This is a genomic window from Streptomyces sp. NPDC031111 (assembly GCF_055570675.1).
On the sequence record NZ_JBVIGS010000002.1, the window covers coordinates 332,281 to 389,951 of the forward strand.

Annotated in this window: 42 protein-coding genes (1 of these 42 running past the window's edge); 30 read left to right on the plus strand and 12 right to left on the minus strand. The window is 71.7% G+C overall.

Annotated elements, in window-relative coordinates; translation table 11 throughout:
* The 3 genes in view from ACZ470_RS05300 to ACZ470_RS05310 are tightly spaced (at most 58 nt apart) and all read left to right on the plus strand, a layout consistent with a single transcriptional unit that may run on beyond the window.
* On the plus strand, positions 1 to 1,951 hold the final stretch of the coding sequence (locus ACZ470_RS05300) for a LamG-like jellyroll fold domain-containing protein (RefSeq protein WP_468424569.1). Its footprint begins 2,321 nt before the window's first position; only the last 1,951 of its 4,272 coding nucleotides appear in the window; the start codon falls outside the window, past its left edge; it ends in the stop codon at positions 1,949 to 1,951.
* A gap of 58 nt (positions 1,952 to 2,009) precedes the next feature.
* Positions 2,010 to 8,924, plus strand: coding sequence for a polymorphic toxin-type HINT domain-containing protein (locus tag ACZ470_RS05305; protein ID WP_468424571.1), 6,915 nt, complete (start codon positions 2,010 to 2,012; stop codon positions 8,922 to 8,924).
* Entirely contained in the window at positions 8,921 to 9,130 is a 210-nt protein-coding gene (locus ACZ470_RS05310; protein ID WP_468424573.1) for a hypothetical protein, read from the plus strand. The genes ACZ470_RS05305 and ACZ470_RS05310 overlap by 4 nt, the downstream gene beginning before the upstream one ends.
* Positions 9,131 to 9,147: 17 nt before the next feature.
* Here the strand turns inward: ACZ470_RS05310 and ACZ470_RS05315 are convergent, their stop codons facing one another.
* A complete protein-coding gene (locus tag ACZ470_RS05315) occupies positions 9,148 to 11,457 on the minus strand; it encodes a beta-xylosidase/alpha-l-arabinosidase (RefSeq protein ID WP_468424575.1) in 2,310 nt (769 codons plus the stop codon).
* 138 nt (positions 11,458 to 11,595) lie between these two features.
* Between ACZ470_RS05315 and ACZ470_RS05320 the strand changes: the two genes are divergently transcribed.
* Together ACZ470_RS05320 and ACZ470_RS05325 are read left to right on the plus strand one after the other, a co-directional pair.
* Positions 11,596 to 12,645: a LacI family DNA-binding transcriptional regulator gene (locus tag ACZ470_RS05320; protein ID WP_468424577.1), complete on the plus strand. Its 1,050-nt coding sequence runs from the start codon at positions 11,596 to 11,598 to the stop codon at positions 12,643 to 12,645.
* Between the two features lie 86 nt (positions 12,646 to 12,731).
* A complete protein-coding gene (locus ACZ470_RS05325) occupies positions 12,732 to 13,823 on the plus strand; it encodes an LCP family protein (RefSeq protein WP_468424579.1) in 1,092 nt (363 codons plus the stop codon).
* Between the two features lie 15 nt (positions 13,824 to 13,838).
* Here the strand turns inward: ACZ470_RS05325 and ACZ470_RS05330 are convergent, their stop codons facing one another.
* Positions 13,839 to 15,023, minus strand: a complete 1,185-nt coding sequence (locus tag ACZ470_RS05330) for a THUMP-like domain-containing protein (protein ID WP_468424581.1) — start codon at positions 15,021 to 15,023, stop codon at positions 13,839 to 13,841.
* A 90-nt stretch (positions 15,024 to 15,113) separates the two neighbouring features.
* On the opposite strand from ACZ470_RS05330, the gene ACZ470_RS05335 reads away from it, so the two are divergent.
* The 5 genes from ACZ470_RS05335 to ACZ470_RS05355 all read left to right on the plus strand — a co-directional run bounded on the left by ACZ470_RS05335 (position 15,114) and on the right by ACZ470_RS05355 (position 20,372).
* Entirely contained in the window at positions 15,114 to 16,034 is a 921-nt protein-coding gene (locus ACZ470_RS05335; protein ID WP_468424582.1) for a polysaccharide deacetylase family protein, read from the plus strand.
* Complete coding sequence (locus tag ACZ470_RS05340; protein WP_468424584.1) at positions 16,031 to 16,780, plus strand: polysaccharide deacetylase family protein; 750 nt, start codon at positions 16,031 to 16,033, stop codon at positions 16,778 to 16,780. The genes ACZ470_RS05335 and ACZ470_RS05340 overlap by 4 nt, the downstream gene beginning before the upstream one ends.
* Before the next feature lie 302 nt (positions 16,781 to 17,082).
* Positions 17,083 to 17,391 carry a co-chaperone GroES gene (gene groES / locus ACZ470_RS05345; protein ID WP_073932713.1) on the plus strand — a complete coding sequence of 103 codons (309 nt, stop codon included), beginning with the start codon at positions 17,083 to 17,085 and terminating at the stop codon, positions 17,389 to 17,391.
* Between the two features lie 151 nt (positions 17,392 to 17,542).
* Positions 17,543 to 19,168, plus strand: a complete 1,626-nt coding sequence (gene groL / locus ACZ470_RS05350) for a chaperonin GroEL (protein WP_468424586.1) — start codon at positions 17,543 to 17,545, stop codon at positions 19,166 to 19,168.
* A gap of 139 nt (positions 19,169 to 19,307) precedes the next feature.
* Positions 19,308 to 20,372, plus strand: coding sequence for a hypothetical protein (locus tag ACZ470_RS05355; protein ID WP_468424588.1), 1,065 nt, complete (start codon positions 19,308 to 19,310; stop codon positions 20,370 to 20,372).
* On the opposite strand, the gene ACZ470_RS05360 is transcribed toward ACZ470_RS05355, so the two are convergent.
* Complete coding sequence (locus tag ACZ470_RS05360; protein WP_468424590.1) at positions 20,369 to 20,515, minus strand: hypothetical protein; 147 nt, start codon at positions 20,513 to 20,515, stop codon at positions 20,369 to 20,371. The genes ACZ470_RS05355 and ACZ470_RS05360 overlap by 4 nt on opposite strands.
* A 174-nt stretch (positions 20,516 to 20,689) precedes the next feature.
* Between ACZ470_RS05360 and ACZ470_RS05365 the strand changes: the two genes are divergently transcribed.
* The 4 genes from ACZ470_RS05365 to ACZ470_RS05380 all read left to right on the plus strand — a co-directional run bounded on the left by ACZ470_RS05365 (position 20,690) and on the right by ACZ470_RS05380 (position 23,652).
* Positions 20,690 to 20,983 carry a hypothetical protein gene (locus ACZ470_RS05365; RefSeq protein ID WP_468424592.1) on the plus strand — a complete coding sequence of 98 codons (294 nt, stop codon included), beginning with the start codon at positions 20,690 to 20,692 and terminating at the stop codon, positions 20,981 to 20,983.
* Entirely contained in the window at positions 20,980 to 21,177 is a 198-nt protein-coding gene (locus tag ACZ470_RS05370; RefSeq protein ID WP_468424594.1) for a hypothetical protein, read from the plus strand. Before ACZ470_RS05365 ends, ACZ470_RS05370 begins: the two co-directional genes overlap by 4 nt.
* A gap of 55 nt (positions 21,178 to 21,232) precedes the next feature.
* Positions 21,233 to 22,291, plus strand: a complete 1,059-nt coding sequence (locus ACZ470_RS05375) for a hypothetical protein (protein WP_468424596.1) — start codon at positions 21,233 to 21,235, stop codon at positions 22,289 to 22,291.
* A 131-nt stretch (positions 22,292 to 22,422) separates the two neighbouring features.
* Positions 22,423 to 23,652 carry a hypothetical protein gene (locus tag ACZ470_RS05380; protein ID WP_468424598.1) on the plus strand — a complete coding sequence of 410 codons (1,230 nt, stop codon included), beginning with the start codon at positions 22,423 to 22,425 and terminating at the stop codon, positions 23,650 to 23,652.
* Positions 23,653 to 23,671: 19 nt separating this feature from the next.
* Here the strand turns inward: ACZ470_RS05380 and ACZ470_RS05385 are convergent, their stop codons facing one another.
* From ACZ470_RS05385 to ACZ470_RS05395, 3 genes are all read right to left on the minus strand, one after another.
* The gene (locus ACZ470_RS05385) at positions 23,672 to 24,379 is read right to left on the minus strand and encodes an ester cyclase (protein ID WP_468424600.1); all 708 of its coding nucleotides are present in this window, start codon (positions 24,377 to 24,379) and stop codon (positions 23,672 to 23,674) included.
* A 104-nt stretch (positions 24,380 to 24,483) separates the two neighbouring features.
* The gene (locus ACZ470_RS05390; RefSeq protein ID WP_468424602.1) at positions 24,484 to 25,257 is read right to left on the minus strand and encodes an SDR family NAD(P)-dependent oxidoreductase; all 774 of its coding nucleotides are present in this window, start codon (positions 25,255 to 25,257) and stop codon (positions 24,484 to 24,486) included.
* A gap of 61 nt (positions 25,258 to 25,318) precedes the next feature.
* Positions 25,319 to 25,999 carry an MOSC domain-containing protein gene (locus ACZ470_RS05395; RefSeq protein ID WP_468424603.1) on the minus strand — a complete coding sequence of 227 codons (681 nt, stop codon included), beginning with the start codon at positions 25,997 to 25,999 and terminating at the stop codon, positions 25,319 to 25,321.
* An 80-nt stretch (positions 26,000 to 26,079) separates the two neighbouring features.
* Between ACZ470_RS05395 and ACZ470_RS05400 the strand changes: the two genes are divergently transcribed.
* On the plus strand, positions 26,080 to 26,976 hold the full coding sequence (locus ACZ470_RS05400; RefSeq protein WP_468424605.1) for a LysR family transcriptional regulator: 897 nt from the start codon (positions 26,080 to 26,082) through the stop codon (positions 26,974 to 26,976).
* An 89-nt stretch (positions 26,977 to 27,065) separates the two neighbouring features.
* Here the strand turns inward: ACZ470_RS05400 and ACZ470_RS05405 are convergent, their stop codons facing one another.
* A complete protein-coding gene (locus tag ACZ470_RS05405) occupies positions 27,066 to 27,395 on the minus strand; it encodes a WhiB family transcriptional regulator (protein WP_468424607.1) in 330 nt (109 codons plus the stop codon).
* Between the two features lie 380 nt (positions 27,396 to 27,775).
* Between ACZ470_RS05405 and ACZ470_RS05410 the strand changes: the two genes are divergently transcribed.
* The 4 genes from ACZ470_RS05410 to ACZ470_RS05425 all read left to right on the plus strand — a co-directional run bounded on the left by ACZ470_RS05410 (position 27,776) and on the right by ACZ470_RS05425 (position 32,667).
* The gene (locus tag ACZ470_RS05410; RefSeq protein WP_003948568.1) at positions 27,776 to 28,387 is read left to right on the plus strand and encodes a response regulator transcription factor; all 612 of its coding nucleotides are present in this window, start codon (positions 27,776 to 27,778) and stop codon (positions 28,385 to 28,387) included.
* Between the two features lie 796 nt (positions 28,388 to 29,183).
* Positions 29,184 to 29,771, plus strand: a complete 588-nt coding sequence (locus ACZ470_RS05415) for a sigma-70 family RNA polymerase sigma factor (RefSeq protein ID WP_030829597.1) — start codon at positions 29,184 to 29,186, stop codon at positions 29,769 to 29,771.
* A gap of 160 nt (positions 29,772 to 29,931) precedes the next feature.
* A complete protein-coding gene (guaB, locus tag ACZ470_RS05420) occupies positions 29,932 to 31,437 on the plus strand; it encodes an IMP dehydrogenase (protein ID WP_468424608.1) in 1,506 nt (501 codons plus the stop codon).
* A gap of 105 nt (positions 31,438 to 31,542) precedes the next feature.
* On the plus strand, positions 31,543 to 32,667 hold the full coding sequence (locus ACZ470_RS05425) for a GuaB3 family IMP dehydrogenase-related protein (RefSeq protein WP_468424609.1): 1,125 nt from the start codon (positions 31,543 to 31,545) through the stop codon (positions 32,665 to 32,667).
* A gap of 637 nt (positions 32,668 to 33,304) precedes the next feature.
* On the opposite strand, the gene ACZ470_RS05430 is transcribed toward ACZ470_RS05425, so the two are convergent.
* Entirely contained in the window at positions 33,305 to 34,513 is a 1,209-nt protein-coding gene (locus tag ACZ470_RS05430) for a nucleotide sugar dehydrogenase (protein ID WP_468424610.1), read from the minus strand.
* A gap of 274 nt (positions 34,514 to 34,787) precedes the next feature.
* Between ACZ470_RS05430 and ACZ470_RS05435 the strand changes: the two genes are divergently transcribed.
* Positions 34,788 to 36,494, plus strand: coding sequence for a glycerol-3-phosphate dehydrogenase/oxidase (locus tag ACZ470_RS05435; protein WP_468424612.1), 1,707 nt, complete (start codon positions 34,788 to 34,790; stop codon positions 36,492 to 36,494).
* A 113-nt stretch (positions 36,495 to 36,607) separates the two neighbouring features.
* Here the strand turns inward: ACZ470_RS05435 and ACZ470_RS05440 are convergent, their stop codons facing one another.
* Positions 36,608 to 37,651 carry a serine hydrolase domain-containing protein gene (locus ACZ470_RS05440; RefSeq protein ID WP_468424614.1) on the minus strand — a complete coding sequence of 348 codons (1,044 nt, stop codon included), beginning with the start codon at positions 37,649 to 37,651 and terminating at the stop codon, positions 36,608 to 36,610.
* Between the two features lie 171 nt (positions 37,652 to 37,822).
* Here ACZ470_RS05440 and ACZ470_RS05445 point away from each other — a divergent pair, with 171 nt between their 5' ends.
* The 7 genes from ACZ470_RS05445 to ACZ470_RS05475 all read left to right on the plus strand — a co-directional run bounded on the left by ACZ470_RS05445 (position 37,823) and on the right by ACZ470_RS05475 (position 50,900).
* Positions 37,823 to 39,796, plus strand: a complete 1,974-nt coding sequence (locus ACZ470_RS05445) for a serine/threonine-protein kinase (protein WP_468425185.1) — start codon at positions 37,823 to 37,825, stop codon at positions 39,794 to 39,796.
* Between the two features lie 153 nt (positions 39,797 to 39,949).
* A complete protein-coding gene (locus ACZ470_RS05450; RefSeq protein WP_468424616.1) occupies positions 39,950 to 42,472 on the plus strand; it encodes a protein kinase domain-containing protein in 2,523 nt (840 codons plus the stop codon).
* A gap of 168 nt (positions 42,473 to 42,640) precedes the next feature.
* The gene (locus ACZ470_RS05455; protein WP_468424618.1) at positions 42,641 to 44,266 is read left to right on the plus strand and encodes a serine/threonine-protein kinase; all 1,626 of its coding nucleotides are present in this window, start codon (positions 42,641 to 42,643) and stop codon (positions 44,264 to 44,266) included.
* An 82-nt stretch (positions 44,267 to 44,348) separates the two neighbouring features.
* A complete protein-coding gene (locus ACZ470_RS05460) occupies positions 44,349 to 45,572 on the plus strand; it encodes a serine/threonine-protein kinase (RefSeq protein ID WP_468424620.1) in 1,224 nt (407 codons plus the stop codon).
* A gap of 80 nt (positions 45,573 to 45,652) precedes the next feature.
* On the plus strand, positions 45,653 to 47,311 hold the full coding sequence (locus ACZ470_RS05465; RefSeq protein WP_468424622.1) for a serine/threonine-protein kinase: 1,659 nt from the start codon (positions 45,653 to 45,655) through the stop codon (positions 47,309 to 47,311).
* A gap of 128 nt (positions 47,312 to 47,439) precedes the next feature.
* Entirely contained in the window at positions 47,440 to 49,053 is a 1,614-nt protein-coding gene (locus tag ACZ470_RS05470; RefSeq protein ID WP_468424624.1) for a succinic semialdehyde dehydrogenase, read from the plus strand.
* 74 nt (positions 49,054 to 49,127) lie between these two features.
* Positions 49,128 to 50,900 carry a GMC oxidoreductase gene (locus tag ACZ470_RS05475; protein WP_468424626.1) on the plus strand — a complete coding sequence of 591 codons (1,773 nt, stop codon included), beginning with the start codon at positions 49,128 to 49,130 and terminating at the stop codon, positions 50,898 to 50,900.
* A gap of 69 nt (positions 50,901 to 50,969) precedes the next feature.
* Here the strand turns inward: ACZ470_RS05475 and ACZ470_RS05480 are convergent, their stop codons facing one another.
* Entirely contained in the window at positions 50,970 to 52,043 is a 1,074-nt protein-coding gene (locus ACZ470_RS05480; RefSeq protein WP_468424628.1) for an LAETG motif-containing sortase-dependent surface protein, read from the minus strand.
* A gap of 240 nt (positions 52,044 to 52,283) precedes the next feature.
* On the opposite strand from ACZ470_RS05480, the gene ACZ470_RS05485 reads away from it, so the two are divergent.
* The gene (locus tag ACZ470_RS05485; protein ID WP_468424630.1) at positions 52,284 to 53,555 is read left to right on the plus strand and encodes a hypothetical protein; all 1,272 of its coding nucleotides are present in this window, start codon (positions 52,284 to 52,286) and stop codon (positions 53,553 to 53,555) included.
* Between the two features lie 332 nt (positions 53,556 to 53,887).
* Here ACZ470_RS05485 and ACZ470_RS05490 read toward each other — a convergent pair whose 3' ends face one another.
* Positions 53,888 to 54,184 carry a chorismate mutase gene (locus ACZ470_RS05490; RefSeq protein WP_384706716.1) on the minus strand — a complete coding sequence of 99 codons (297 nt, stop codon included), beginning with the start codon at positions 54,182 to 54,184 and terminating at the stop codon, positions 53,888 to 53,890.
* A 335-nt stretch (positions 54,185 to 54,519) separates the two neighbouring features.
* Here ACZ470_RS05490 and guaA point away from each other — a divergent pair, with 335 nt between their 5' ends.
* Entirely contained in the window at positions 54,520 to 56,100 is a 1,581-nt protein-coding gene (gene guaA, locus ACZ470_RS05495) for a glutamine-hydrolyzing GMP synthase (protein WP_468424632.1), read from the plus strand.
* Between the two features lie 20 nt (positions 56,101 to 56,120).
* On the opposite strand, the gene ACZ470_RS05500 is transcribed toward guaA, so the two are convergent.
* Complete coding sequence (locus ACZ470_RS05500) at positions 56,121 to 56,600, minus strand: pyridoxamine 5'-phosphate oxidase family protein (protein WP_468424634.1); 480 nt, start codon at positions 56,598 to 56,600, stop codon at positions 56,121 to 56,123.
* 165 nt (positions 56,601 to 56,765) lie between these two features.
* Here ACZ470_RS05500 and ACZ470_RS05505 point away from each other — a divergent pair, with 165 nt between their 5' ends.
* On the plus strand, positions 56,766 to 57,560 hold the full coding sequence (locus tag ACZ470_RS05505; protein ID WP_468424636.1) for a class II aldolase/adducin family protein: 795 nt from the start codon (positions 56,766 to 56,768) through the stop codon (positions 57,558 to 57,560).
* Positions 57,561 to 57,671 lie beyond the last annotated feature (111 nt).

A 57,671-nucleotide genomic window follows, 5' to 3' on the forward strand; every position in this document is an offset into this window, starting at 1 on the left:
CAGCGACTCGCCGGTGCTCAACACCTCCAAGAGCTTCTCGGTGTCGCTGTGGGCGAAGCTGCCCAGCGCCCCGACCGGCGCGCCCGTCGCCGTCGCCCAGGCCGGGGCCAACACCAGCGGTTACGAGATCTACTACTCCACCGCGCTCGGCGGCTGGACCTTCCTGCGGCACGGCACCGACGCGGCCGGCACCGCGACGGTCCGGGCCACCCAGCCGGCCTGCCCGAGCGCGGACACCGCCTGCCAGGCGGCCCGGGTCAACAGGTGGACCCATCTCGTCGGCGTCTTCGACAACGTCAACCGGGTGATGAAGCTGTACGTGGACGGCGCCCTCGTCGCCACCGAGGCCTTCACCGCCCCCTGGGACGCCCGCGGGCGCACGCTGCTCGGCGCCGCCTCCCACTACGGGACCGTCGGCAACTTCTTCAAGGGCTCCCTCGACGAGGCGCAGTTCTTCGACTACCAGCTCTCCGACAGCCAGGTGGGCCGGCTGCACGACCGGCAGCCGGTGAGTTCGTCCCGCCCGGCGAAACTGGTCCTCCCGATGGACGAGGAGGCCACCGCTCCCACGCTGACCGGCCGCGCCCAGCAGGCCGCCGCGCAGCTGAGGAACGGCACGGCATCCGGAGCCGACGGCGTCAACGGCCGCGCGGTCGAGTTCGACGGCGTCGACGACTACGCCACGACCGGCCGCCCGATCATGGACACCTACCAGAGCTTCACGGTTTCCGCCTGGGTGAAACTGCCCAAGGACAAGGAGGCGCGGGCGATGACGGCCGTCTCCCAGAGCAGTTCGGTCGCCCCGGGCTTCGAGCTGTACCACTCCACGGCGCTCGGCGGCTGGGTCTTCATGCGGGAGCAGGCCGACACCGCCGAGTCCACGGTGGTCCGCGCCGTCCAGACCGCGTGCCCGGCGGACACCAACTGCTCGGCGGCACGGCTCGGCGAGTGGAACCACGTCGTCGGCGTCTACGACATCGACACCGCCCAGATCCGGCTGTACGTCAACGGCACGCTGGAGGCCACCGCGGCCTTCACCACGCCGTGGCTGGCGGTCGGCGAGGTCACCGTCGGCGGCGCCTACTACGGGGGCAAGCTGGTCAGCCCGCTCAAGGGCGCGGTCGACGAGGTCCGGCTGTACGACCGGGCCGTCTCCAGCGACGAGGTGCGCCAGCTGTTCCAGCAGAACCCGGTGGTCAAGAGCCGCTGGAAGTTCGAGACGGCGTCCACCGCCACCCCGCCGGTCACCCCGGACGCCGGCCCCGCCGGCGCGGGCCTGAGCCTGTACAACGGCGCGGCACTCGGGGAAGCCTGGGTGGACGGCGGCGTCACCTTCGACGGCGTCGACGACTACGCCGCCACCGCCAACGGCACGGTGACCGTCGACACCGGCGCCAGCTTCAGCGTCAGCGCCTTCGCGAAGACCGCGGGCGTACCCACCGGTCAGGTCGCGCTGCTCAGCGCGCCCGGCACCAACAAGGACGCGCTCTCGGTGCGGTACGTGCCCGCCGAGACACCGGGGACCGACGGGGGACGCTGGCGGATCGTCACCAGCGACGCCGACACCACCGGTGCCGAGTCGTCACAAGTGGAGAACGGGCGGTTCTACACCCCCGAGGACTGGACACACCTGGCGCTGGTCTACGACGGCTTCGCCCGCGAGCTGCGGCTCTACGTCAACGGCGAACTGGAGGAGGTCGCCTGCACGGACGCCGACGACGACGGCACGCCCGACGTCACCGGCTGCACCGAGCGGGTGTCGTACGCCGAGAACGTCGTGACCTTCAAGGCCGTCCAGTCGCTCAGGCTCGGCCGCGACCGGGCCGGGGCCCACTTCCCCGGTTCCGTCTCGGACGTCTGGACCTTCCAGGGTGCCCTGAACGACCTGCAGATCGAGCGCCTCGCGGTCGGCATGCCGGGCACCGGGACGACCGTCCCCGGCAACGGCTGACGTGCCGAGAACAGACGCACCGCACCGCCCCGACCGCCCCGTACGACGAAGGACGAGGATGAACGGTAGTCCGCGGACGCGAGTCCGTGCCCTGCGCCGCCGCGTCGCCCTGGCCTCGGCCACGGTCATGATCGGCACACTGCTCCAGGCCGTGGCCCAGCCCGCCTCGGTCGCAGCCGACCGCGGCACCGGTCGGCCCGACCTGCCCGCGTCGGAGAAACCGGTCGCCGTCTCGCCGGTCGAGTCCACCCCGCGCACACTGACGAAGGGCCCGCGCACCCCCGCGAAGGCCCCGCGGGCCGCCTGGCCGAAGGCGGGCGCGGCGACCGTCGACCCGCCCGAGGGCTCCTCGTCCGTCGTCCGGGCGAAGGGGCTGCCCCTCGCGGTGGGCGGCAGGCAGGCGCCCGAGCGGGTACGCACCCGCGTGCTGGAGCGCGGGGCCGCCCAACGGGTCGGTGCCGACGGGCCGCTGTTCACCCTGGAGGCCGCCGGACCGGCCACCACCGCGCACGAGAAGACCGCGGTTCGCGCACGGCTCGACTACTCGTCCTTCGCCGAGGCGTTCGGCGGCGGCTACGCGGACCGGCTGCGGCTGGTGGAGCTGCCTCCCTGCGCGCTCACCACGCCGGAGAAGGCCGCCTGCCGCGCCGCCGAGCCCGTCGAGGCGGTCAACGACACCGAGTCGGGGACCCTCACCGCCCCGAACGTCACCCTGAAGGCGTCCGGCGCCACCGTCCTCGCTGCCGTCGCCGACGACGCGAGCATGGGCGGCGACTACAAGTCCACCCCGCTGTCACCGTCGGCGCAGTGGAGCACCAGCCTCAACACCGGCGACTTCTCGTGGTCGTACGCGATGAACGTGCCCGATGTCCCGGGCGGGCTGCTGCCGAGCGTCGGCCTGTCGTACTCCTCCGGGTCCGTCGACGGCCGCTCCGGCAACACCAACAACCAGAGCTCCTGGGTCGGTGACGGCTTCGACATGTGGCCCGGGTTCATCGAGCGGCGTTACAAGTCCTGCGCCGACGACGGCGTGGAGCGCGCCGACGGCGGAAAGCCGGCCGATCTGTGCTGGGCGTACGACAACGCGTTCATCTCCTTCAACGGCAAGGGCGGCGAGCTGGTGCCGGACGGCACCGATGCCTTCCGGCTGCGCGACGACGACGGCACCAAGGTCCAGCGGCTGCGCGGCTCCTCCTCCGACGTGCGGTCCAACGGCGCCCGCGACGACGAGTACTGGAAGGTCACCACCCCGGACGGGGTGCAGTACTACTTCGGCTACAACCGGCTGCCCGGCTGGACGGACGGCAAGGAGACCACCGACTCCACCTGGACCGCCCCGGTCTTCGGCGACGACACGGGCGAGCCCTGCCACGCCTCCGCGTTCGCCGACTCCTGGTGCCGGCAGGGCTGGCGCTGGAACCTCGACTACGTCGTCGACCCGCACGGCAACGCGATCGCGTACTACTACGACAAGGAGTGGAACTCCTACGGCCGCAACCTGGACGAGAAGGCCAACACGCGGTACGTGCGCGGCGGCTTCCTCGACCGGATCGAGTACGGCCTGCGCTCCACCGGCATGTACTCCGCGCAGCCCCTGGCGAAGGTCGACTTCACCAGCGGCGAGCGGTGCCTGCCCGACGCGGACACCACCTGCGCGGACATCTCCGCGGACGCCTTCCACTGGTACGACACGCCGTGGGACCTGAACTGCGACGAGAACGCCACCTGTGACCAGGGCCGGCTCTCCCCGGTGTTCTTCACCCGCAAGCGGCTCACCTCCGTCGCCACCCAGGTACTGAAGTCCGGCACCTACGCGAACGTCGACTCCTGGAAGCTCGTCCACCGCTGGGGCATGGCCGACACCGACTACCAGCTGCTGCTGGACTCCGTGCAGCGCACCGGCCACACCGGTACTCCGGCGATCACTCTCCCGAAGACCACCTTCGGGTACGTTCAGCTGGCCAACCGGCTCGACAGGACCGGTGACGGCTTCGCCCCCTTCATCAAGGACCGCCTGGCCACCGTCGCCGACGAGGCGGGCGGCCAGATCGACGTCGGCTACTCGGCACCCGCCTGCGACGCGAGCGCGCTGCCGACCCCGCAGACCAACACCACCCGCTGCTTCCCGCAGTACATCGGCGGCAGCACCACCGACGACCCGGACCTGCACTGGTTCAACAAATACGTCACCTCCACCGTCACCCTCACCGACCGCACCGGCAAATCCCCGGACCAGGTCACCTCGTACGAGTACCTGGACGGCGCGGCCTGGCACTACGACGACGATGACGGGCTGACCAAGGAGAAGGAGAAGACCTGGTCGCAGTGGCGCGGCTACGGCCATGTCCGTGTGAGGACCGGCGGCCAGGGCGGGGCGGCGGCGATGAAGTCGCAGGCCGACACCTACTTCCTGCGCGGCATGGACGGCGACCGGCTCGCGCCCAGCGGCGGCACCAAGTCGGTCGACGTCGGCCTCGGCACCGGTGAAGGCGATCCCCTCACCGACCACGACTCGGCCGCCGGATTCGCCTACAAGACCGTGCAGTACTCCGGCCCCGGCGGCCGGGTACTGGGCAAGACCGTGAACCGGCCCTGGCACCACGAGACGGCGAAGAAGGTCCGCTCCTGGGGCACGGTGACCGCCAACCTCACCGGCACCGCCCAGGTCCGCTCCTGGACCTCGCTGGACGACGGCGCGGGCGCCAAGTGGCGCACGACCACGGTGAACAACTCCTTCGACACCGTCGCCGGGCGCATCACCCGGACCGACGACCTCGGCGACGACGCCACCACCGCCGACGACACGTGCACCCGCACGTCCTACCCGGCCGCCGGCGCGATCCTCACCCTGCCCGCGAGGGCCGAGACGGTCGCCGTGAACTGCGCCGCCACGCCCGACCGCACCGAGGACGTCATCTCCGACGTGCGCACCGCCTACGACGGCCGGGCCCACGGCGCCGCACCGACCAAGGGCGACGCCACGGCGACCGCAGTCCTCAAGTCCCACGACGGCACCACGGCCACCTACACGGAGAACGGCGCCACGTACGACACCTACGGCCGCAAGCTCACCACCACCGACCTCACCGGTACCGTCGCCGTCACCGTCGCCTCCGACGCCCTGACCCGGACCCCACGCACCGACGGCCTCACCACCACCACCGCCTACACCCCGACGACCGGCTTCCCCACCTCCGCCAAGGTCACCACACCGCCCGTGACGCCCGGCGACAGCGCCTCCGCGCAGTCCACGACCACGACGAACGACCCGGCGCGCGGAGTGCCGCTGACCCAGACCGACACCAACGGCAAGGTCACCAACCTCGCCTACGACGCCCTGGGCCGCAGGACCAAGGTCTGGCTCGCCGACCGGAACCTGAGCGACGTCCCGACCTACGAGTACACCTACCGGGTCGCCGAGGGCAGCCCGGTCGCCGTCGGCACCAGGATCATCGGCAACAACGGCGCGCAGATCACCTCGTACGTCCTCTACGACGGCTTCCTGCGGCCCCGCCAGTCCCAGTCCCCGGGCCCCGACGGCGGCCGGCTGCTCGCCGACACCTTCTACGACGAACGCGGCCTGACGGCCAAGGAGTTCCTCCCCTACTACGACACCTCCGCACCCGGCACGACCCTGGTCGCGCCGCAGAACGCGCTCGGCGTGGAGACCCAGAACCGCTACACCTACGACGGCCTCGGCCGGCGGACCGAGCACCGGCAGATCTTCGGCAACGGCGACGGGGGCACGGTCCTCAGCACCACGCGCACCCTCCACGGCGGGGACCGCACCACCGTGATCCCGCCCGAGGGCGGTACCGCCACCACCACGCTCACCGACGCCCGCGGGCAGACCACCGAACTGCGCCAGCACCACCAGCGCGCCGCGGAGGCCTCGTACGACACCACCAAGTACGCCTTCAGCCCGGCCGGCGCCCTGTCCGAGGTGACCGACCCGGCGGGCAACGAGTGGCATTTCGCGTACGACCTGCTCGGCCGGATGACGCGGTCCGACGACCCCGACAAGGGCACCACGCGCTACCACTACGACGACCGGGGCCGGCTCACCTCCACGGTCGACGCCCGCGGCACCACCCTCGTCAACGTCTACGACGGACTCGGCCGCAAGACCGAACTGCGCTCCGGCTCCACCACCGGCCCGCTGCGCGCCAAGTGGATCTACGACACGATCACCAACGCCAAGGGATATCTCGCCGAGTCCATCCGCTACGCCGACGGCGGACTGGCCTACACCTCCAAGGTGGTCGCCTACGACCGGCTCTACCGGCCGCTGCGCACCTCGGTGACGATTCCGTCGTCCACCGCCAACACCGGCCTGTCCGGCACGTATCTCTCGGCCACCACCTACAAGGAGTCCGGTCTGGTCGGTGCCGTGGGCCTGCCCAAGGCGGGCTCCCTGGCCGCCTCGACGATGGCCTACGCCTACGAGGACGACACGCTGCGGCCCATCGCCGTGGACGGCCTCGCGGGACTCAGGGCCACCACGTCGTACAGCCTGACCGGCAAGCCGATGCAGTACGAACTCTCCGACGCGGGCGGCAAGAAGGCCTGGGTCACCAACGACTACGAGCCCGGCACCCAGCGGCTGTCGTACACCCGCGTCGACCGCCAGGACGTCGCGGGCGTCGACCAGGCCTCCACCTTCCGCTACGACCAGGCCGGCAACGTCCTGTCCGTCTCCGACACCTCCCGCTCCGGCACGGACAACCAGTGCTTCACCTACGACCACCTGCGCCGTCTGACGGAGGCATGGACCCAGTCCACCACCGCCTGCGCGGGCACCCCCAGCGCCTCGGTGCTCGGCGGCCCCGCCCCGTACTGGACCTCCTACGGCTACGACAGGACCGGCAACCGCAGCACCGAGATCCAGCACGACACCACCGGTGACACCACGAAGGACGTCACCAGCACCTACGGCTACCCGGCCCCGGGCGCGACCGCGGTCCGCCCGCACGGCCTGAAGACGGTCACCCGCACCGGGCCCGGCGTGACGTCCGGCGACTCCTACACCTACGACGCCACCGGCAACACCGACACCCGCACCCTGGGCGACGGCACCACGCAGGATCTCGACTGGGACGCCGAGGGCCGGCTCGTCAAGGTCACCGAGCCCGTCGAAGGGGGCTCGCCCAAGGTCACGGAGTACGTCCACGACGCCGAGGGCAACCGACTGATCGCCCGGACGCCCACGGAGACCACCCTCTACCTCGGCGGCACCGAGATCACCGTCAGCAAGGGCAGCACCACACCCAAGGGCACCCGGTACCTCGACCTGGGCGGTGGCCACCTGGCCGTCCAGTCCGACGACGGCAAGGTCTCCTTCACCACCGCCGACCACCACGGCACGGCCCTGCTCGCCATCGACGCGGCCACACAGAAGCTGACCCAGCGCCGCACCCTCCCCTTCGGCGGGACCCGGGGTGAGGAACCGGCCGACTGGCCCGGCACCAAGGGCTTCGTCGGCGGCACGCAGGACGCTTCCACGGGCCTGACCCACCTGGGCGCCCGCGAGTACGACCCGGCGACGGGCCGCTTCCTCTCGGTCGACCCGATCATGGACCTGACCGACCCGCAGCAGATCAACGGCTACACGTACAGCAACAGCAACCCGCTCACCTTCTCCGACCCGTCGGGCCTGTACTGCGACGGGTGCAGCGTCAACAACCCGGACTCCGTCTGGGCCCCGGAGAAGGGCAACGGGCCGGGCTGCACGACGTACGCCTGCTACGACCGGGACGGCAAGGTCGACTACCTGACCAACGGGACCGGCAAGCCGTACAAGCCGGCCAAGCCGTCCAACACTTCGCCCTCGGTGACGGTGAACGTCACCCGGAAGAAGGGCGAGGTCTTCATCGAGAACATCCGCGTACCGACCGCGCGGGAACTGGCGGCGATGTTCCCGCAGTACGAGGAGGAGGAGAAGCAACTCGAGGCGTGGGCGGAGCGCAAGTGCTTCACTCAGGACGACAACACGAAGGCGTTCTGCGGCGCGGCCGAGGCGCTCGGCATCATCCACCACGAACAGACCCTGTTCGACAAGATCGTCGTGGCCCTCGTGGCCCCCGACTTCGACTCCTGGAAGAGCTGTCTGAGCGGCGACAGCCTCAAGGCCTGTGGCTGGGCGGCGACGGATCTGCCATGGGCGCGGGTGTTCAAGGGCGCGAAGATCGTCAAGGCGTGCAACAGCTTCGTCCCCGGCACCGAAGTCCTGATGGCGGACGGCACGACGAAGCCCATCGAGGACGTCGAGATCGGCGACGAAGTCCTGGCGACGGACCCGAGGACGGGGAGGACCGAGGTCAAGACGGTCACCGCCGAAATCACCGGTGAGGGCCCGAAGGACCTGGTGACGCTCACCCTCACGGTCGACGGTGAGCAGGTGAGCGTCACCGCGACCGACGGCCACCCGTTCTGGGTGCCCGGCCTCGACGCATGGGTCGACGCGGGCCGGCTCGCCACCGGGCAGGAACTGCGCACCCCCGCGGGCGAGACCGTCCGGATCACCGGCATCGACCGCCGGTCACAGCCGGCGCGCGTGCACAACCTGACGGTCACGGATTCCCACACGTACTACGTGCTGGCGGGTGCCACGCCGGTTCTGTCTCACAACGCCTGCGGCGATGCCACCCATGCGGACGATTGTTATTGCAATTGGGGAGAGCCGGTCGTTCCGCGCGACAACGTTCCCGCCGCCAATTCCGGAACCAATACCCGGGACGTCCACGGAACCGACCGAACGGCAATGCGCGGTGTCGACGTGGACCATGTGTGGCAGAACGGCACTCTGTACACTCAGAGCGACGGTCAGCTCGTCAGGGTCTTGAGTAACGGCAATGGGAAATACGACATCGTCGTACGCGACATGGGTAATCCCAGTGGCGCACCCACCACCGTTATCAAGGATGCGACGGAGAATTACGTCAACAACAAGATCAACGGTGGGCAGTGGGAATGACCGACGAGCAATCGCCTTGGACCGGTGCGGTCACGGAGCGGCTGCGATGCTGCGTCTGCGGCGGGTCGACCGATGACTCGCCCGACTACGTACTCATCGAGTTGACCGCTCCCGCCACCGACGCCCGCCAGTGGCTCGGCGCCCATGCCGCGCATCTGAACGACGTGCTCGGGGAAGGGTTCCACGTCGAAGTTCATTTGATGTGACGCCTCCTGTCTTCGAGTCACCTCGCCGGGGCCGCCTCTGTCTCGCAGAGCAGTCGTCGGTCCGGGCCGAGTTGCCGTACCGGGCCCGTGAGGTGGAGGCGGGTGGTGTGGTGGATGGCCGTGCTGGAGGAGCCGAGGCGTAGTTCCAGTGCGCCCGGTTCGACGATGCGGCGGCCGGTGCGGTCGGTGAAGGCCGAGAGGTCCGGGTGGAAGCGGAACGTCAGGCGGGACGCCTCGCCGGGGGCGAGCTCCAGACGGTGGTAGCCGATCAGGCGGATGTCCGGGCGGGTCACCGACGCCACCGGGTCGTGCAGGTAGAGCTGCACGACCTCGGCGCCGGGCCGGTCGCCGGTGTTGCGGACGGTGAGTGAGACGTCGTGGGAAGCGTCCGTGGTGATCTCCGCGGTCTCGTCCCGGTCCTCGGGGGTCCACGCGAACGTCGTGTACGAGCGGCCGTGGCCGAAGGCGTACAGCGGGGTCGGGTCGAGGTTGCTGACCTCGCCCGCGAGGCCGAGCGGCGGCTGGAGGTAGGTCCACGGCTGGCCGCCGGGCAGGTGCGGGACGCTGACGGGCAGACGGCCGGACGGGTTGACGCGGCCCGACAGCACTCCCGCCACTGCCGGGCCGCCCTCCTCCCCCGGGAAGAAGGCCTGGACGACGGCGCCCAGGCGGCCCTGCCAGCGGCCGAGCGCGTACGGGCGGCCGGTGAGCAGCACCAGCACGACGGGCACGCCGGTCGCGACGAGTGCGTCCAGCAGTTCCGCCTGGACACCGGGCAGGTTCAGGTCGGTCGCGTCGCAGCCCTCGCCGGACGTGCCGCGCCCGAACAGGCCGGCCCGGTCGCCGAGCACCGCCACGCACACGTCCGCCTCCGCCGTACGCGCCACCGCCTCCTCGAAGCCCGCGGTGTCGGGGTCGGAGGTGTCGCAGCCCGACGCGAACGCCACCTTGGCGTCGGGGAGTTCGGTGCGCAGCGCCTCCAGGACGGTGGGGATCTCGATGCCCGTGGGGACACCGGGGTGGTGGGTGAGGACGTGGGACGGGAAGGAGTAGCAGCCCAGCATGGCCAGCGCGTCGGCCGCGCGGGGGCCCACGACCGCGATGCGGGTGTCGGGGGAGAGCGGGAGCAGGCCGTCGGGGTTGTCCAGCAGGACCACCGACTCCTCGGCGAGGAGGCGGGCCACGGCACGGTTCTCGGTGGAGTCGAGGTCGATCGGCGCGGCCGGCTCGGGGGACCAGTCCTCGTCCAGCAGGCCCAGTTCGCACTTCTGGAGCAGCACCCGGCGGGCCGCCCGGTCGACCAGTTCCTCCGGCACCTCACCGGCGCGGACCGCGTCCAGGAGGGGCCCGCCGTAGCAGTTGAGGGTGGGCAGCTCGACGTCGATGCCGGCCAGCAGCGCCGCGTGCGCGGCCTCCGCGTGGGTGCCGGCCACCCGGTGCAGGGTCTGGAGGAAGCCGACGGCGAAGTAGTCGGAGACCACGGTGCCGGTGAACCCCCACTCCTCGCGCAGCAGACGGGTCAGCAGCCCGGGGTCGGCCGACGCGGGCACGCCGTCGGTCTCGGTGTACGCGGCCATCACCGAACGCGCCCCGCCCTCGCGCAGCGCCATCTCGAACGGCGGCAGCGTGACGTCGGCGAACTCCCGCACGCCCGCCCGCACCGGCGCGAGATTGCGCGCCCCGGCCGAGGAGGCGTACCCGGCGAAGTGCTTGAGCGTGGCGACCACCCCGGCGGACTCGAGGCCGCGGACGTAGGCGGCGCCGATCGTGCCGACCAGGTACGGGTCCTCGCCGATGGTCTCCTCCACCCGGCCCCAGCGCGGGTCCCGTACGACGTCCAGGACGGGCGCGAGACCCTGGTGGACGCCAGCGGAGCGCAGGTCCCGGCCGATGAGGCGGGCCATCCGCTCCACCAGGCCGGGGTCGAAGCTCGCGCCCCAGGCCAGCGGGACCGGGTAGGCGGTGGCCTGCCAGGCGGTGAAGCCGGCCAGGCACTCCTCGTGCGCGACCGCCGGGATGCCGAAGCGGCCGGCCGCGGCGATCTGCCGCTGGGCGCGGGCCAGTGCCCGCGCGCCCAGGTCGGGGTCGACGGGGGCGGTGCCGTAGGAGCGGGTGATCTGGCCGAGGCCGAGGGTGATCAGCTCGTCCCAGTCGTGGTCGGCGGTCATGTCGTGCTGGTGCGGGGCGACGCCGCCGCCGTCGGTGTCGGCGCCCACCCAGACGCCGTACAACTGGGCGGTCTTCTCCTCCAGGGTCATCCGGGAGAGCAGGTCGTCGACGCGGGTGGCTGCGGGCAGGGCGGGGTCACGCCAGGGCGCGGTGGTCATGGAGCTCCTGTCGGGTGGACGAACGGCTCTCTCACGTACGCGTGCTGCGAATGTTTCGGATTGTGCACCGAATGTTCCGGGAACCTATGGCTCCCGCAGGTCTTCGTCAAGAGGGCCCGCAGGGTTACGATCGCGGCCATGACTTCCCCGCAGCCCGCTGAAACCCGGACGCAAGGGCGCAGCACCCAGACCGCGACCCTCGCCGAGATCGCCCGCGAGGCGGGCGTCTCCGCCCCGACTGTTTCGAAGGTCCTCAACGGTCGTGCCGATGTCGCCCCCGCCACCCGGAGCCGGGTCGAGGGGCTGCTGCGCGCCCACGGCTACCGGCGCCGCCGCGCCGAGGCCACCCGCTCGCCCCTGATCGACCTGGTCTTCCACGAACTGGAGAGCGCCTGGGCGATGGAGGTCATCCGGGGCGTGGAGAACGTGGCCCGGGACGCGGGCCTGAGCGTCGTGCTCTCCGAGAGCGCCGGGCGGCTCACCCCGGGGCGCACCTGGGCCGACCAGGTCGCCGCCCGCCGTCCGCACGGCGTGATCCTCGTACTGTCCGGTCTCGACGAGTCCGGGCGGGCCCTGCTGACCAGCCGTTCCATCCCGTTCGTGGTGATGGACCCGGCCGGTGACCCCGGCACCGACGTGCCCTCCATCGGCGCGACCAACTGGCAGGGCGGACTCGCCGCCACCCGCCACCTCGTGGAACTCGGCCACACCCGGATCGGCGCGATCAGCGGACCCTCGCAGATGATGTGCAGCCGCGCCCGCGTCGACGGCTACCGGGCCGCCCTGGAGACCGCCGGACTCCCGGTGGACCCCGGGCTGATCGTGACCGGCGACTTCCACCACGAGGCCGGTTATCGGCAGGGCCTCGCCCTGCTGCGCCGCGAGGACCGGCCCACCGCGGTCTTCGCCGGCAACGACCTCCAGGCGCTCGGGCTGTACGAGGCCGCGCGCGAGCTGGGGCTGCGGATCCCGGAGGACCTGAGCGTGGTCGGGTTCGACGATCTGCCGGTGGCCCGCTGGGTGGGGCCGCCGCTGACGACCGTACGGCAGCCGCTGACGGAGATGGCGGAGGCGGCGGCCAAGCTGGTCCTCGACCTCGGCAAGGACGACGACTCTGCGGCGACCCGGGTGGAACTCGCGACGAGTCTGGTGGTGCGCAGCAGCACCGCGGCACCGGCGGGGGCGTGAGCCCTTCGAAAGTTTCGGACCGTCGGAAGTCTGAGAATTTCCCAAGAAAACTGTCCGGGGGACGCCCCTCGTAATAATTCGGACTTATGTTCCTGCCCGTGAGGGGACATGAGAAGAGCGACGGGGACGGCGGGGGCGAGGCCGAGGGTGCGGGCATACGCACCTGTCGGCGGGCGAAGGCGCTGAAGATCACCGGACTGGCGCTGGCGGGCGTGCTCGTCCTGGGCGCCGGAGCCGCCGGCTGGGTCTACTGGCAGCTCAACGACAACATACGCGGCGTCGACATCAACAGCGCACTGGGCGACGACCGCCCCGCCAAGGCCGTGACCACCCCGTCCCCCTCCGCGTCCGCCACGGCCTCCCCGCTGCCGACCGAGTCCCTGAACATCCTGGTGCTCGGCTCGGACTCGCGCAGCGGCGAGGAGAACCAGGCGCTCGGCGGCGGCGCCAGCGGTGGCGCCCGCTCCGACACCGCCATGGTCGTCCACCTCGACGCCGGCCGGACCGGCGCGACGGTGGTCAGCATCCCCCGCGACACCCTCGTCGACCGGCCCTCCTGCCCGCTGGAGGACGGGGAATCGACCCGTCCGGTGTCCGGCGCGATGTTCAACAGCGCGTACGAGGTGGGCGGACCGGTGTGCGCGGTGAAGACCGTCGAGTCCCTCACGGACGTCCGCATGGACCACTACATCGAGATCGACTTCGCCGGCTTCGCCCGCCTGGTCGACGCGATCGGCGGAGTCACCGTCACCACGGACGAGGACATCGACGACGACCGGAGCCATCTCACGCTGGAGGCCGGCACCCACCACCTCGACGGCAAGGACGCCCTCGCCCTGGCCCGCACGCGCTACGACGTCGGCGACGGCAGCGACCTCAACCGCATCGGTCTCCAGCACCAGTTGGTGAAGGCGCTGCTCGATCAGATAGCGGACGAGAACCTGCTGACCAGCCCCACCCGGCTGTACGAGGTCGCCGACACCGTCACCGGCAGCCTCACGACCGACACCGGCCTGGACTCACTGCCCGAACTGAGCCGCCTCGCGCAGAGCCTGCGGGACCTGCCGTCCGGAAACGTCACGACCCTCACCATGCCGGTCGTCCCGGCCCCCTGGGACCGCAACCGCGTGATCGCCGACGAGCCGGAGGCGGGGGAGCTGTGGGCGTCCCTGAGGTGAGCGTTCCCGTGTGTCTCAGCGCACCGGGTGCCCCAGCAGCATGGTCGGGGCGCCGGCCACGCGGGTCAGGAACACCGTGACGGACTCGGAGCCGTGGGGCTTGGGCAGGACCTTGCGCCGCAGCTCCTCCGGTTCGACCGCCGAGCCGCGCTTCTTGACGGTCAGGGTGCCGACGCCGCGCTCGCGCAGCAGCGCCTTCAGCTTCTTGACGTTGAAGGGGAGCACGTCGGTGATCTCGTAGGCGGTGGCGTACGGCGTGGTGTGCGGGGCGTCGGAGGTGACGTAGGCGATGGTCGGGTCGATCAGTCCGCCGTCCAGGTCCTCGGCCACCTCGGCGACCAGGTGGGCGCGGATGACGGCGCCGTCCGGCTCGTACAAGTACCTCCCGACCGGCCGGACTTCGGGGTCCGGGAGCGCGGTGTCGGGCGTCACGTGGATGCCGGCCTCGGCGGGCAGCAGCGTCGCCCGCCGTGCCCCCGGCGTCACGTCCCGGCCGAACCACAGCATGGCCTCCTTCACGTCCCCGCCGTCCGACACCCATTCGGCCGTCGCCTCCGCCGGGATCGCCTCGTGCGGGATGCCCGGCGCGATCTTCAGCATGCCGAGCGGCGCCCCGAGCGCGGCGGACACCGCCCACGACAGGGGAGGGGAGTAGGCCTCCGGATCGAAGATCCGGCCGCGCTTGGTCGAGCGCCGGGCCGGGTCCACGAACACGGCGTCGTGCCCGGCCGTGTCCACCTCCGTCACATCGGCCTCGCGCACCTCGATCAGATCGGTGAGACCGAGCGCGTCGGCGTTGGCGCGGGCCACCTCGCAGGTCAGCGGATCCCGGTCGACGGCCAGCACCCGGATCCCGGCGCGGGCGAACGCGATCGCGTCGCCGCCGATCCCGCAGCACAGGTCGGCGACGGACCGTACCCCCTTCGCCCGGAGGCTCTCGGCCCGGTGCGTCGCCACACTCGTCCGCGTCGACTGCTCCACCCCGTTCGGCGTGAAGAACATCCGCCGGGCGTCCTCCGCCCCGAACTTCGCCACCGCGCGCTGCCGCAGTCGCGCCTGGCCGAGCGCCGCCGAGACCAGTGCGGCGGGGTGCTCGCGGCGCAGCCGGGTCGCGACGGCCAGTTCGTGCGCCGGGTCGGTGTCGCGCACCTCGTCGAGGAGGGCGCGGCCTTCGGGGGTGAGGAGCGGGGCGACGTTCACCGGCTCATTGTGGGCCAGTCGACGGACCGTGCGCCTCCGGCCGCGGTGTCGGGCCGGGTTCCGGGCGGCGGACTGCGAGGATCCGGCAGCATGCGAGAAGTAGTACAAAACGATAAAAGGCGGACGCTGGGCGGTGTACGGGCCGGCCTCGCCGCACTCGCCCTCGCCTCCCTCGCCGCGGCCTGCGGCCAGGGCGGCACCGCGGCTCCGCCGGCCGGCGGCCAGCAGCCCCTCAAGGAGCCCGCGGCCCGCGCGCTCGACGCCTACGCCGGCCAGCTGCGCGCGGCGCACGCCGCGAGGGTCGCCGCCGCGAAACGCTGGGGCCTGAAACGCGTGCCGCTGACGGCCCCGGCGCCCCCGGCGGAGAAGCCGAGGATCACCACCCGCGACGGCTTCGAGGTGGACGGCCACCGCCGACTGGGGCTCCCGCCGGTCTTCACCACGGTCCCCACCGAGCGGAAGATCCTCTTCCTCACCATCGACGACGGCGCCGAGAAGGACCCCGCGTTCCTGCGGATGATGAGCGAGCTGAAGATCCCGTACACCGCCTTCCTCAGCGACTACCTCGTCAAGGAGGACTACGGCTACTTCAAGGAGATGCAGAACCGGGGCGTCGGCCTGCACAACCACACCCTCCGCCACCCCTACATGCCGGCCCTGTCCTACGCCCGCCAGAAGCGCGAGATCTGCGGCATGCAGAAGATCATCGAGAGACGCTACGGCGAACGCCCCACCCTCTTCCGCCCGCCCTACGGCAACTACGACAAGGCCACCCTGCGCGCCGCGAAGGCCTGCGGGATCACCCATGTCCCGCTCTGGAACGAGGAGGTCTTCGCCGACCACTGGGAGTACCGCGAGTGGGACCGCGACCTGCACCCCGGCGACATCGTCCTCAGCCACTTCCGGGGCCGCGAGGACTGGGAGGGCACGATGCCGGACATGATCCGCCGCTTCCTCGACAAGGCCACGGCGGAGGGGTACGCGGTCGCGCGACTGGAGGACTACCTGTGAGGCGCCGCGGCCCGCGGACCTGTCTCGCGGCGGGCGCCGTCCTGCTGGCCGTGGTCGCCGGATGCGGTCCGTCCGGCGGCACGGGGGACGGGGCGGGGCAGTCGCCCGGGGGCGGTCCGGCACCGGGGGACGGCGCGCTCCCGCCCGTCGTCGACCACGTGCCCACCCGCGACAAGGTCGTCTTCCTCACCTACGACGACGGCGCCGAACGCGACCCCCGCTTCATCGACCTGGTGCGCGAGCGCCGGCTCCCGGTCAGCCTCTTCCTCACCGACACGGTGGCCGGCCCCGGCTACGCCCACTTCGCCCGCCTGCGCTCGGTCGGCGCGAGCCTCCAGAACCACACCCTCGACCATCCCGCCCTGCGCGGTCTGCCCTACGCCGGCCAGCGCGCCGAGATCTGCGGCCAGCAGCGCAAGCTCCGGTCCCGCTTCGGCGTCCGCCCGCACCTCTTCCGCCCGCCCTACGGCACGTACGACACCACCACCCTGCGCGCCGCCGCCGACTGCGGCATCACGGCGCTGGTGCTGTGGCGCGTGACCCTGGAACCCGACGGCCACCTCACCTACACCGACGGCCCCCACCACCTGACCCCCGGCGACATCATCGCCGTACCGTCGGGCGAGGCCCCGCCCCTGTCGTTGACGGAACGGACGACACGGCTGCTGGAGGAGCTGGCGGAGCAGGGGCTGAACGTGGGCCGCCTTGAAGACCACGTAGGCCAAACCAGCCCGTCCGGCGTTTGAGGACGAGGCCCGTTCAGGGCCGAAGGGGGGCCTGGGGGCGCAGCCCCCAGAGGACGCTCACCACGACACCGGCAAGCCGCACCCAAGGGTGATCGCAACGCCCCCACCCCGCGACGCGCCGCGGGCAACTGGCACTCCGCTTGACCGAGTGCTAATCGCGGTCATAGTCTCAGGTCTGGCACTCCCCCCTGGAGAGTGCCAACACACGCGACGGGCAGGTCCGGCACCCGCGACGACGGATCCACCTGGTCGCCACCTCAGACAGTTAACCCCGTGAGATCTCCGAAGGGGGAGGTCGGATCGTGACGACCGCCAGCTCCAAGGTTGCCATCAAGCCGCTCGAGGACCGCATCGTGGTCCAGCCGCTCGACGCCGAGCAGACCACGGCTTCGGGCCTGGTCATTCCGGACACCGCCAAGGAGAAGCCCCAGGAGGGCGTCGTCCTGGCCATCGGTCCGGGCCGCATCGAGGACGGCAAGCGCGTCGAGCTCGACGTGAAGGTCGGCGACGTCGTTCTGTACAGCAAGTACGGCGGCACCGAGGTCAAGTACAACGGCGAGGAGTACCTCGTCCTCTCGGCCCGCGACGTCCTCGCGATCGTCGAGAAGTAAGGGAAATCCGGGGGTCACCCCGGACAACCCGACCTCGAAGCAAGCACTTTTGCTCGAACACTGCGCCCCTGGCCCCAGCATCCGACAAGGAGCCGGGCGGCCCAGGGGCGTAGTGATTTCACCCTAGATTTCCGAGAGGGCTCCCGCTGCCATGGCGAAGATCCTGAAGTTCGACGAGGACGCCCGTCGCGCCCTCGAGCGCGGCGTCAACAAGCTTGCCGACACGGTCAAGGTGACGATCGGCCCCAAGGGCCGCAACGTCGTCATCGACAAGAAGTTCGGCGCCCCCACCATCACCAACGACGGTGTCACGATCGCCCGTGAGGTCGAGATCGAGGACCCGTACGAGAACCTCGGCGCCCAGCTGGTGAAGGAGGTGGCGACCAAGACCAACGACATCGCTGGTGACGGCACCACCACCGCCACCGTGCTGGCCCAGGCGCTGGTCCGCGAGGGCCTGAAGAACGTCGCCGCCGGTGCCTCCCCGGCCGCCCTGAAGAAGGGCATCGACGCCGCCGTCGCCGCGGTCTCCGAGGACCTGCTCGCCTCGGCCCGCCCGATCGACGAGAAGTCCGACATCGCCGCCGTCGCCGCGCTGTCCGCCCAGGACCAGCAGGTCGGCGAGCTCATCGCCGAGGCGATGGACAAGGTCGGCAAGGACGGTGTCATCACCGTCGAGGAGTCCAACACCTTCGGTCTGGAGCTGGACTTCACCGAGGGCATGGCCTTCGACAAGGGCTACCTGTCGCCGTACTTCGTGACGGACCAGGAGCGCATGGAGGCCGTCCTCGACGACCCGTACATCCTCATCACCCAGGGCAAGATCGGCGCCATCGCCGACCTGCTGCCGCTGCTGGAGAAGGTCATCCAGGCCAACTCCTCCAAGCCGCTGCTGATCATCGCCGAGGACGTCGAGGGCGAGGCCCTGTCGACCCTGGTCGTCAACAAGATCCGCGGCACCTTCAACGCGGTCGCCGTCAAGGCGCCCGGCTTCGGTGACCGCCGCAAGGCGATGCTCCAGGACATGGCCGTCCTCACCGGCGCCACGGTCGTCTCCGAGGAGGTCGGCCTCAAGCTCGACCAGGTCGGCCTGGACGTCCTGGGCTCCGCCCGTCGCGTCACCGTCACCAAGGACGACACCACGCTCGTCGACGGTGCTGGCAAGAAGGAGGACGTCGAGGGTCGCGTCGGCCAGATCAAGGCCGAGATCGAGACCACCGACTCCGACTGGGACCGCGAGAAGCTCCAGGAGCGCCTCGCGAAGCTGGCCGGCGGCGTGTGCGTGATCAAGGTCGGCGCCGCCACCGAGGTGGAGCTGAAGGAGAAGAAGCACCGTCTGGAGGACGCCATCTCCGCGACCCGCGCCGCGGTCGAGGAGGGCATCGTCTCCGGTGGTGGCTCCGCTCTGGTCCACGCCGTCAAGGTCCTCGAGGGCAACCTCGACAAGACCGGCGACGAGGCCACCGGTGTCTCCGTGGTCCGCAAGGCCGCCGTCGAGCCGCTGCGCTGGATCGCCGAGAACGCCGGCCTGGAGGGCTACGTCATCGTCTCCAAGGTCGCCGAGCTCGAGAAGGGCAGCGGCTACAACGCCGCCACCGGCGAGTACGGCGACCTGGTCAAGGCCGGCGTCATCGACCCGGTCAAGGTGACCCGCTCCGCCCTGGAGAACGCCGCCTCCATCGCCTCCCTGCTCCTCACGACCGAGACCCTGGTCGTCGAGAAGAAGGAAGAGGAGGAGCCGGCCGCCGCCGCCGGTGGCCACGGCCACGCCCACTGACGACGTAAGGTCGCCAGAACCTGAGTGAAGGCCCGGCACCCCCGGAAACGGGGTGCCGGGCCTTCGCCGTACCCGCTCGCGGAACCGCGCCACGGCCGACGGGGTCTTTCCACACAGCAGTCGGAGCAGGAGGGGGAGGATGGGGATGAACCAGGTGCTCTACGGGGAACGGTCCCGGAACCCGCTGGCGCGCACCGTGGAACTCACCGAGGGCGGCCTCCGCAGAGGATTCTGGACCACCCCGCTGGACGAGCTGAACCTCGGCGCCATGGCAGACGCCTTTCTGCGGGGGAGCTGGCTCGGCGGCGGTGGCAGCGAACGCCCCCTGTCGTCCCTGCCGCAGGACCGCGGCGTCGTCCCGGTCACCCGTGCGACCGGCACCACCACGCCGCTGAAGACACGTCAGGCCGCCGAGTTCGCCCGCGCGCTGGGCGAACTGGCGGTGCGCAGGTGCGGAGGCCCGGACCAGGTGACCGCTCTCGCCGCGCGGGCGCGGGCCGAGGGCGTACCGCTGTGGATAGCGCGCCGGTTCGCGCCGGGGCCCGCCGGACCCGTGACCGTCTGCGTGGACCGGCGCTCGGTACGCGTGGACGTCTGGGGCCCGCACGCTCCCGCCGTACGCCTCAGGGCACCACGCGGTTACGTCCCCGACGCCTCCGACCGGGCGGGCGGCCTGGTCCTGACCGTCGGTGACATCACCGCGGGGCTCGAACTCCGCAAGAAGCTCCGCAAGTCCAAGAGCAGGGTGGAGATCCGCCTGCCCGACCGGCAGTGGACGCTGCGCCGCGAGAACGCGGTGAGCTCGTCGCTGCTGCGCGACGGCACCCGGATCGCACTCCTGACCCGACCGCCACGGGGCTCGGCCCCCGCCCCCGGCACGGTGCTGCTGCCGCTGGCCGACATCCACCACGAGAGCCCCGACCCCCTGGACGCCGTCATGGCCCACGCGGTCGCGGTCGCCTTCGGCCTCGGCGACACCACCGGCACGGCCAGGTTCCGCGCCGCGAACTCCCGCCGGGACACGGAGGACGACATCTGGGACCGCCCCTGGTTCAGCAACCTCGGCAGGAACAGCGAGGACAACGAACCCGGCGGCGGCGACGGCTGGGGCAGCGACGGCGGAGACGGCGGCGACGGGGGCGGCAGCGGCGGCGACGGCGGGGGTGGTGGCGACGGGGGAGGCGGTGGAGGGGGCGGCGACTAGGCGGGCACCGCCACCACCGCCCAGACGGTCCCGCCCGGCGCACCCGGCCTCGGGGCGACACCCCGCGCGTCACTGACCTCGATGCGGATCCGGCTGGTGACGCCGAACCACGCCAGCCGCAGCCAGGCGTCCCGCCCGGGCACCCGTCCGTGGCGATCCTCAACGTCCCGTCCGCCCAGTGGGCGGCGTTCGTGCGGATGGCCGCGGGCGCTTGAGGCCAACGAGGGGCGGTGGGAAGGCACTTGTGCCCTCACCGCCCCTCACTCATGCCCGAAGGGCACTGCTCTCCTCACTGCGACCAGTGGGAGGATGCCTGGATGCCCAAGCCGATACGGACGAGCCGTCGCACATGGGTTGCCGCGTGGGTGGTGCTGTGCGCGGCCGGCCTGGCCGCCACCGCCGGACTGAACGCCTCCTCGGCACCGGAACCGCAGCCCGAGAGGCCTGTCAGCGCCGAGTGCGCCGAGTACGTCGCGGACGTCGAGAGGCTACTGGCCGAGGCCCAACAGGAAAGGGAGGGTGATGGAGTGCTGGCCTTGTCCCGAGTCCAGGTCGGAGCCGAGGACGACTGCGCCGACGAGCTCCGCGACCACCTCCGTGGCGATCGATGAGGCGCGGTACACGGCTCGCCGTGATGGCGGGACTGACCTGCGTCGGTGCCGTGGCGATCATTGCCGTGGGCACCACGTCGGAACCGGAACCGGAACCGAAGCCGCAGCCCGCACCGCCGCGGGTGTACTCCTCCTGCCTGGCGGCCGACACCGCGCCGATGCCCGCGGACGACGACCCGTGCGACGGCCGGTGAAGAACGACTGAGTCAGCGTCGCCTCACTGTCAGTGGGACCCGTTAGCTTCGGGTCATGTCGATCACCGCACAACTGCGCGACTCGGTGAGGCTGCCGGGTGGGGGCGCACTGGTCAACGGCTTCGCGTTCGAAAGTCGTGGGGACGGTTCGTGGCGAGCCCTGCTGAGGAACGGGCATGAGCTGGAGGTCTACGACCTCCGGGAGTTGTTCGAGGGGGAGCGTGCGCCGGCCGCCGTCTTTCCCCTTCCCTGGCCCAGGTGGGACCACGGCGTTCACTCGGTGAGCCCCGACGGCACGTTCGCGGTGTTCTCGGGGCAGCGCTCGGTACGGGCCATGGGCCGGGGCGGGGAGACGCTGTGGGAGTACCGGCACGGCTGCTGGGGCCCCGAGCTCGGGCACGCGCACACGGGGGACGAGCAGGAGGTGTGCCGTGGTCTCGAGCACGGCTCCTGCCGGGTCTCGGACGACGGCCGGCTCGTATGGGCGCATGTCGTGGCCGAGCCCGAGCCGGGTGACTGGCAGGAGCGCTGGGTCGTCCTGGACGCCCGCGACGGACGGGAGTTGGCGTCGCTGCCGCTGGACAGCGCGGCGGCCGGTTCGCACCACCTCTCCCACCCGGACGGCGTCCACATGGGACTGAGCATCGGCATGGGCCAGGACGGCATCCTGCTGCACTGGGCGCGCTGGGACGGCGAGAAGCTCACGGCCTGGGACGTGAACGAGGACCTGGACCGCATCCTGATGGACGTCCACGCGGGACATCCCGGCTTCCTGACGGTCGAGCACTACGGAGCGGACCTGCGACTGCACGCCCTGGACGGCACCGTGATCGCCGAGCAGGAGCCCGAGCCGGCCGACGACGAGGACGAGCCCTGCTGGGACTACGCCTGTGGCTTCGTCGACGCGGACACCGTCATCGCCTCGACGACCGAGTCCGACGAGGACCCGGAGGAGGCCCGCCACTGGCTGCTCGACGCCCACACCTTGCGCATACGCGGGGTGGTCACGTACCCGACCGGCCCCGACGACAGCTACGTACGCCCCCTCGGTGACGGGACCTGGCTCACGTACGACGAGAAGAGCGAGACGCTCAACCGCTGGACTCGAACATAAACCAACAGAATGCGTCGCACGATCCCTTGACGTCCCCCACTTCGCGACAGAACACTCTCGCCAGAGGACAGGCGGGCGTCGAGCAGGGCGCGCCCACCGTGGCCACCACGGGAAGAGGGAAGATGACTGACATGCACAGAACATCCCGGCGCCGCTTCGTCGGAGCGGCGGGCGTGGCCGGCATGTCCGTGGTTCTCGGGTCACCGGGCGCGGCGCTCGCCGCGGTGGCCGAACCCGGCCGGGACCGGGCGGCCACCCCGTACACGCGAGCCGGAGCCCATGGTGCCCTCGGGGCGAACTACAACGAGTACGTGGCCGACCTGGACATCCGCGAACTCCAGATCGGGGGGACCGAGTGGGTCCGGTGCTTCTTCCCCATGCCGGAGGCCGACCAGGGCGAGCTCGCCGACAACGTCACGCTGCGGACGATCCTGGGCGTCGGCGCCCGCGGCTACCGGACCCTCCTCACCCTGAAATTCCCCTACGGTGACTCGGCCATGCCGACGCCGGGCAGCGCGGCGATGGAAACCCTGCTCGCCCAGGTGGACAAGGTCCTTGCGGAGGTCCTGGACCGGGTCGACATCCTCCAGATAGGCAACGAGCCCTTCATCGAGAGCCTGCCGGAGGAACGCGGCGACACACTGAACGTCTTCTACGAGACCGTCGCACGTCACGTGATCGCCTACCGGCGCGCGCACCACGGGCCGCGCAGCCGCACCCGCCTCTACATGGGCGCGCTCAACCGGCTGGACCTCCCGGGCCGACGGACCGCGGCCACCGAACGCTGGATGACGTTCGTCCGGCAGACCCCCGAGATCGACGGCGTGGACATCCATCCGCACGTCCCCTCACGGGATGCCGTGCAGCCGTTCCTCGACTACATCCTGCCTCGGATGCGACCCGAACAGACCTTCCTGGCCACCGAGTTCTCACTCGTCTGGTACTGGCAGGCGCACATGAACGACCGTATTCCGGCGGAGTTCGCCGACCGCTACGGGTTCGCCTCGACCAGTCTCGTCTGGGAAGTGATCCAAGCCGCGATCGAACGGCCCTTCCCCCAGAGGCAGTGGGACGACTTCCTTTCGATGAGCCCCTGGTACGAGAGTCAGCGGCACTTCTTGCGCGACCAGGTGCGCGACTTCCGGGCCACCGGCCGCCTGGCCGTCGCCACGTACGGCTACCGCCAGGGGGAGTCGATGATCCGGAACTGGGGTCCGACCAAGCCGCCGTGGCTGCTCAACGCCGTCTTCGCCCCGCGCACCGTCCAGCCGTGGCGCAACGGAACCACCGGACGCGGCTACGCCTGGATCGAGGATTTCCAGGCTCTGCAACGCGGTGGTGCGATCGCCGGCGGCCGATGACCTCGTCACCGGCCCCGGTTCAGATCTCCGCCGGCTCCAGCGCCCCCAGCTGTGCCATCAGCCCGAGCCGGTCGTACTGCCACCAGCCCTCGACGATCTTGCCGTTGCCGCCGAAGCGGAAGATGGTCGTCCCTGTCATGGCGACCTTCTTCCCCGTCGCCGGAATCCCGAGGAAGTCGGCCTTGTGTGTGCCCTCCCAGCTCCACCGGGTGCACACCCGGTCCCCCTCCGCGAGCTGGTCCTCGAGGCGGAACGAGAAGTCGAAGCCGCCGCGCCACACGTCCATCTCGCGCCGGAAGTGGTCGAGGCCGATCACGTCCTGCTCGTTGGCCGGGTCGTGGTCGTGGTAGTGCTCCTCGACCAGTCCCGTCATCGGGGAGAGGTCGTCCGCGGTGGTCAGCACCTCGAAGAAGCGCCGCGCGGAGTCCGTGTTCAGCTGCGCGTCGCGCACCACGTCGAGATCCGTGAACGTCGGTGTCCCCTCACAGAGGGCCACCATCTCCCGGAAGATCCGGTCGGTCTCCGGCAGCTGCGAGTTCCGCATCGCCTCCTCGTACGACGGGAACTCCACGATCTCGACGACGTGCGACGTGTCCGAGCGGTCCTTGGCGACCACCGCGTGGGTCGCCGTCCGCTTCCCCTTGGTCTGCTCCACCCACTGGTCCATGAGCCGGTCGATCTCCTCGAACCGGTTTGTCCGGCAGTCGATGAGCTGTACGAAGGTCATGGCGCTCGCCTCCGGTCCCCCCTGGGTCCGGGTTCTGTCAGCACCCATTTTCCTCCGGGGCGCGGGCCCCGTCCCGCCGTGCCGGCACCCCCACGGACGTACCGCTAGCGGGGGCCGTACTTCCGTCCCGTCCGCGACGAGAGTCCCCCCAGCATCCCGCGCGGTACCAGCTTCGCCGCCCCCATCAGCGCCTTGTAGCGCGGGTCGGGAATGGACACCTTCTTGCCCCGGGCCAGGTCCGCGAGGGCCGCGGCGACGACCTTGTCCGCGTCGAGCCACATCCAGTTCGGGATGTTGTCCGTGCCCATCCCGGCCCGCTCGTGGAACTCGGTGCGCACGAAGCCGGGGCACAGCGCCATCAGACGTACGCCGTGGCCCGCCAGATCCTGCGCCGCGCCCTGGGTGAACTGCACGACCCACGCCTTGGACGCCCCGTAGGTCCCGCGCGGCACGAACGCGGCGGTCGAGGCGACGTTCACGACGCCCCCGCGCCCGCGCTCCCGCATCGCCTCCACCGCCGCGGACGTCAGCCGCAGCACCGCCTCGCAGTGCACCTTGAGCATCCGCAGCTCATCGGACATGGGGACGTCGAGGTAACGGCCCTTGTGGCCGAAACCGGCGTTGTTGACCAGCAGGTCGACGGGGTTCTTCCGGTCGCCGACGCGGTCGGCCACCGCCTCGATGCCGCTGTCCTCCGCCAGGTCGGCCGTCAGCACCTCCGCCTCGATGCCGTGGCGGTCGTGCAGCTCGGTCGCCTGTTCGCGCAGTCGGCCCGTGTCGCGGGCGACCAGCACCAGATCATGTCCGTCGGCCGCCAGCCGCCGCGCGAACGCGGCACCGATCCCAGCCGTCGATCCCGTAATCAGAGCCGTTGTCATGGCCCAAGAGTAGTTACCTGGAGTGCGGGCGTCCGCTTCATGTCATCCCATGGACATCCCGTCAGGCCGTCGACTCCGCCCCGTACTTCTCCACGTACGTCCGCGCCGTCGCCAGCGCCTCCGGGTGCAGGGCCGGGCCCGCCGCCAGCAGCCGGGGCAGCAGCGTCCGCTCGGTCGTCACCGCGCGGAACTGGAGCGCGACCGTCACCTCGTGGTCCGGCCGGTGCACGATCCGTACCGCGTCCCCCGCGCGGATCTCACCGGGCCTGATCACCCGCAGATACGCGCCCGGCGCGCCCCGCTCCGTGAACCGCTTCACCCAGCCCTTCTCACCCAGATGGCCCTGGAAGGTGCGACAGGGGATGCGCCCGGAGGTGATCTCCAGTAGCGCCTCGGGCCCGACCGCCCAGCGCTCACCGATCAGGGCGCCGGACACGTCGATCCCCTCGGTGGTGAGGTTCTCACCGAACGAGCCGTTCGCCAGCGTGCGCCCCAGCGTGCGCTCCCACTCGTCGAGGTCCTCGCGGGCCACGGCGTACACCGCCTGGTCGTCCCCGCCGTGATGCCGCGTCTCGCACACCGCGTCCCCGGCCAGACCGCTCGCGCCGACCCCCTTGGCCCCCGGCGCCGCCACCCGCACCGGCCCGTCCACGGGACGCTTGTCGATGCCGGTCACACCGTCGCGGTGATCCGTGTACGGCACGGCCTTGGGTCGCCCGAGGTTCACAGACAGAAGCTTCATGACTCGCACGGTAGGCGATGGTCATCAAAGCGTCGACGCATTATTCGGCGCCGTGTCAAAGGTCGGCTTATCCTTGAGGGGTGATCGAAGCCCGTCATCTCCGCGTGCTGCGCGCCGTGGCCACCACCGGTTCCTTCTCCGCGGCGGCCCGCGAACTGGGCTGCACCCAGCCCGCCGTCAGCCAGCAGATGAAGGCCCTGGAGGGGTCCGTCGGCACACCCCTGCTCATACGCAGCGGCCGTGAGATGCGCCTGACGCAGGCCGGGGAGGCGCTGGTACGGCACGCGGCCGGGATCATCGCGGGGCTCACCGCCGCCGAGGAGGAGGTCGCCGCCATCGCGGGGCTGCGCGCGGGCCGGGTCCGGCTCGTCTCCTTCCCCAGCGGCAGCTCCACGCTCGTCCCGACGGCCCTCGCCGCCCTGCGCGAGGCCCACCCCGGCACCCGGGTCTCCCTGGAGGAGGCCGAACCGCCCCGCTCCGTGGAGATGCTGCGCGAGGGCGACTGCGACGTGGCCCTCGCCTTCCGGTACGAGGGTGCGGCGGGCGCCGAGGAGTGGGACGACCTCGTCGTACGGCCGTTGCTGTCGGACCGGCTGGTGGGGCTCGTCCCCGAGCGGCACCGGCTCGCCCGCGCGCGGTCCGTCGCCATCGGCGAACTCGCCGAGGAACCGTGGATCGCCGGCTGCCCGCGCTGCCGGGGCCAGCTGGTGGAGGTGTGCGAGGCGGCCGGCTTCACCCCGCGCATCGACTTCGCGACCGACGACTATCCGGCGGTCGCCGGGCTGGTGGGTGCCGGACTCGGGGTCGCGGTCCTGCCCCAGCTGGCCCTCGAGTCGGTGCGGCCCCGGGGGGTGCGCACCGTGGCGCTGGAACCCGCCGTGCGGCGGGAGATCGTCGCGCTCACGCTTCCGGACCTCGCCCAGGTGCCGGCGGTCGGCGCGACGCTGGAGAAGCTGGCGGGGGCGGCCGCCCGGTAACGGCCGCCACGCAGCCGGGATGTCCGGGGCGCGCCGCACGAGGACGCGTGCGGGCCCCGGCTCTATGGGATCTATGGAGAAACGTTCCTTCAGTTGTTCGAAGCGGCATGCGCGGCGGCGGCCGACGCCGACACCAGCCGGTTGCGCGCACGCCCCATCAGCTCTTCGCGCTCGTCCTCGGTCAGTCCGCCCCACACGCCGTACGGCTCACGTACCGCCAGCGCGTGTGCGGCGCACTCGGCTCGCACCGGGCACCTCATGCAGACCTCTTTGGCCGAGTTCTCGCGAGCACTCCGAGCCGCACCACGCTCGCCCTCGGGGTGGAAGAACAGCGAGCTGTCCACCCCGCGGCAGGCAGCCAGGAGCTGCCAGTCCCACAGGTCCGCGTTCGGTCCGGGAAGGCGGGAGAAATCTGCCATTGCGTGACCCCTTGTAGCCGTTCTGGGCGGATCCGGTGTCCACGACCGTACAACTACGATCCAAGGAGATGAAAATATGACTCATTGCGAATCTAGCCCCGGACACCAACAAAGGGGAAGAAAAGGGGCTAAATGGGGCACGGGTTGTGGTGAAAGTTGGGGGGTCCGTCGTTCATGACTCCGCCGTGTCCGCCTCCTCACGTAGAGTGCCGAAGATGGCAGACGGCCCCGTAACTCTTTCGAGTGACCGTCGTTGAGAGTGCGAGGCGGTTGAAGGAACAAGCGCTCGGGCGGGCGTCCGAGACGGTCGACCGCACAGGTGACGATTTCGTACCAGCCTGGAGGCTCAAGGTGACGCGCATCAGCTGCGGAGGGCGGCCATGACTTCCGTCCTCGTCTGCGACGACTCCCCGCTTGCCCGAGAGGCGCTCCGCCGCGCGGTCGCGACCGTGCCCGGCGTCGAGCGCGTGACGACGGCTGCCAACGGCGAGGAAGTCCTCCGCCGCTGGGGAGCCGACCGCTCGGATCTCATTTTGATGGACGTACGCATGCCCGGTCTGGGCGGCGTCGAGACGGTCCGGCGGCTGCTGTCCGCCGACCCAGGAGCGCGCATCATCATGCTCACCGTCGCCGAGGACCTCGACGGTGTGGCGCTCGCGGTGGCCGCCGGCGCGCGTGGCTATCTGCACAAGGACGCCTCCCGCGCGGAGCTGCGGGCCACGGTCACGCAGGCGCTCGCCGACCCCACGTGGCGGCTCGCCCCGCGCCGGCTGCGCTCCGCCGAGATGGGGGCGGCGCCCACGCTCACCGCGCGTGAGATCCAGGTCCTCGAAGGCATGAGCCACGGCCGCTCCAACGCCGAGATCGGCCGCGAGCTGTTCCTCTCCGAGGACACCGTCAAGACGCACGCGCGCCGCCTCTTCAAGAAGCTCGGCGCCTCGGACCGGGCCCACGCCGTGGCCCTCGGCTTCCGGTGGGGGCTGGTGCGCTAGGGCCTGTCCTCCGGATCGGGTCGGTAGCGGGCGGCGGGCTGTCCCGGGCCGCCTCGGCAGGATCCGGAAGACAGACCCTGGGGCCTTTCCCTCAGGTCGGGCCGGACGGCACGGCACACGGTCTCGAGCGCCGCTCGGTGAGCGGGGGTGCGTGGATGCCCCCGCCCGCGCGGCGGCGAGGAGCTCCGGGCGTCGGGATCGCGCCACGTACGCGGAAGCGGCGCGAGGCGCTGTGGTGGCGCGGGTGCGCGGCTGTCGCGCGCGGGTGGTGATGCCGGTGTCCGGGTCCCGGCGCCATGCGGGCACGGCGGTGCCGGTGACCGGCGCGCACGCGGGGCGCGGATGCACGCATACGCACGGCGACGCGTGCGCCCCGCGCCCTCGGTGGTGAGGGTGCGTACGGGGCACGTGAGTGCGGTGACGCGGGTGCCCGGTCACCGACCGTGTACGGCCGTGGTCACGGTGGTCCGCGGTGTCGTCGTCGGTCGGGGACATCGAACGTCCATGCCAAGGCCCGTGGCTCGGCGGGGCGCGTTGCCTCGGGGCCTCCCCGTACGCCCTCGGAATCGCCGTGGGAACCGGGCCCACCAGGGCATCCGCGGTGGCCGAAGGGTGCCCGCTGCTTGTTTCGCCGCGGATGCCGCATCCTTGAGGTGTGGAGTTCCTCGGGGACGAGTCGGTCGAGCGGAAGGGGAGGGCGCAAGGGATGAGTTCCGGCGCACCTGCTCATAACGCTTCGGTGCACAACCAGGGACACGGTGCCGCGGACCCGACGTCCGCAAGGCACCATGGACCGATGCGCGACGACGAGGCGGGCACTGCCCAAGGGGCGATCGGTGCGCTCGTCCATCGCGCGGTCGACGGGGACGAGCAGGCCACGCACGATCTCCTCGCCCATGTCCACCCCCTGGCACTGCGCTACTGCCGCACCCGTCTGTCCCGGCTGCCGGGCGACGCCCGGCACTTCGTGGAGGACCTCGCCCAGGAGGTCTGCGTCGCGGTGCTGCTCGCACTGCCCCGCTACAAGGACACCGGCCGGCCCTTCGAGGCGTTCATCTTCGCCATCGCCTCCCACAAGGTCGCCGACCTCCAGCGCGCGGCGATGCGCCACCCCGGCTCGACCGCCGTGCCCTCCGACGAGATGCCCGAACGACCCGACGACTCCCTCGGCCCGGAGGAGCGCGCGCTGCTCAGCAGCGACGCCGAATGGGCCAAGAAACTGCTGGCCAATCTCCCCGAGAATCAGCGGGAGCTGCTTCTGCTGCGGATCGCCGTGGGCCTCACGGCGGAGGAGACTGGACAGATGTTGGGAATGTCACCCGGCGCCGTCCGGGTGGCCCAGCACCGCGCGCTGAGCCGGCTGCGCGCCCTGGCGGAGCAGTAACCCCCGCCGTCGCGCCGCCCCTTCGGCGGATGAACGGGCGCCCAGGCGCTCCCGTACGAACATACGAAGCCAGGAGCCGTGCGAAAGCGTGGAATGAGACAGCCGCGCAGCCCGTTAGCATGGACATCCGCACCGATCAAGGCCATTTGGGGAAGGTGTCATGACTGCAAACGTCGACGGAGTGCCCGGAAAATTCGCGACACTCGGGCTGACCTACGACGACGTGCTGCTGCTGCCGGGCGCGTCGGACATGGCACCCGACCAGATCGACACCGCCTCGTACGTCTCCCGTAACGTGCGGGTCAACATCCCGCTGCTGTCCGCCGCCATGGACAAGGTGACCGAATCCCGCATGGCGATCGCGATGGCCCGCCAGGGCGGTGTCGGCGTCCTGCACCGCAATCTGTCCATCGAGGACCAGGCCAACCAGGTCGACCTGGTGAAGCGCTCCGAGTCCGGCATGGTCACCGACCCCATCACCATCCACCCGGACGCCACGCTCGCCGAGGCCGACGCCCTGTGCGCCAAGTTCCGCATCAGCGGTGTCCCCGTCACCGACGGCAACAAGAAGCTGCTCGGCATCGTCACCAACCGTGACATGGCCTTCGAGACCGACCGCTCCCGTCAGGTGCGCGAGGTCATGACGCCGATGCCGCTCGTCACCGGCAAGGTCGGCATCTCCGGCGCGGACGCCATGGAGCTGCTGCGCCGCCACAAGATCGAGAAGCTTCCGCTGGTCGACGACGACGGCGTCCTCAAGGGCCTGATCACGGTCAAGGACTTCGTGAAGGCCGAGAAGTACCCCAACGCCGCGAAGGACGCCGAGGGCCGGCTGCTGGTCGGTGCCGCGGTCGGAGTCGCCGGTGACGCCTTCGAGCGCGCCCAGGCCCTGATCGAGGCGGGCGTCGACTTCATCGTCGTCGACACCGCGCACGGCCACTCCCGACTGGTCGGCGACATGGTCGCCAAGATCAAGTCGAACTCCTCCGGCGTCGACGTCATCGGCGGCAACATCGCCACGCGCGACGGCGCCCAGGCCCTGGTCGACGCGGGCTGCGACGGCATCAAGGTCGGTGTCGGCCCCGGCTCCATCTGCACCACCCGTGTCGTCGCCGGCGTCGGCGTCCCGCAGGTCACCGCGATCTACGAGGCCGCGCTCGCCGCCAAGGAGGCCGGCGTCCCGGTCATCGGCGACGGCGGTCTCCAGTACTCCGGCGACATCGCCAAGGCCCTCGTCGCGGGCGCCGACACGGTGATGCTGGGCTCCCTCCTCGCCGGCTGCGAGGAGTCCCCCGGCGAGCTGCTGTTCATCAACGGCAAGCAGTTCAAGTCGTACCGCGGCATGGGCTCGCTGGGCGCCATGCAGACGCGCGGCGACCGCAAGTCGTTCTCCAAGGACCGCTACTTCCAGGAGGGCGTCGCCTCCGACGAGCAGCTCGTCCCCGAGGGCATCGAGGGCCAGGTGCCCTACCGCGGCCCGCTCTCCTCGGTCGTCCACCAGCTCGTCGGCGGTCTGCGCCAGTCGATGTTCTACGTCGGCGGCCGGACCGTGCCCGAGCTCCAGGACAACGGGCGGTTCGTGCGGATCACCTCCGCCGGCCTCAAGGAGAGCCACCCGCACGACATCCAGATGACGGTCGAGGCGCCGAACTACAGCCGCAAGTAGACAGAAGGCCTTCCAGGGCGGTCCCGGACGCATCCGGGACCGCCCTCGGCGTGCCCGTCGGGGATACTGGAAGGCGCTGCAACGCATCAGGGAAAGGCCACAGACGTGACTGAGATCGAGATCGGGCGCGGCAAGCGCGGCCGCCGGGCGTACGCCTTCGACGACATCGCCGTCGTCCCCAGCCGCCGTACGCGGGACCCGAAGGAGGTCTCGATCGCCTGGCAGATCGACGCCTACCGCTTCGAGCTGCCGTTCCTGGCCGCTCCCATGGACTCGGTCGTCTCCCCGGCCACGGCGATCCGCATCGGCGAGCTCGGCGGCCTCGGCGTGCTGAACCTCGAGGGCCTGTGGACGCGGTACGAGGACCCGCAGCCGCTGCTGGACGAGATCGTCGGCCTGCCGGCGGAGACGGCCACCCGCCGCCTCCAGGAGATCTACGCCGCTCCCATCAAGGAGGAGCTGATCGGGCAGCGCATCAAGGAGGTGCGCGACTCGGGCGTGGTCACCGCCGCCGCGCTCTCCCCGCAGCGCACGGCCCAGTTCTCCAAGGCCGTCGTCGACGCGGGTGTGGACATCTTCGTCATCCGCGGTACGACGGTCTCGGCGGAGCACGTCTCCGGCGCGCACGAGCCGCTGAACCTGAAGCAGTTCATCTACGAGCTCGACGTCCCGGTGATCGTCGGCGGCTGCGCCACCTACACGGCCGCCCTGCACCTCATGCGCACCGGCGCGGCCGGTGTGCTCGTCGGCTTCGGCGGCGGCGCGGCGCACACCACGCGCAACGTGCTCGGCATCCAGGTGCCCATGGCCACCGCGGTCGCCGACGTGGCCGCCGCGCGCCGTGACTACATGGACGAGTCCGGCGGCCGGTACGTGCACGTGATCGCGGACGGCGGTGTCGGCTGGTCCGGCGACCTGCCCAAGGCGATCGCCTGCGGCGCGGACTCCGTGATGATGGGCTCCCCGCTGGCCCGCGCGACGGACGGTCCGGGCCGGGGCAACCACTGGGGCATGGAGGCCGTCAACGAGGAGCTGCCGCGCGGCCAGAAGGTCGACCTCGGCACGGTGGGCACGCTGGAGGAGATCCTCGCCGGCCCGTCCCACACGCCCGACGGTTCGATGAACCTCTTCGGCGCCCTGCGCCGCGCGATGGCCACGACCGGCTACAGCGAGCTGAAGGAGTTCCAGCGCGTCGAGGTGACGGTGGCGGACTCGCAGCACCGGCGGTAGCCGCTCGACGGCATTGAGGAGGCCGGTCACCCTGACGGGGTGACCGGCCTCCTGCGTGTCCAGGCGGGGCGCGCGTGGTGTCCAGGGGGCGCGCGGTTGTCATCGGGGCGAATCCGCGCTGGAGGGGCGGTTCCGGGTCGGTAATGTCTGTGCCCGGCGGCCCAGCTCTCTGGGGCGCCCCCTTCCAAGGAGATCGTCTCCGGACCCCGGCCCTCGGGGCCCGGCCCGAATTCCAGACGGACCGCCGACCGGGCTATGGCGGCATCGTGGAAGGGGGCGCGCCATGGGCCGTCACCGCAAGCCCACCGCCTGGGACCGGATCCGTCTGCGGATGGTGAAGTTCCGGAGGAGGTGCATCTTGTGGATCTACGGGAAGTGAGCGGCCACCCCTACGAGAACTAGGGGTGGACACTCCGTTCACTTTCAGGAGCCTGCCGCAGTGCCTGCTGCGGTGGGCTCCACCTTTTGGGTGGTGAGCAGCCACCCCTAGGAGAATTAGAGGTGGACGCTCTGTTCACTTCTCAGGAGCCTGCCGCAGTGTCCGCTGCGGTGGGCTCCACCCTGTTTCTACCGTACCCGCGCGCCAGCCCGCCCACCACCAACCCCTGTGGCATGGGCGCCACCCGCGCGCCCCCTCTCACAACCGATGCGCCGCCCCCGTGGGCGTGGCCCCCCGCGTGTCCAGCAGTAGCTGGGCCTTCACCGAGAGGCCCTGGAGGTCGTACGTGCGGTGCTGCTGGAGGAGGATCGTCAGATCGGCCTCGGCGGCGGCCTCGTAGAGGGAGTCCGCGCGGGGGACGGGCCGGTCGAGGACGTTCCAGGACGGTACGTGCGGGTCGTGGTAGCTGACGGAGGCGCCCAGCTCCATCAGCCGGACGGCGATCTCCTTGGCCGGTGCGCCCTGCTGGTCGGCCAGGTCGGGCTTGTAGGTGACGCCGAGGAGCAGCACGCGTGCGCCGCGCGCGGACTTGCCGTGCTCGTTGAGGAGGGCGGCGGCGCGCTGCACGACGTAGCGGGGCATGCGGCTGTTGACGTCCTGGGCCAGTTCCGCCATGCGCAGGGTGCGGCCGGCGTGGGCGGTCAGGTCCTGGGGGGCGGCGTGGCCGCCGACGCCGGGGCCGGGGCGGAAGGCCTGGAAGCCGAAGGGCTTCGTCTCCGCGCATCTGAGGACGTCCCACAGGTCGATGCCCAGGTCGTGGCAGAGGGCGGCCATCTCGTTGACGAGGGCGATGTTGACGTGCCGGAAGTTGGACTCCAGGAGCTGCACCGTCTCCGCCTCGCGCAGGCCACGCGCGCGTACCACCTTGTCGGTGATCCGTCCGTAGAAGGCGGCGGCGGACTCGGTGCAGGCGGGGGTGAGGCCGCCGATGACCTTCGGGGTGTTGGCCGGGGTGAAGTCGCGGTTGCCGGGATCGACCCGACTGGGGGAGTGGGCGAGATGGAAATCGCGCCCCGCGCGGAGACCCGACCCCGACTCGAGCATGCGCAGCAGGGGCCCCTCCGTCGTCCCGGGCGGTACGGGGGACTCCACGATCACCGTGGTGTGCGGGCGCAGCCGCGCGGCGAGGGTGCGGGCGGCGGTCTCCACCTGGCCCAGGTCCGGCCCGCCGTCCGCGCCGCGCGGGGTCGGCGCGCAGATGACCGCGGTGCGCACCCGGCCGAGCTCGGCGGGGTTGGCGGTCGTCCGGAAGCCCTGCGCGAGCATGCGGCGCTGTTCGGCGGCGCTGAGGGAGCCCGCCTCGGGGCCGGTCCGGTAACCGACGGTGGCGATGCCGGCGGCGACGGCGGCCTGGGCCAGGGGCAGGCCGTACGGGCCGAGTCCGATGACGGCGAGATCTGCGGGCATGGCGTGGGCCGTCCTTCCCGATAGCCGGAGTGCGACAGGTGCGCAAGTCCTGTGGACTGGACAGGCGAGCGCAATGTCAGACTAGGAGTAAATATGACCGATATGTGGGATTGATCGGCTGAGTTTCGGTGAGTCGCTCCGCGAGGGTTGTCCACAGGCTGGGGGTGCGTGGTGGCTGAAGTCGGGCAAGCCGGTCAGAATTTGGGCATGAGGGTGGGGGACCGGGCTTCGCCCGACGGGTGCGGCCGATGCGACCGATGAGCGGGAGGCAGCGGTGAGGACAGCGAAACTGGGGCCGGAGCAGCGCGCCGAATCACTCGCGTCCATGGCCGAGCACGAGCTGGACGTGCTGGTCGTGGGCGGCGGCGTGGTCGGTGCGGGTACGGCGCTCGACGCCGCGACGCGCGGTCTGTCCACGGGCCTGGTGGAAGCGCGTGACTGGGCGTCGGGCACCTCCAGCCGGTCCAGCAAGCTGATCCACGGTGGCCTGCGCTATCTGGAGATGCTGGACTTCGTCCTCGTACGGGAGGCGTTGAAGGAGCGCGGCCTGCTGCTGGAAAGGCTCGCTCCGCATCTGGTGCGTCCGGTGCCGTTCCTGTACCCGTTGCAGCACAAGGGCTGGGAGCGGTTGTACGCCGGAGCGGGCGTCGCCCTCTACGACACCATGGCGATGGCCCGCGGGCACGGCCGGGGCCTGCCCGTGCACCGCCACCTGACCCGCCGTCACGCGCTCCGGGTCGCACCCTGTTTGAAGAAGGACGCGCTGGTCGGCGCCCTTCAGTACTACGACGCCCAGATGGACGACGCCCGGTTCGTGGCGACCCTGGTGCGCACGGCGGCGGCGTACGGCGCGAAGGCCGCCAACCGCGCGAGGGTGACGGGCTTCCTGCGCGAGGGCGAACGCGTCGTCGGCGCCCGGGTGCAGGACGTCGAGGGCGGTGGCGAGTACGAGGTCCGCGCCAAGCAGGTCGTCAACGCCACCGGGGTGTGGACCGACGACACCCAGGCGATGGTCGGCGAGCGGGGACAGTTCCACGTCCGCGCCTCGAAGGGCATCCACCTGGTCGTCCCCAAGGACCGCATCCACTCCACGACCGGGCTCATCCTGCGCACCGAGAAGTCCGTGCTGTTCGTCATACCCTGGGGCCGGCACTGGATCGTGGGTACCACGGACACCGACTGGGACCTCGACAAGGCGCACCCCGCCGCCTCCAGCGCGGACATCGACTACCTGCTGGAGCACGTGAACTCGGTGCTCGCGGTGCCGCTGACGCGGGACGACGTGGAGGGCGTGTTCGCCGGCCTGCGGCCGCTGCTCGCCGGGGAGTCGGACGCCACGAGCAAGCTGTCCCGCGAGCACACCGTGGCGCATCCCGTGCCCGGACTGGTCGTCGTGGCGGGCGGCAAGTACACGACGTACCGGGTCATGGCCAAGGACGCGGTGGACGCCGCGGTGCACGGACTCGACGTGCGCGTCGCCGACTGCGTCACCGAGGACACGCCCCTGGTGGGCGCCGAGGGCTACCACGCGCTGTGGAACGCGCGTGCGCGCACGGCCGCGCGCACCGGACTGCACACGGCACGGGTGGAGCACCTGCTCCAGCGCTACGGCGCGCTGGCGGAGGAGGTCCTGGACCTCATCGCCTCGGACCCCTCGCTGGGCGAGCCGCTGGGGGGCGCCGACGACTATCTGCGCGCCGAGATCACCTATGCCGCCTCGCACGAGGGGGCACGGCATCTGGACGACGTGCTGACCCGGCGCACCCGCATCTCGATGGAGACGTTCGACCGGGGCACGCGCAGCGCCCGGGAGGCCGCCGAACTGATGGCGCCGGTGCTGGGCTGGGACAAGGACCAGATCGGGCGCGAGGTGGAGCACTACGAGAAGCGGGTGGAGGCCGAACGGGAGTCGCAGCGGCAGCCCGATGATCTGACGGCGGACGCGGCGCGGTTGGGGGCGCCGGACATCGTGCCGCTGTAGGCGTTCTTTCGCCCCCGCCGCCCCTTCCCGTCCCGTCACCGGGGGCTTCGCCCCCGGACCCCCGTTTTGCGCAGTTCCCCGCGCCCCTTGAGGGGCGCCGTCCCTGGGGCGTTCTATGACGTGCGGGGGCAGAACTCGGCCGCGAGCAGTGCCGGTTCGAGACCGGGGTCCGCGATCGCGTCCGTGTTCACCCGGAAGGTGAGGACACGTCGGCCGTCGGCGGTGGCCGCGGTGCGTACGTAGCTGCCCGGGATGCGTCCGTTGTGCCCCCACACCGTGGTGCCGCAGGGGAGCGTCACAGGGAACAGTCCCATCCCGTACGAGCCGTGTGCGGCGCGGGTGTCGAGCATCTCGCGCAGCCGGCGCGGGGGCAGCAGCTCACCGCCGAGCAGGGCCGCGTAGAAGCGGTCCAGATCAGCGAGCGTGGTCACCAACTCGCCCGCGGCACCGGCCACCCGCGGGTCGAGCCGGGTGACGTCGGTTCCGTCGGCCGCGTAGGCGTGGCCGTGCGGAGAGGGCAGAGAGGTCCGGGAACCGGGGAAGGAGGTGCCCGTCAGACGCAGCGGAGCGATGATGCGGCGCTCGGCCTCGTCGGCGTACGAGCGGCCGGTGACCTGTTCGACGACCAGGCCGAGCAGAACGTAGTTGGTGTTCGAGTAGGAGAAGCGGCCGGGGGCGGCCGGGGGGTGGGTGAGTGCGATGCGTACGGCCTGAAGAGGGGTGACGGGGACGGTGCCTCGCGTGTCCGCGGCGAAGTCGTGGAGGCCGCTGGTGTGGGTGAGCAGGGAGCGAAGGGTCAGCGCGCGGCCGTCGTTGCCCGCTCCCCGCACCAGACCCGGCAGGTGCTCCTCCACGGTGTCGGACAGTGACAGGCGGCCCTCGTCGGCCAGTTGCAGGACGACCGTGGCGACGAACGTCTTCGTGACGCTGCCCGCGCGGAAGTGGTCCGCACGCTCGATGTCCGGGCCGGCGTGGGCATAGCGGGGACCGCTCTCCGCCAGGGCCAGCATGGCCGCGGCGGGGGCGTCGCCCCGCGTGACCAGGAGCGGAAGGAGAGCGTCCGTCGGCGGCGCCGACGGGGTGGAGGAGGAGGCCGGGGACAGGGCGAGCAGCGCCAGGGACACGGGAACGGCCAGTAGTGTCCGCAGCGGCGGCATCCCGACTCCTCCCTTGTGGGACGCCCATCATGCAGGGCGCTGCGGCGCGTCCGTCACCCGGGCTCCGCGTGCGCCGGGCCCGGGACGCCGTCAGAGGCACCCTGGGCGTCGAGCACTTGTCGGGTGAGGGACAATGAAGGCTCTGTCAGGGCGGGTTGCATGAGGGGACGCATGTCGGAGGCGGAGCGGGCGGGGACATCCCGTCAGGACAAGAGCGCACGTCTCCTCGCCGGGCGGTACCGGCTGGGAGATGTGCTCGGCCGCGGCGGCATGGGCACGGTGTGGCGGGCCCAGGACGAGACCCTGGGGCGGACCGTCGCCGTCAAGGAGCTCCGCTTCCCGTCGAACATCGACGAGGAGGAGAAGCGCCGGCTGATCACGCGGACGCTGCGCGAGGCCAAGGCGATCGCGCGGATCCGCAACAACAGCGCGGTGACCGTCTTCGACGTGGTCGAGGAGGACGACCGGCCCTGGATCGTGATGGAACTCGTCGAGGGCAAGTCGCTCGCCGAGGCCATCCGGGAGGACGGCCTGCTGGAGCCGAGGCGCGCGGCGGAGGTCGGCCTCGCCATCCTCGACGTGCTGCGCTCCGCGCACCGGGAGGGCATCCTGCACCGCGACGTGAAGCCGTCGAACGTGCTGATCGCCGAGGACGGCCGGGTCGTGCTCACCGACTTCGGCATCGCCCAGGTCGAGGGCGACCCGTCCATCACCTCGACCGGCATGCTGGTCGGCGCCCCCTCCTACATCTCCCCGGAGCGGGCCCGCGGGCACAAGCCGGGTCCGGCGGCCGACCTGTGGTCGCTCGGCGGACTGCTGTACGCGGCGGTCGAGGGCACCCCGCCGTACGACAAGGGGTCCGCGATCGCGACGCTCACGGCGGTGATGACCGAGCCGCTCGAGGAGCCGAAGAACGCGGGACCGCTCAGGGACGTCATCTACGGACTGCTCACCAAGGATCCCGCCCAGCGGCTCGACGACCGCGGCGCGCGGGCCATGCTGAACGCGATCGTCAACGCGCCCGCGCCCAGCGAGGCCGGCGCGGAACCGGCGGACGCGACGAAGGTCGTGCCGCTGCCCGAGCAGCCCGGCGAGCGCCCGGCCGCCGGGGGCAAGCGGGGCGAGGAGGCCGGGGAGAAGCTGCGGGGCGCGTTGCGCTCCGTGCGGAAGGCGGCGGTGGCGGCCGGCACGGCCGGCGCCGCGGCGGCCCGCGCCAAGTCCGGTAGCGACACCCCCGCTGCCGCCTCCGGACCGGCCGCCGACTCCGGCGCACGGTCCGGCACGGCGAACCCGTCCGGCCCGGCCGCGCAAGCGACCTCCCCCGCCGGTGGACGCAGTTCCGGGTGGCCGGTGATGACGCCGCCGGATCTGCCGGCGAGGCCCGTTCCGCGGGCACCGCTCACCGACGTGGTACCGCGGCGGACGCTGATCATCATCGCGGTGGTCGTGGTGCTCGCCGTGATCGGCACCGTGCTGGCCTTCGCGTTCGGCGGCGACGACGAGGGCGACAAGGGAGCGAAGGGCGGCGGCGACAGGCCCGTCGCCAGTGCGGCCCCGAGCGCCGACACCAAGGGCGACGAGAGCGACGGCACCCGCACCGACGGCACGGCGACCGAGTCGGCCGGCGCGGGCACGGGAGCGGGCTCGGCGTCGGGCACCCCGGGCGCCGGAGCCGGCGGACCCGACGACTCCGCCGAGGACGGCGGCGGTACGCCGGCGAAGGAGACGTACAAGGGGAAGCAGGGGTACTCGATCGGGCTGCCCGAGGGGTGGAAGTTCCAGTCGTCGGGTACCGCCGGGGACCGGTTCACCGGGCCCGACGGGCAGAAGCTGCTCATCGGCTGGACGACCACGCCGAAGGACGACCCGGTCGCCGACTGGAAGAACCAGGAACGCTACATGGTGCGTTCGCAGTACCAGCGGATCCGCATCGAGTCCGTGGACTACCGGGGCTGGAACACGGCCGACTGGGAGTTCACCTATGTGGAGGGCGGGACCAAGTACCGGTCCATTGACCGGGGGACCGTCGTCGGCGACCGGCTCGGGTACGGGCTGATGTACACGGCCAAGGCCGCCAAGTGGGGCGGCGAGCAGCGCAAGGAGACCTGGCGGACGCTGACGAAGACGTTCCGGCCGAAGTCCTGAGCATGAGCGGCCCGCGGATTGGGGAGTCAGATGTGGCATCCCCTCTCTGCGGGTTGCTTCCGGCACGTATCGTGAATGCTTGCGGACCGTACGCAGCCGGATCGGTCCGCCGGGCGAACGGAACCGACCGACCGTAGTGCCGGGGGAGGCAATGTGGACGACTATGCGGGACGGGTTCTCGCCGACCGCTACCGCCTGCCGCTGCCTCCCTCCGACGAGTACGAACTGACCGAGACCCGCGCCTTCGACACCTACAGCGGACAGGAAGTCCTGGTCAGGCAGGTCCCGTTGCCCGAGGTCGTCGAGGCCGAGGTGCTCGACGCCGAAGGGCTGCCCCACGGTTTCACCGCCCGTGACGGAGCCGCGCGGCGGGGCGGTCACGGGCCGGGCTCCGCGCGCGGGAGCTCGCGGCGGCCCACCGACCCGGTCGTGCGACGCGCGGTCGAGGCCGCGCAGGCGGCCGCCGCCATCCCCGACCACCCGCGTCTGGACCAGGTCTTCGACGTGTTCGCGGAGGGCGGTTCGCTCTGGATAGTCAGCGAATTCGTCGCCGCGCGTCCCCTGGCCGCGCTGCTCGCCGAGAAGCCGCTGTCCCCGTACCGGGCGGCGGAGGTCGCCTCCGACGTCCTCACCGCACTGCGGGTGCTGCACTCCCACGGCTGGGTCCACCGCAACATCACCGCGCGCACGGTCCTCGTCTGCGACGACGGCCGGGTGATGCTGACCGGCCTCGCCGTCGGCGCGGCGGAGGAGGCACTGTGCGGATACGACCCGGTGCCTCCGCCCGACGAGGAGCCGGGGCAAGGAGCGGGGACGCCGGCGGAACTGGGACCGGTGGCGCCCGGGGGAGCACCGGACGCCGGGGGTGGCCCGTCCTGGCCGCCCGGGTTCACCGCCGACCCCGACCCCGAGGCGGCACGCCGCGCCGCCATCGAGGCGCGGGCCGGCCGGCTGCCCGGTGGCGGGGCACCCACGCCGGACGGTCTCTCCCCCGCGGCGGCCCCGAAGGCCCTCGACAGCGCCGGGGACGTGCGGGCGGCCCGTGCGGGGGCGATCGCCGCGTACCGGGCCGGCGCCCGTGCCGCCGCCCGGGTGCAGGAGGCCCAGCAGAGCAGCCGCGCCGCCCTGCCCGGCGCCCGGCCCGCTCCCGAGGACGGCAACGGCACCGCGCAGCCGCCGTACGTCTCCCGGCCGGGGGACGAAGGCACGGGCACGGCGACCGCCGCGGGCCCGCCCGGACAGATAGCCGACCCCTACGGCGTGGGGGCCGGCCGGTACGGAGCCACCCCCCGCCCGGCGGCCGGCGGACGCGCCGCCGCCGAGGCACCCAGGGCACTCGAAGCCCCCGGGGCCTCCGGGACATCGGCCGGAACCACCCCGCCCGCCCGCTGGGACGACCTGGTGGCGCACGTCCCCGCCCGCCGGGGCCCGACCACCGCGCTGGCCGCCGAGCGGGCGCGGCAGGCGCGCATGGCCGTCGTCGGAGCCGTGACCGAGCGCTGGGCGCCCGAGCAGGCCGGACCCGTGCACGAGAACTGGCAGCTGGCCGCCCCGATCGGACCCGCCACCGACCTCTGGGCGCTGGGCTCCCTGCTGTTCCGTGCCGTCCAGGGACACGCGCCCTACCCGGAGGAGTCGACGGCCGAACTGGTGCAGATGGTGTGCGCCGAACCGCCCGCGTTCGCCGAGGAGTGCGGGCCGCTGCGGCCGGTCGTGGAATCGCTGCTGCGTCAGGACCCCACCGAGCGCCTCGACTTCGAGGAGCTGCGCGGCTGGCTGCGCTCACTGGTGCGGTCGGCGCCCGAGCCCGAGGCGGGCGTGCACGTCATAGCGGCGCCGCCCGCCGACGCGAGCAAGCTGCCGATCGTACGGCGCCGGGGCGAGCTGGTGCGCAGGCGCCGCGCCGGGCTCCCCGCCCACCACGGACGGCACAAGCGGGCCAAGCAGGACGCCGGTTCCCCGCGCCGGCTCGGCCGCACCCTGCTTCTGCTGGTGCTGCTCGCCATGGCGGGGGCGATCGCGTACGCCATGCTGTTCATGCCGAAGTCCGGGGAGGACACCTCGGGGGCGGGCGGATCGACCGACCGCACCGGAGCCGCCGGTGAGGTCAGCGCCGTACCGGGCCCGGGCGGTGAGCCGGAGGCGGAGAAGGACTCACCGAAGCCCAAGGACGACCCCGAGGAGTCGGCCGCCTCCGCCGAGACGCAGACCACCGGCCCCGAGGTCGCCGACGGCTTCACCCTTGCCAAGGACCCCGAGGGCTTCCGGATCGCCGTCGCCGAGGGCTGGCAGCGCACCGGGAAGAACGGCAGCGGGCAGGTCGTCTACTCCCGCGGCGACTTCGAGCTCATCGTCGTACCGGGCCGGGACAGCGCCCAGGAGTACGGCGGTGACCCCATGGCCTACCAGCGCGACGACGAGCGGGAGCTCCAGCCCTACCGCGACTCCAGCTGGGCCACCTCCACCGGCCTGAAGACCATCGAGGTCGGCGGACGGACCATGGCGGAGGGCCAGTTCACCTGGACCGGCGACGGCGGCGAGCTGTACGTCCGCAACCTCGCGGCGCTGATCGACGGCCGCTACCACGTGGTGCAGGTGCGCGGACCGGAGTCCGAACGGGACGAGGTGTCACGGCTGTACGAGCAGGCGGCGGCGACCTACCGGTACACCGGCTGACCCGGCAGACCCGCCGACTCGACGCAGACACAGGGGTTTTGGTTGCCTGTCGCCTCATTCGGCGACAAGCATCACAGTGCGGTCTCCATGGCACGGCGTCGGTTCCCAGGAAGGGCCGTCGTACTTACGCTGACCCTGTCAAGACCATTGCGGGGCAACGTGAATCAGATGCAGGGCTCGCTCGTCGCGGGCCGCTACCGGCTCGGCGACTCCATCGGGAGCGGTGGCATGGGCCGGGTGTGGCGTGCGCACGATGAGGTGCTGCACCGATCCGTCGCCATCAAGGAACTGACCGCCGCGCTCTACGTCTCCGACAGCGAACAGGCCATGCTGCTGGCGCGCACCCGCGCGGAGGCGCGGGCGGCCGCGCGGATCAACCACTCCGCCGTCGTCACGGTGCACGACGTGCTGGAGCACGACGGCCGGCCGTGGATCGTGATGGAGCTGGTCGAGGGCCGTTCGCTGGCCGACGCGGTCAAGGAGGAGGAACGGGTCGAGCCCCGCGAGGCGGCCCGCATCGGCCTGTGGGTGCTGCGCGCCCTGCGCGCCGCGCACGCCGCCGGTGTGCTGCACCGTGACGTCAAGCCCGGAAACGTGCTCCTCGGCCGGGACGGCCGGGTGCTGCTCACCGACTTCGGCATCGCGCAGATCGACGGCGACACCGCCATCACCCGCACCGGAGAGGTCGTCGGCTCGGTCGACTACCTCGCGCCCGAGCGGGTCCGCGGCCACGACCCCGGCCCCGCCTCCGACCTGTGGGCGCTCGGCGCGACGCTGTACACGGCGGTGGAGGGCAGATCGCCGTTCCGCCGCACCTCACCGCTGACCACCATGCAGGCGGTCGTCGAGGAGGAGGCCGACGAGTCACGGCACGCCGGCCCGCTCGCGCCCGTCATCAGCGCACTTCTGCGCAAGGATCCGGCCACCCGGCCCGACGCCGCCCAGGCCGAGCAGATGCTCGCCGAGGCGGCCGAGGGACGCCGGCCGCAGGCGGCGCAGGAGTACGTACCGACCCAGGTCGTCGACGCCCCCGCGCCCCTGCCGTACGAGACCGGGCCGGAGGCGGTCCCCCCGGCGCCGGTGTACCCGCAGGGCGGGGTCACCGCCGTTCAGCGGCCGTACGCACCCCCTGCCGCCACGCCCCGCCGGCGGGTACGCGGCCGGGTGATCGCCCTGGTCGTCGTCGTGGCCGCGCTGATCGGCGGGGGAACCGCCGTGGTGCTCCAGCAGGGGGACCGGGGCGGCGGCACCACGGCCGACCCGACCCCGACCGCCACCTCCACGCCCGGCCCCACCGAGTCGGGGCCGACCAGGTCGCCGGGCGGTCTGCCGGAGGGCTGGGTGCGCCGCAGCGACCCCTACGGCTTCAGCGTCGTCCTGCCCGGCGACGACTGGGAGCGCGTGGTCTTCGACGAGGAGACCCGGCAGGTCGACTACACGCCCGACGGCGGCAAGCACTTCCTCCGCATCGCCATGGACGACTCGCCCGACTTCGACGACCCCTACGAGCACCTGAGCGATCTGGACCAGCAGATAGGACAGCGCCTGGTCGACTACCAGCGGGTGGGGCTGGACCGCCGCGTCTACCGGGACCGGGAGAGCGCCCGGCTGGAGTACAACTGGACGGCGCTGGCCAAGGACACCGAGTTCCCGGGGCCGCGCCGGGCGGTGGACCAGATGTACATCTCGCGGGACGGGGTCGAGTACGCGATCTACATGTCCGGGCCGGCCGAGGACTGGGCCACGACCAGCGGGCAGTTCGAGACGGTGCTGAAGGGCTGGCGCGAGCCCTGACCAGCGGGGCGGGCGCGGCTGCGCGCCGCTTGGCCGAATCGCCGTACCGGAAGGGGCACATCCGGTGGGGCATGATGGGCCCATGGGGACCGACGGGCAGGCCGAGAACGCGACCGCGAGGCCCAACGGCCGCGTCATTGCGGGCCGTTACCGTTTGGAGGCGAGGCTCGGGCGCGGCGGCATGGGTGTGGTCTGGCGGGCCACCGACCAACTGCTCGGACGGAGTGTCGCCGTCAAGGAACTCCCCCTCGACGAGACGCTGTCGGCGGCGGACGCCCGGCGGCAGCGGGACCGCACCCTGCGCGAGGCCCGCGCCCTGGCCCAGTTGAGCCACCCGCACATCATCGTCGTCCACGATGTCGTCGAGGACGACGAACGCCCTTACATCGTCCTGGAGCTGATCGACGGGCCGTCCCTCGCGGACCGGGTCGCCGAGCAGGGCCCGGTCGACGCCGCGGAGGCGGCACGGATCGGCATCGCCCTGCTCGGCGCGCTGCGCGCCGCCCACACGGCCGGGGTGCTGCACCGCGACCTCAAGCCCGCCAACGTGCTGCTGGAGAACGGCACCGACCGGGTCGTCCTCACCGACTTCGGCATCGCCCGCCTGGCGGGCTCCACCACGCTCACCGAGACCGGCTCCTTCGTCGGCTCGCCCGAATACACCGCCCCGGAGCGGATGTCCGGCGCCAGATCGGGACCGGAGTCCGACCTGTGGTCGCTGGGCGCGCTGCTGTGCACGGCGCTCAGCGGCGAGTCGCCGTTCCGGCGCGACTCGCTCGGCGGGGTCCTGCACGCGGTCGTGGTCGACGAGATCCGGCCGCCCGCCCAGGCTGGGCCGATCCTCCCCGTGGTGCGCGGGCTGCTGGAGCGTGACCCCGACCGCCGGCTCGACGCGGACCGGGCCGAACGGATGCTGCGGGCGTTCCGTGAGACGGGCCGTACGCGGGAGTCCGCGCCCCCCGGACTGCTGCCCCCGGACCGGGACCCGCCCCGTCGTCGGTCCCCGGTGCGGCGGGAGGAGGCGGGCGGGACGCCACCGGTCCCACCCGGGGCGCGTCCGGTGCGGCGGCAGCCTACGAGGGGCGCGCTCGTGGCCGCGCTGGCCGTCGCCGCGATGGCGGGAGCGGGCGTGTCCGCGGCCGCGTTGCTCATGCAGGACCGGGGCGGCGACGGGGGCGGCACGCCGACGAGCACGGCACCGGAGACACCGGTGAGCGGGCCGTCCGCCGGTTCCCCGAGCCCCTCGGCCAGTCCCACGCCGGCCGGCTCCTCGCTCCGGCCGCATAGTCCCGTAAATGGGAGATAAGTTCCCGCGAGAGTCACGGCTCTGTGACCGGTGGGCTCACGCAGTGGATACGTGAGGGCTTGGCGCGATATGGATGAACCATGAGCAACAACGGGGGAGCCCGCCACGGGGCCGACGAGCCAACCAGCTTTGGTCTGCGACCGCCGAACCCCAACCCGCCCACGGCCGTGCCGCACCCCGACAACCCGTACGCGGCACCGACCCAGGTGGTGCCGGCCCAGACGCAGACACACCCGCAGAACGACCCCGGTGCCGGACGGGTGATCGCCGGCCGTTACCGGCTGCTCGCCAAGCTCGGGCACGGCGGCATGGGAACGGTGTGGCGGGCCAAGGACGAGACGGTGGACCGCGAGGTCGCCGTCAAGGAGCCCCGCGTCCCGGACCACCTTCCCGAACGCGAACGCGCCAACGCCTCCGAGCGGATGCGCCGCGAGGCCCGCGCCGCCGCCCGGCTCGACCACCCCGCGGTGGTCAACGTCCATGACGTCGCCGTGGTGGACGGCCGGCCGTGGATCGTGATGGAACTGGTCCAGGGCCGTTCGCTGGGCGCCGTGCTCCAGGAGGAGGGGACCCTGTCCGCGCGCGAGGCCGCCCGGGTCGGGCTGGAGGTGCTCGGCGCGCTGGAGGCCGCGCACGCGGCGGGCATCCTGCACCGGGACGTCAAGCCGGACAACGTGCTGCTCGGCCGGCACGACCGGGTCGTCCTCACCGACTTCGGCATCGCCCAGATCGAGGGCGAGACCAATCTGACCGACACCGGCGGATTCGTCGGTTCGCCGGAGTACATCGCCCCGGAACGGGTGCTGGGGCAGCGCCCCGGCCCGGCCTCCGACCTGTGGTCGCTCGGGGTGGTGCTGTACGCGGCGACGGAGGGCGTCTCGCCGTTCCGCCGCAGCAACACCCCCGCCACCCTCCAGTCCGTACTCAACGCCACCCCGGCGGCGCCCGCCTCCGCGCAGGGACCGCTGGCCGAGGTCATCACCGGCCTGCTGGAGAAGGACCCGGCGCGCCGTCCGAACGCCGCCCAGGTCCGCGCCGCGCTGGAAGCGGCCGCGAACCCGCCCGCGCCGCAGCCCACGCAGGTCGCCCCGTTCCCCGTTCCGGGATCCGGCGGCAAGGGCGTCCGGATCGGCCGCAAGACGCTGATGGGGCTGGGCGCCGCGGTCGTCGCGGGCGCGGTGGCCGCGTACCTGGTGATCGCGGACCCGTTCGCGGGGCCGCTGCCGGACGGCTGGAAGAAGCACGACCTCGGAGACCGGCCGGGCGTCGCGCTCGCGGTCCCGGCCGACTTCGTGAAGGACGAGCCCGCCGAGGACTCGGACGGCACCGTCGCCTCCTTCACCGACCCGAGCGGGCTGGTGCGGGTCGAGGTCGACCGGGACCTCAAGGCCGAGGACAAGAACGGCGAGCTCGAGGCCTCGGCCTCGGAACGGGCGTTCGCCCACTGGGAGGAGCTCAGGGACGGCGAGTACGGCTGGGGCATCGCCGACACGCCGGCTCCGAAGGGGCAGCCGCGCGAGACCACGTACAAGGACCGCGAGGCGGCCACCAACACCATCGTCTACACGACGACCACCGATCCGGCGCTGGTGCGCGAGGCGCGGGTCATGTACTACCGGAACAAGGCCGGCGACATGTACCGGCTGTGGATCGTCTACCCGGGCAAGGGCTACTTCGCCGACGACGGCCGGGAGATCGCCCGTACGGTCATCGACTCGTGGGACGTTCACAAGCTCTGACACCGACGTCGCGGCCAACGCCCTGATCAGGGGGTTTGTTGCCAGCGTTCACTGGCGTTGTGTGAGCGGTGGGTGAATCTGTTACCGACGGGTACACAAAGTGTTCGCCCCGGCATACCCTGCGCCTCATGACGGACGAGCAGACCCGGCAAACGACCGGCACCAACCCCCTGGCCCCCGCCCCGGCGGGGGCCCGCACCGCCGCCGACGTGGTCACGCCGGAGCTGGTCGCCCAGCTCACCAAAGGCGTGGCCGGCTCCGGCCGGACCGCCAACCACACGCCGTTCACCGGCGAGAAGCTGGCCGACCTGCCCGAGTCGACGCCCGAGGACGTGGCGAACGCCTTCGACACCGCCCGCGCCGCCCAGGCCGTCTGGGCGCAGGTGCCGGTACGGCAGCGCGCCGCCGTCCTGCTCCGCTTCCACGACCTGGTGCTGGAGCGCCAGGCCGAGGTGCTCGACCTGATCCAGCTGGAGACCGGCAAGGCCCGGCTGCACGCCCACGAGGAGGTCCAGGCCGTCGCCGTCGCCGCCCGCCACTACGGCCGCCGGGCCGCCGCCTATCTGCGGCCCAAGCGGCACACGGGCGCCATGCCGACCCTGACGAAGGTCACCGAACTGCGCCACCCGCGCGGTGTCGTGGGCCAGATAGCACCCTGGAACTACCCGCTCGAACTCTCCGTGGGCGACGCGCTCCCGGCGTTCGTCGCGGGCAACGCGGTCGTGATGAAGCCCGACACGGAGACCTGCCTCACCGCGCTGTGGGCCCGTGACCTGCTCATCGAGGCCGGGCTGCCCGCCGAGGTCTTCCAGGTCGTCCTCGGCGAGGGCCCCGTCGTCGGCCCCGAGGTCGTCCGGCACGCCGACTACGTCTCCTTCACCGGCTCCACCCGCACCGGCCGCGAGGTCGCCCAGGGCGCCGCCGCCCGCCTGGTCGGGGTCTCCCTCGAACTCGGCGGCAAGAACGCCATGCTGGTACTGGAGGACGCCGACCTCGACAAGGCCGCCGCGGGCGCCGTCCGCGCCTGCTTCTCCTCCGCCGGCCAGCTGTGCATCTCCATCGAGCGGCTGTACGTCCACGAGTCGGTCGCCGACGCCTTCCTGGAGCGCTTCGCCGCCCGCACCAGGGCGCTGCGCCTCGGCACCTCCCTCGCCTACGGCGCCGACATGGGCTCCCTGGTCGGGCAGCGCCAACTGGACGCCGTCACCCGGCACGTCGAGGACGCCGTCGCCAAGGGCGCCAAGGTGCTCGCCGGCGGCACGGCCCGCCCGGACATCGGCCCCTACTTCTACGAGCCGACCATCCTCGACGGCGTCGAGGCCCCGATGAGCGTCTGCTCCGAGGAGACCTTCGGCCCGGTCGTCTCGATCTACCGCTTCTCGTCCGACGACGAGGCGGTCGAGCGCGCCAACTCCACCTCGTACGGCCTGAACTCCTCCGTCTGGACGAAGGACGCCCGGCGCGGACGCGGGATCGCCGCGCGGATGCGCACCGGCACGGTGAACATCAACGAGGGCTACGCGCCGGCGTACGGCAGCGTCCAGTCGCCGATGGGCGGCATGAAGGACTCCGGCCTCGGCCGCCGGCACGGCGCCGAGGGCATCCTCAAGTTCACCGAGCCCCAGACCGTGGCCCACCAGCGCCTGCTCCCGATGGCCCCGTCACTGGGCATGGACGACGAGAAGTACGCGGCGTTCATGAGCCGCAGTCTCCGGCTCATGAAAGCACTCCGGTTCAGGTAACCGCCCCAGGGGCGCGGGGAACTGCGCGAGAAACCACAGACGACCCGCACGCGATACTCAAAGAGGAGACTCCCGTGCCTCAAGACGCTTATGACTACGACGTCCTCGTCGTAGGCTCCGGCTTCGGCGGCTCCGTGGCCGCCCTCCGCCTCACGGAGAAGGGATACACCGTCGGCGTCCTGGAGGCCGGCCGCCGCTTCACCCGCGAGACCCTGCCCAAGAACTCCTGGGACCTGAAGAACTTCCTGTGGGCGCCCGCCCTCGGCATGTACGGCATCCAGCGCATCCACCTGCTGGGCAATGTCATGGTCCTGGCAGGCGCGGGCGTCGGCGGCGGCTCCCTGAACTACGCCAACACCCTCTACGAGCCGCTCCCCCCGTTCTTCGACGACCCTCAGTGGAAGGACATCACGGACTGGCGCGAGGAACTGGGCCCGTACTACGACCAGGCCAAGCGCATGCTGGGCGTCCGGCTCAATCCGACCATGACCCCCTCGGACGTCCATCTGAAGGGGGCCGCGCAGGCCATGGGCATCGGCGACACCTTCCATATGGCACCGGTGGGTGTCTTCTTCGGGGACGGCAAGGACGCCGACGGCTCGGCGAAGGCGAAGCCGGGCGGCGAGGTGGCCGATCCCTTCTTCGGCGGGGCGGGGCCCGCACGCAAGGCCTGCACCGAGTGCGGCGCGTGCATGACCGGCTGCCGGCACGGCGCGAAGAACACCCTCAACGAGAACTACCTCTACCTCGCCGAGAAGGCGGGCGCGGTCGTCCACCCGATGACCTCGGTCGTCGCCGTCACCGAGGACTCCCGGGGCGGATACGCGGTCAAGACGCTTCCCACCGACAACCGGAAGAAGGGCCAGGGGCGCACCTTCACGGCCCGCCAGGTCGTGATCGCCGCGGGCACCTACGGCACCCAGACGCTGCTGCACCGTATGAAGGACACCGGCCTGCTGCCCCGGATCTCGGACCGGCTCGGCGAACTGACCCGCACCAACTCCGAGGGCCTGGTCGGTGCGCAGACCAGCGACCGCCGTTACCGCAGGAAGCACGGCCACAAGAGGGCCGATTTCACCCGCGGCGTCGCGATCACCTCGTCCGTCCACCCGGACGAGAACACCCATATCGAGCCGGTCCGGTACGGCAAGGGCTCCAACTCGATGGGCGCGCTGACGATCCTCCAGGTGCCGTACGGGGCACACCGGGTCCGCCGGTGGCTGCTCGAACTGGTCAAGCACCCCACCCTCGCGGTCCGTTCACTGTCCAACCGGCGCTGGTCGGAGCGGACCATCATCGGCCTGGTCATGCAGTCCCTGGACAACTCGCTGACCACCTACCGCAAGCCGGGCGGCATCGGAAAGGGCCTGCTCACGGCCCGTCAGGGCCACGGTGCGCCGAACCCGACGCAGATCGAGGCGGCGACCCGGGCCGCGACGCTGCTGGCCGAGGAGATCAACGGCTTCGCGGGCTCCAACGTCGGCGAGCTGATGGGCACGCCGTTGACCGCCCACTTCCTGGGCGGCTGCCCGATCGGCGCCTCCCGCGACACCGGTGTGATCGACCCGTACCACCGCCTCTACGGCCACCCCGGCATCTCGGTCGTGGACGGTGCGGCGGTCTCGGCGAACCTGGGCGTCAACCCCTCCCTGACCATCACGGCGCAGGCCGAGCGGGCGATGTCGTACTGGCCCAACAAGGGCGACACCGATCCGCGTCCGGAGCAGGGCGAGTCCTACCGGCGGCTCACGCCGGTCGAGCCGAAGTCCCCGGCGGTTCCGGTGGAGGCGTTCGGGGCGCTGAAGCTGCCGTTCCTGGGGATGCCGACGGTGCCGCCGAAGAAGTAGCCGAGCAGGACAAGGAAAAAGGACCTGTGCCCCCCTCCGAGCTCAGGTCCTTTTCCCTTGTCCTGGGTGTTACGCCTCCGCACCGGCCTTGCGCCGGCGCACCACGAACACCGCACCGGCACCGGCCACGAGGGCGGCGCCGCCGACCAGGCCGATCATCGGCAGGGCGGAGCTGGAGCCGGTCTCGGCGAGGCTGCCGGTGACCTTGACGTCCTTCACCTCGTCGAGCTCGACCTTGCCGCCGGTCTGCGGCTTGGCGTCGTTCGGCTTACCGGGGTCGGAGCCGGCGGCCAGGATGTCGAAGAAGTAGATCCAGCCGTTGGAGTCGTCGGCGATCCAGCAGCCGTCGTCGTCCGCGTACTCGGCGAAGCCGCCGGTGATGCCGAGCGCGTCGGGCACCGAGCCGCTGACGCTCAGCCGCAGCTTGTACGAGACCGACTGGCCGGCACCGAGCGAGAACGCGGCGAACGTGCCGCCCTCACCCGCGGCGTCCGCTAGCGTGTCCCAGTTCCCGGTGGCCCTGTTGAAGACCTGGACCGTGATCCGGCCCGAGTAGTCCTTCGCGTCCCAGCCGACGGCCGCGACGCCGATCAGCGGCTTGATGTCCTTGATCTCGTCGTCGCCGCGGTTGGACACGTTGAACGAGAACCCGGTCCAGCCGCTGCCGGCGACGATCTTCTCGGGCAGGCCGGACAGGCCGCTGCGCAGGTCGGCGCTGAGCTCGGCCGTGCTGTTGCCCTCTTCGTCGGTGCAGAGCTCGACGTCCTCCTCCGCCGGAGCGCTCTCGCTGGCGCTCGGGGACGGCGAGGCGGGCGGGGAGCTGGTGCCCGTGGTGGGCGAGCTCGGGTCGGTCGACGGGGTGTCGTCCTCGGCCGGGTCGCTCGGGGTCTTGGTGTCGGTGTCGGTCGAGGGGCTGCTCGTGTCGTCCTCGGCCGGGGTGCTCTGGTCGTCGGTGGGAGCGCTCGTGTCCGTCGTGGTGTCGTCCGGGGTCTCGGCCGGGGAGCTGTCCGCCGATGTTGCCGGGCTGCTCGTCGACGTGTCCGGCGTCTCGCCGGTCGCGAACGCGGCCGGGGCCGAGAGCAGGGCCAGCGGCGCTATGACGGCCGTCGCGGCCGCCGCGGCCATGGCACGGCGAAGCTTCATGAAGACCTCGGGAAGTCCGGTGTGCCGCGGGGGCGCGGCACGAGGTGGGAGACGCCTCCGTGTGGGGCGCTACGGATGTGGTCCGTGTGGATTCAGTGAGTTCGATCAACGACGTGGCTGGATGGTTGTCCTGACTCTCACGGAATTTTTATGTGACGTGGATCACAGATGAGGCGGTGATCGTCACTGGCGTACGCTCGGGCCGCCCACCACCGCCACCGAGAGAAAGTCCGCGACCCCGTGGCCGAGCAGCCGTCCGAAGAGCGCAGACCGGAGTCCGCGTCCGATCCCTCAGCCGATTCCGCACCGGAGCCCTCGTCCCTTCCGGACGACGTCTGGGAGAAGTTCGTCCAGGACAGCGAGCGCGACATCCGTGCCTCCGCGCCCAAGGAGCCGTCCGCCCGGGCGCGCATGGTGACCGAGCGGCTGCGGGCCATGGACGAGGCACAGGCCAGGACGGCCGGTGGCGGCAAACGCCGGTTCGGCAGGAAGCGGACGGCCGTGCCGCCGGCCCAGCCCGAGGGCTGGCGTACGGGTCCGGCCTCGCACGAGCTGGGCCGTCCCTCGCGTCGGCGCCGGGTCTGGAGCGTGGTCGGGGTGGTGGCCGCCGCGGCGCTCGCGGTGGTCGCCCTCAATCCGTCAGCCGCGCTGTCCTGGCTGCCCGGCGGCCTGGGGGAGGGGTCCGGCACGGCGGACGAGGCGCGGCAGGCCGACGCCACGCCGCTGGATCCCGAGACCGCCCGCCCCAGCGCCGCGCCCTCCGCCGCCGCCCCCGCCGGCCTCCCCACGCGGGATAAGCCGTTCGCCGGATCGCCGGCCGCGCGGTGGGAGGCCGGGGCGGACGCCATCCGGCTGCCCGAGGCGAAAGCGGTCAACGGGGTCCCCGCCGCCCGGGTCGAGGCCGCGCTGCGGGGGACGAAGGAGTTCCTGGTCGCGGCCAACCTCGATCCCGCCGTGCTGAAGGGCGCCGAGCCGAAGAAGGCTCTGGACCTGGTGGACCCGGCGGAGAAGGAGTACCTCGCCGACCTGCGCGCCGCCCTGCGTAAGCCCACGGTGAAGAACGACCCGGTGTGGACGTTCACCCGGTTCGATCCGGAGGAGGTCGAACTCGTGGCCGACGTACGGGTGCGGGGCCGTATGACGGTCGAGGCCGTGGAGGGAGAGCCGGGGAGGGCCGTGATCAGGGCCGACTACACCTTCGTGTACCCGATGGCCCGTGTGGGCGGCGGCGACGAGGTGAGCCGGTCCATCGTCCGCCGGGTGGTCGAGGTGGAGGCCGTGGACCCCGCCAGGTTCCAGGCCGGCGAGGGACACATCTGGATCACCGACCACAACAGCGAGATATCCAACGACGACTGCCGGGAGGGTGACGGCCTCATCCGTCCGGAGTTCTTCGCCGACCGGCAGACCGGCCCCGAGCCGTCCAGGGAGGCACGCGACCCGTACGACCGCAGCAGGGAGCTGAATCCGGCCGAGGACGACGCGGGCTGCGGTGTCGTGTCCCGCACCTGAGGTGTACGGCTGAGGTGTACGGCGGATTTCCGCCGGCCGGCCCCGGGCGTCCCCGGGACCGGCCTTCTCTGGGGTGACCGGGCCGCTGTCCCCTGCCGTCCGGTCACTTGTCCGGAGCGAGGTCCCACGACGTACGGCGCGATCCGCACGTCTCATCGCCCCGGCGAGCCACGCGTGGTTCTCTCGCGCCCGCCCCTGGCTGGCACGGACACCGGTACCAACGAACCGGCTCCGTACCGGTCACGCGCCGTACGGGTGAGGGCGATGCGTACGTCTGTATGGCACGTCTGCATGGCACGTCCGTACCGCACGTCCGTACCGCGAACGAGGATTCAGATCCTGCCGCGGCACAGCTCCAGCAGGGTCATCGCGAGCGTGGTGCCCGGCTTGCCCAGCGCGTCCCTGTAGTGGGCGAGGACCTCCATCTCGCGGGAGAGGTTCACGCGCCGGCCGCCGGAGGCGATCCGTTCCTTCTGGATCACCGCCGACACGGCCATCCGCTCCTGCACCAGGCCGATGATCCGGTCGTCGAGCGCGTCGATCCGCTCGCGGGCACCGGTGATCAGCTCGGCGGCCTCGGTGGTGCGGGCACCGGTCTTCTCGGTCGACTCCGTCGTGGTGGCGGTCATGTCGGGGCTCCTCGATGGGTGGGTGCGGTGCCCCGGCGCGGCAGGGTCCGGAGGAAACGACAGGCGCCCCGGACCTTGTCGGCCCGGGGCGCCTGGGAAGTCGCTTGTCAGTTGCTCAAGCAGCACGACCATGGCAGCCGGCGGGCCGGGTGCCATAGGTAAACAGGAAGGTCGAGTGCGTGAGCATGCGGCAAGTATGCCCGGCCCGCGACGGCTGTCCAACACGGATCGCATGGTGAGACGCCGGCCCCCGCCCCGGTCCGGGACGTGTCCCGCCGCCACCTCGGTAGAATCGGGAGGCACAAGACCCCCGCCCCACCGCCGGAAGGCACCCCGTGTCATCAGCGTCCCCCGCTGCCAACGCGCCCGACACCGTCCTGGTCGTCGACTTCGGCGCGCAGTACGCCCAGCTCATCGCCCGTCGCGTCCGCGAGGCGCGGGTCTACAGCGAGATCGTGCCGAGCACCATGCCGGTCGCGGAGATCCTCGCCAAGAACCCGGCGGCGATCATCCTCTCCGGCGGCCCCTCGTCCGTGTACGAGGAGGGCGCCCCCCGCCTCGACCGCGAGATCTTCGAGGCCGGCGTCCCCGTCTTCGGCATGTGCTACGGCTTCCAGCTCATGGCGCAGAGCCTGGGCGGCCAGGTGGACAACACCGGCGCCCGCGAGTACGGCCGTACGGACCTGCACGTCTCCAAGAACTCCTCCACCCTCTTCGAGGGCACCCCGGACGAGCAGGCCGTCTGGATGTCGCACGGCGACGCCTGCTCCGCCGCCCCCGAGGGCTTCGCCGTCACCGCCTCCACGGACGTCGTCCCGGTCGCCGCCTTCGAGAACGACGAGAAGAAGCTCTACGGCGTCCAGTACCACCCCGAGGTGATGCACTCCACGCACGGGCAGCAGGTGCTGGAGCACTTCCTGTACCGGGGCGCGGGCCTGACCCCGAACTGGACCACGGGCAACGTCATCGAGGAGCAGGTCGCCGCCATCCGCGAGCAGGTCGGCGACAAGCGCGCCATCTGCGGTCTGTCCGGCGGCGTGGACTCCGCGGTCGCCGCCGCCCTCGTCCAGAAGGCCATCGGCTCCCAGCTGACCTGCGTGTACGTCGACCACGGGCTGATGCGCAAGGACGAGACCGAGCAGGTCGAGAAGGACTTCGTGGCCGCGACCGGCGTGCAGCTGAAGGTCGTGGACGCCGAGGACCGGTTCCTCACCGCGCTGAAGGGCGTCTCCGACCCCGAGGAGAAGCGGAAGATCATCGGCCGGGAGTTCATCCGGGTCTTCGAGCAGGCCCAGGCCGAGATCATCGCGGACGAGGGTCCGGCGGTGGAGTTCCTCGTCCAGGGCACGCTCTACCCGGACGTCGTCGAGTCCGGCGGCGGCACCGGCACCGCCAACATCAAGTCCCACCACAACGTGGGCGGCCTGCCCGAGGACCTCGAGTTCAAGCTGATCGAGCCGCTGCGCAAGCTGTTCAAGGACGAGGTCCGGATGGTCGGCCAGGAGCTCGGCCTGCCCGACGAGATCGTCCAGCGCCAGCCGTTCCCCGGACCGGGCCTGGGCATCCGCATCGTCGGCGAGGTCACCAAGGAGCGCCTGGACCTGCTGCGCGAGGCCGACGCCATCGCCCGCGAGGAGCTGACCGCGGCCGGTCTCGACCGGGACATCTGGCAGTGCCCGGTCGTCCTGCTCGCCGACGTGCGGTCCGTGGGCGTCCAGGGCGACGGCCGGACCTACGGCCACCCGATCGTGCTGCGCCCGGTGTCCAGCGAGGACGCCATGACCGCCGACTGGTCGCGGCTGCCGTACGACGTCCTCGCGAAGATCTCGACCCGGATCACCAACGAGGTGCGGGACGTCAACCGCGTCGTCCTCGACGTGACCTCCAAGCCGCCGGGCACCATCGAGTGGGAGTGAGCCCCCGGTTCTGAAGGGGCTCAGGTCCGTTTGAGGGTGCGCACCGGCTCTCCGGGCTTCCAGACCTGAACGACGAGGTACTTCTCGTCCTCGACGAAGGTCCGTACGACCTCCGTCAGCTCGGTGCGGAAGAGGTGGAACGGCTCCGGCGGTTCCACCTCTTCCGCGTACCGTGCCCGGGTCTCCGTGTCGTCGTCCGCGATCTCGACCGCCCGGCCGCTGACGCGGACGTCCCCGCCGCCCATGCCCGTTCCGCCGCCCGGGTTCGCCTGGAGCGCGAAGCGCGGGTCGCGGCGCAGGTCGAGCGCCTTGAGCGAGTCCGGCATCATGCCGAGCCACAGCTCGCCGTTCAGGAAGCGGACCTCCAGACCGGTGGTGCGGGGTGAGCCGTCCCTGCGCAGGGTCGCGAGGACGTGGTGGGTGTACGCGGCGAAGCGCTGCTCCACGGTCTTCGCGAGGTCGGGTTCGGCGGTGGTGAAGGCCTCCCAGTTCGTATCCATGGACCCGAGTGTGGCGGCGATACCGGACATCCTGTGTCGGGTATCCGCGGTGTCCTCCGGATGGAGCAGCGAGGCCCGTACCGCATCTTTACGGAAGAGAGCTGTCGTACGGGGCGTCCCGCCGGTAACTTCCGCCACGTACGCACACCCCCCGCGGGAGGACTCATGCACGGGCCCACGCCGCCCCTGCCGCTGCCCACCGACAAACTGCGGTTCGCCATGCCGCCCATGCACGAGTCGGTCGAGGACGAGCGCCGGCACCGCAAGGAACGGCTCGCGGGCGCCCTGCGGCTCTTCGGGCGGCTCGGCTTCGAGGACGGTGTCTCCGGGCACATCACCGCACGCGACCCGGAGTTCAGCGACTGCTTCTGGGTCAACCCGTTCGGGATGCCCTTCCGGCACGTCACCGTCAGCGACCTCGTGCTCGCCAACCGGGACGGCCAGGTCGTCGAGGGCGGCCACCACGTCAACCAGGCCGCGTTCACCGTGCACGCCCAGGTGCACGCGGCCCGGCCCGACGTCGTCGCCGTCGCCCACTGCCACTCGGTGCACGGGCGGGCGCTCGCCGCCCTCGGTGAGCTGCTGGACCCGATCACCCAGGAGAGCTGCGCGTTCTACGAGGACCACGCCCTCTACGACGCGTACAGCGGCGTCACCGTCGACGCCGAGGAGGGGCGGCGGATCGCCGGTGTGCTCGGCTCCCACAAGGCGCTGGTGCTGCGCAACCACGGGCTGCTCACCGTGGGGGACTCGGTGGACGCGGCGGCCTGGTGGTTCGTGACGATGGAGCGGTCCTGCCAGGTGCAGCTCACCGCTAAGGCGGCGGGCCGGCCCGTCCTCATCGACCACCGGCAGGCGGTGGCCACGCGGGAGCAGCTGGGCGGGGACCTGGTGGCGTGGATCAACTACCAGCCGATGTGGCAGGACATCAGCCGCAGCGAGCCGGATCTGCTGAGCTAGGACGGCTCGTCTCGTCAATCGGATGCCTCGAAGTTCACTCGTCCGGGCCGGGCCTGCCGGACGGAGGGTGGGTGGGGTAAGGCACAATTCGTCGTCGTCACGCGGGAGTTG

Bases quoted from the DNA above. Each gene is read 5' to 3' on its own strand.
- ACZ470_RS05405 (WP_468424607.1), bottom strand. From the start codon at position 27,395: ATGGCAGATTTCTCCCGCCTTCCCGGACCGAACGCGGACCTGTGGGAC.
- ACZ470_RS05305 (WP_468424571.1), top strand. From the start codon at position 2,010: ATGAACGGTAGTCCGCGGACGCGAGTCCGTGCCCTGCGCCGCCGCGTC.
- groL (WP_468424586.1), top strand. From the start codon at position 17,543: ATGGCGAAGATCCTGAAGTTCGACGAGGACGCCCGTCGCGCCCTCGAG.
- ACZ470_RS05380 (WP_468424598.1), top strand. From the start codon at position 22,423: ATGCACAGAACATCCCGGCGCCGCTTCGTCGGAGCGGCGGGCGTGGCC.
- ACZ470_RS05355 (WP_468424588.1), top strand. From the start codon at position 19,308: ATGGGGATGAACCAGGTGCTCTACGGGGAACGGTCCCGGAACCCGCTG.
- ACZ470_RS05390 (WP_468424602.1), bottom strand. From the start codon at position 25,257: ATGACAACGGCTCTGATTACGGGATCGACGGCTGGGATCGGTGCCGCG.
- ACZ470_RS05505 (WP_468424636.1), top strand. From the start codon at position 56,766: ATGCACGGGCCCACGCCGCCCCTGCCGCTGCCCACCGACAAACTGCGG.
- ACZ470_RS05440 (WP_468424614.1), bottom strand. From the start codon at position 37,651: ATGCCGCCGCTGCGGACACTACTGGCCGTTCCCGTGTCCCTGGCGCTG.
- ACZ470_RS05500 (WP_468424634.1), bottom strand. From the start codon at position 56,600: ATGGATACGAACTGGGAGGCCTTCACCACCGCCGAACCCGACCTCGCG.
- ACZ470_RS05410 (WP_003948568.1), top strand. From the start codon at position 27,776: ATGACTTCCGTCCTCGTCTGCGACGACTCCCCGCTTGCCCGAGAGGCG.
- ACZ470_RS05465 (WP_468424622.1), top strand. From the start codon at position 45,653: ATGAGCAACAACGGGGGAGCCCGCCACGGGGCCGACGAGCCAACCAGC.
- ACZ470_RS05490 (WP_384706716.1), bottom strand. From the start codon at position 54,184: ATGACCGCCACCACGACGGAGTCGACCGAGAAGACCGGTGCCCGCACC.
- ACZ470_RS05385 (WP_468424600.1), bottom strand. From the start codon at position 24,379: ATGACCTTCGTACAGCTCATCGACTGCCGGACAAACCGGTTCGAGGAG.
- ACZ470_RS05395 (WP_468424603.1), bottom strand. From the start codon at position 25,999: ATGAAGCTTCTGTCTGTGAACCTCGGGCGACCCAAGGCCGTGCCGTAC.
- guaB (WP_468424608.1), top strand. From the start codon at position 29,932: ATGACTGCAAACGTCGACGGAGTGCCCGGAAAATTCGCGACACTCGGG.
- ACZ470_RS05445 (WP_468425185.1), top strand. From the start codon at position 37,823: ATGTCGGAGGCGGAGCGGGCGGGGACATCCCGTCAGGACAAGAGCGCA.
- ACZ470_RS05455 (WP_468424618.1), top strand. From the start codon at position 42,641: ATGCAGGGCTCGCTCGTCGCGGGCCGCTACCGGCTCGGCGACTCCATC.
- ACZ470_RS05335 (WP_468424582.1), top strand. From the start codon at position 15,114: ATGCGAGAAGTAGTACAAAACGATAAAAGGCGGACGCTGGGCGGTGTA.
- ACZ470_RS05325 (WP_468424579.1), top strand. From the start codon at position 12,732: ATGTTCCTGCCCGTGAGGGGACATGAGAAGAGCGACGGGGACGGCGGG.
- ACZ470_RS05320 (WP_468424577.1), top strand. From the start codon at position 11,596: ATGACTTCCCCGCAGCCCGCTGAAACCCGGACGCAAGGGCGCAGCACC.
- ACZ470_RS05365 (WP_468424592.1), top strand. From the start codon at position 20,690: ATGCCCAAGCCGATACGGACGAGCCGTCGCACATGGGTTGCCGCGTGG.
- ACZ470_RS05415 (WP_030829597.1), top strand. From the start codon at position 29,184: ATGCGCGACGACGAGGCGGGCACTGCCCAAGGGGCGATCGGTGCGCTC.
- ACZ470_RS05430 (WP_468424610.1), bottom strand. From the start codon at position 34,513: ATGCCCGCAGATCTCGCCGTCATCGGACTCGGCCCGTACGGCCTGCCC.
- ACZ470_RS05315 (WP_468424575.1), bottom strand. From the start codon at position 11,457: ATGACCACCGCGCCCTGGCGTGACCCCGCCCTGCCCGCAGCCACCCGC.
- ACZ470_RS05470 (WP_468424624.1), top strand. From the start codon at position 47,440: ATGACGGACGAGCAGACCCGGCAAACGACCGGCACCAACCCCCTGGCC.
- ACZ470_RS05370 (WP_468424594.1), top strand. From the start codon at position 20,980: ATGAGGCGCGGTACACGGCTCGCCGTGATGGCGGGACTGACCTGCGTC.
- ACZ470_RS05375 (WP_468424596.1), top strand. From the start codon at position 21,233: ATGTCGATCACCGCACAACTGCGCGACTCGGTGAGGCTGCCGGGTGGG.
- ACZ470_RS05460 (WP_468424620.1), top strand. From the start codon at position 44,349: ATGGGGACCGACGGGCAGGCCGAGAACGCGACCGCGAGGCCCAACGGC.
- ACZ470_RS05480 (WP_468424628.1), bottom strand. From the start codon at position 52,043: ATGAAGCTTCGCCGTGCCATGGCCGCGGCGGCCGCGACGGCCGTCATA.
- ACZ470_RS05310 (WP_468424573.1), top strand. From the start codon at position 8,921: ATGACCGACGAGCAATCGCCTTGGACCGGTGCGGTCACGGAGCGGCTG.